The sequence below is a fragment of the Pseudarthrobacter sp. L1SW genome, from assembly GCF_020809045.1.
Classification (GTDB): Bacteria; Actinomycetota; Actinomycetes; order Actinomycetales; family Micrococcaceae; genus Arthrobacter.
In genome coordinates, this window is record NZ_CP078079.1 from 56,388 (window position 1) to 112,537 (window position 56,150).

The 56,150-nt window shown below is 67.0% G+C and carries 54 protein-coding genes (1 of these 54 only partly in view); 26 read left to right on the forward strand and 28 right to left on the reverse strand.

What is annotated here, in order from left to right; genetic code table 11:
• Window positions 1-1,122 carry the 5' portion of a glycoside hydrolase family 68 protein gene (locus KTR40_RS00280; protein WP_228404862.1) on the reverse strand. The gene continues 477 nt to the left of window position 1, outside the view, so the window shows 1,122 of its 1,599 coding nt (coding positions 1-1,122); the start codon lies at window positions 1,120-1,122; its stop codon lies off the left edge, out of view.
• A 373-nt stretch (window positions 1,123-1,495) separates the two neighbouring features.
• A complete protein-coding gene (locus KTR40_RS00285) occupies window positions 1,496-3,442 on the reverse strand; it encodes an adenylyl cyclase (RefSeq protein ID WP_228404864.1) in 1,947 nt (648 codons plus the stop codon).
• Window positions 3,443-3,763: 321 nt separating this feature from the next.
• Here KTR40_RS00285 and KTR40_RS00290 point away from each other — a divergent pair, with 321 nt between their 5' ends.
• From KTR40_RS00290 to KTR40_RS00310, 5 genes are read left to right on the forward strand one after another with little or no spacing between them, the layout of a single operon-like run.
• The gene (locus KTR40_RS00290; RefSeq protein ID WP_228404866.1) at window positions 3,764-5,056 is read left to right on the forward strand and encodes an ABC transporter substrate-binding protein; all 1,293 of its coding nucleotides are present in this window, start codon (window positions 3,764-3,766) and stop codon (window positions 5,054-5,056) included.
• 2 nt (window positions 5,057-5,058) lie between these two features.
• Window positions 5,059-6,051 (forward strand): carbohydrate ABC transporter permease, encoded by a 993-nt coding sequence (locus KTR40_RS00295; protein WP_228404868.1) that lies wholly within the window; start codon window positions 5,059-5,061, stop codon window positions 6,049-6,051.
• Entirely contained in the window at window positions 6,048-6,962 is a 915-nt protein-coding gene (locus tag KTR40_RS00300; protein ID WP_139027300.1) for a carbohydrate ABC transporter permease, read from the forward strand. The genes KTR40_RS00295 and KTR40_RS00300 overlap by 4 nt, the downstream gene beginning before the upstream one ends.
• Entirely contained in the window at window positions 6,959-8,437 is a 1,479-nt protein-coding gene (locus KTR40_RS00305) for a glycoside hydrolase family 1 protein (RefSeq protein ID WP_228404869.1), read from the forward strand. The genes KTR40_RS00300 and KTR40_RS00305 overlap by 4 nt, the downstream gene beginning before the upstream one ends.
• Window positions 8,437-9,489 carry a LacI family DNA-binding transcriptional regulator gene (locus KTR40_RS00310; RefSeq protein WP_139027302.1) on the forward strand — a complete coding sequence of 351 codons (1,053 nt, stop codon included), beginning with the start codon at window positions 8,437-8,439 and terminating at the stop codon, window positions 9,487-9,489. Before KTR40_RS00305 ends, KTR40_RS00310 begins: the two co-directional genes overlap by 1 nt.
• Before the next feature lie 38 nt (window positions 9,490-9,527).
• On the opposite strand, the gene rsgA is transcribed toward KTR40_RS00310, so the two are convergent.
• Window positions 9,528-10,685, reverse strand: coding sequence for a ribosome small subunit-dependent GTPase A (rsgA, locus tag KTR40_RS00315; RefSeq protein ID WP_139027303.1), 1,158 nt, complete (start codon window positions 10,683-10,685; stop codon window positions 9,528-9,530).
• A gap of 303 nt (window positions 10,686-10,988) precedes the next feature.
• On the reverse strand, window positions 10,989-11,225 hold the full coding sequence (locus KTR40_RS00320) for a zinc-ribbon domain-containing protein (protein WP_139027304.1): 237 nt from the start codon (window positions 11,223-11,225) through the stop codon (window positions 10,989-10,991).
• A gap of 145 nt (window positions 11,226-11,370) precedes the next feature.
• On the opposite strand from KTR40_RS00320, the gene KTR40_RS00325 reads away from it, so the two are divergent.
• Both KTR40_RS00325 and mptB read left to right on the forward strand, forming a co-directional pair.
• Window positions 11,371-12,522, forward strand: coding sequence for a GGDEF domain-containing protein (locus KTR40_RS00325; protein WP_228404871.1), 1,152 nt, complete (start codon window positions 11,371-11,373; stop codon window positions 12,520-12,522).
• Between the two features lie 104 nt (window positions 12,523-12,626).
• Window positions 12,627-14,225, forward strand: a complete 1,599-nt coding sequence (gene mptB / locus KTR40_RS00330; RefSeq protein WP_139027306.1) for a polyprenol phosphomannose-dependent alpha 1,6 mannosyltransferase MptB — start codon at window positions 12,627-12,629, stop codon at window positions 14,223-14,225.
• Here the strand turns inward: mptB and KTR40_RS00335 are convergent.
• Genes KTR40_RS00335 through acsA form a run of 5 tightly spaced genes read right to left on the reverse strand, consistent with a single transcriptional unit; the run spans window position 14,216 to window position 19,640 of the window.
• Window positions 14,216-14,458 (reverse strand): acyl carrier protein, encoded by a 243-nt coding sequence (locus KTR40_RS00335; protein ID WP_228404873.1) that lies wholly within the window; start codon window positions 14,456-14,458, stop codon window positions 14,216-14,218. The two genes, mptB and KTR40_RS00335, sit on opposite strands and share 10 nt — an antisense overlap.
• Window positions 14,455-15,864 (reverse strand): dihydrolipoamide acetyltransferase family protein, encoded by a 1,410-nt coding sequence (locus KTR40_RS00340; RefSeq protein ID WP_228404875.1) that lies wholly within the window; start codon window positions 15,862-15,864, stop codon window positions 14,455-14,457. Before KTR40_RS00340 ends, KTR40_RS00335 begins: the two co-directional genes overlap by 4 nt.
• On the reverse strand, window positions 15,857-16,837 hold the full coding sequence (locus KTR40_RS00345; protein WP_228404877.1) for an alpha-ketoacid dehydrogenase subunit beta: 981 nt from the start codon (window positions 16,835-16,837) through the stop codon (window positions 15,857-15,859). Before KTR40_RS00345 ends, KTR40_RS00340 begins: the two co-directional genes overlap by 8 nt.
• Window positions 16,834-17,832: a pyruvate dehydrogenase (acetyl-transferring) E1 component subunit alpha gene (gene pdhA, locus KTR40_RS00350; RefSeq protein WP_228404878.1), complete on the reverse strand. Its 999-nt coding sequence runs from the start codon at window positions 17,830-17,832 to the stop codon at window positions 16,834-16,836. The genes KTR40_RS00345 and pdhA overlap by 4 nt, the downstream gene beginning before the upstream one ends.
• Window positions 17,829-19,640 (reverse strand): acetate--CoA ligase, encoded by a 1,812-nt coding sequence (gene acsA / locus KTR40_RS00355; protein WP_228404880.1) that lies wholly within the window; start codon window positions 19,638-19,640, stop codon window positions 17,829-17,831. Before acsA ends, pdhA begins: the two co-directional genes overlap by 4 nt.
• A gap of 192 nt (window positions 19,641-19,832) precedes the next feature.
• On the opposite strand from acsA, the gene KTR40_RS00360 reads away from it, so the two are divergent.
• From KTR40_RS00360 to KTR40_RS00370, 3 genes are all read left to right on the forward strand, one after another.
• A complete protein-coding gene (locus KTR40_RS00360; RefSeq protein ID WP_139027312.1) occupies window positions 19,833-20,165 on the forward strand; it encodes a CU044_2847 family protein in 333 nt (110 codons plus the stop codon).
• Between the two features lie 86 nt (window positions 20,166-20,251).
• Window positions 20,252-21,586 carry a phosphoribosyltransferase gene (locus KTR40_RS00365; protein WP_228404882.1) on the forward strand — a complete coding sequence of 445 codons (1,335 nt, stop codon included), beginning with the start codon at window positions 20,252-20,254 and terminating at the stop codon, window positions 21,584-21,586.
• On the forward strand, window positions 21,583-22,908 hold the full coding sequence (locus tag KTR40_RS00370; RefSeq protein WP_228404884.1) for an erythromycin esterase family protein: 1,326 nt from the start codon (window positions 21,583-21,585) through the stop codon (window positions 22,906-22,908). Before KTR40_RS00365 ends, KTR40_RS00370 begins: the two co-directional genes overlap by 4 nt.
• Before the next feature lie 4 nt (window positions 22,909-22,912).
• On the opposite strand, the gene KTR40_RS00375 is transcribed toward KTR40_RS00370, so the two are convergent.
• Window positions 22,913-24,133: a glycosyltransferase 87 family protein gene (locus tag KTR40_RS00375; RefSeq protein ID WP_228404885.1), complete on the reverse strand. Its 1,221-nt coding sequence runs from the start codon at window positions 24,131-24,133 to the stop codon at window positions 22,913-22,915.
• Between the two features lie 61 nt (window positions 24,134-24,194).
• Window positions 24,195-25,529: a glycosyltransferase family 87 protein gene (locus KTR40_RS00380; RefSeq protein WP_228404886.1), complete on the reverse strand. Its 1,335-nt coding sequence runs from the start codon at window positions 25,527-25,529 to the stop codon at window positions 24,195-24,197.
• Between the two features lie 308 nt (window positions 25,530-25,837).
• On the opposite strand from KTR40_RS00380, the gene KTR40_RS00385 reads away from it, so the two are divergent.
• The 3 genes from KTR40_RS00385 (at window position 25,838) to KTR40_RS00395 (ending at window position 28,566) form a co-directional block, all read left to right on the forward strand.
• Window positions 25,838-26,041 (forward strand): hypothetical protein, encoded by a 204-nt coding sequence (locus KTR40_RS00385; RefSeq protein WP_139027315.1) that lies wholly within the window; start codon window positions 25,838-25,840, stop codon window positions 26,039-26,041.
• A gap of 190 nt (window positions 26,042-26,231) precedes the next feature.
• Window positions 26,232-27,728: an FAD-dependent monooxygenase gene (locus KTR40_RS00390; RefSeq protein ID WP_228404887.1), complete on the forward strand. Its 1,497-nt coding sequence runs from the start codon at window positions 26,232-26,234 to the stop codon at window positions 27,726-27,728.
• A gap of 4 nt (window positions 27,729-27,732) precedes the next feature.
• Window positions 27,733-28,566: an oxidoreductase gene (locus KTR40_RS00395; RefSeq protein WP_228404888.1), complete on the forward strand. Its 834-nt coding sequence runs from the start codon at window positions 27,733-27,735 to the stop codon at window positions 28,564-28,566.
• Between the two features lie 19 nt (window positions 28,567-28,585).
• Here KTR40_RS00395 and KTR40_RS00400 read toward each other — a convergent pair whose 3' ends face one another.
• Window positions 28,586-28,984 (reverse strand): VOC family protein, encoded by a 399-nt coding sequence (locus KTR40_RS00400; RefSeq protein ID WP_228404889.1) that lies wholly within the window; start codon window positions 28,982-28,984, stop codon window positions 28,586-28,588.
• A gap of 126 nt (window positions 28,985-29,110) precedes the next feature.
• Here KTR40_RS00400 and KTR40_RS00405 point away from each other — a divergent pair, with 126 nt between their 5' ends.
• Entirely contained in the window at window positions 29,111-29,278 is a 168-nt protein-coding gene (locus tag KTR40_RS00405; protein WP_370633155.1) for a flavin reductase family protein, read from the forward strand.
• Window positions 29,279-29,347: 69 nt separating this feature from the next.
• Here the strand turns inward: KTR40_RS00405 and KTR40_RS00410 are convergent, their stop codons facing one another.
• The 4 genes from KTR40_RS00410 to KTR40_RS00425 all read right to left on the reverse strand — a co-directional run bounded on the left by KTR40_RS00410 (window position 29,348) and on the right by KTR40_RS00425 (window position 33,935).
• Window positions 29,348-29,803: a hypothetical protein gene (locus KTR40_RS00410; protein ID WP_228404891.1), complete on the reverse strand. Its 456-nt coding sequence runs from the start codon at window positions 29,801-29,803 to the stop codon at window positions 29,348-29,350.
• A gap of 279 nt (window positions 29,804-30,082) precedes the next feature.
• Window positions 30,083-31,351 (reverse strand): alkaline phosphatase family protein, encoded by a 1,269-nt coding sequence (locus tag KTR40_RS00415; protein WP_228404893.1) that lies wholly within the window; start codon window positions 31,349-31,351, stop codon window positions 30,083-30,085.
• A complete protein-coding gene (locus KTR40_RS00420; RefSeq protein ID WP_228404894.1) occupies window positions 31,348-33,009 on the reverse strand; it encodes an alkaline phosphatase in 1,662 nt (553 codons plus the stop codon). Before KTR40_RS00420 ends, KTR40_RS00415 begins: the two co-directional genes overlap by 4 nt.
• Before the next feature lie 122 nt (window positions 33,010-33,131).
• Window positions 33,132-33,935, reverse strand: coding sequence for an IclR family transcriptional regulator (locus KTR40_RS00425; protein WP_139027323.1), 804 nt, complete (start codon window positions 33,933-33,935; stop codon window positions 33,132-33,134).
• 135 nt (window positions 33,936-34,070) lie between these two features.
• Here KTR40_RS00425 and KTR40_RS00430 point away from each other — a divergent pair, with 135 nt between their 5' ends.
• The 8 genes from KTR40_RS00430 to KTR40_RS00465 all read left to right on the forward strand — a co-directional run bounded on the left by KTR40_RS00430 (window position 34,071) and on the right by KTR40_RS00465 (window position 41,263).
• Entirely contained in the window at window positions 34,071-34,574 is a 504-nt protein-coding gene (locus tag KTR40_RS00430) for a tripartite tricarboxylate transporter TctB family protein (protein ID WP_139027324.1), read from the forward strand.
• Window positions 34,575-34,576: 2 nt separating this feature from the next.
• Complete coding sequence (locus KTR40_RS00435; RefSeq protein WP_228404896.1) at window positions 34,577-36,079, forward strand: tripartite tricarboxylate transporter permease; 1,503 nt, start codon at window positions 34,577-34,579, stop codon at window positions 36,077-36,079.
• Window positions 36,080-36,130: 51 nt separating this feature from the next.
• Window positions 36,131-37,141: a tripartite tricarboxylate transporter substrate binding protein gene (locus tag KTR40_RS00440; protein ID WP_139027326.1), complete on the forward strand. Its 1,011-nt coding sequence runs from the start codon at window positions 36,131-36,133 to the stop codon at window positions 37,139-37,141.
• A 27-nt stretch (window positions 37,142-37,168) separates the two neighbouring features.
• Complete coding sequence (locus KTR40_RS00445; RefSeq protein WP_228404898.1) at window positions 37,169-37,792, forward strand: methyltransferase; 624 nt, start codon at window positions 37,169-37,171, stop codon at window positions 37,790-37,792.
• 22 nt (window positions 37,793-37,814) lie between these two features.
• Complete coding sequence (locus tag KTR40_RS00450) at window positions 37,815-38,594, forward strand: NAD(P)-dependent oxidoreductase (protein WP_228404900.1); 780 nt, start codon at window positions 37,815-37,817, stop codon at window positions 38,592-38,594.
• Window positions 38,595-38,673: 79 nt separating this feature from the next.
• Complete coding sequence (locus KTR40_RS00455; protein ID WP_228404902.1) at window positions 38,674-40,011, forward strand: TRAP transporter large permease subunit; 1,338 nt, start codon at window positions 38,674-38,676, stop codon at window positions 40,009-40,011.
• An 11-nt stretch (window positions 40,012-40,022) separates the two neighbouring features.
• Window positions 40,023-40,277 carry a hypothetical protein gene (locus KTR40_RS00460; RefSeq protein ID WP_228404904.1) on the forward strand — a complete coding sequence of 85 codons (255 nt, stop codon included), beginning with the start codon at window positions 40,023-40,025 and terminating at the stop codon, window positions 40,275-40,277.
• Window positions 40,274-41,263, forward strand: coding sequence for a cyclase family protein (locus tag KTR40_RS00465; RefSeq protein WP_228404905.1), 990 nt, complete (start codon window positions 40,274-40,276; stop codon window positions 41,261-41,263). Before KTR40_RS00460 ends, KTR40_RS00465 begins: the two co-directional genes overlap by 4 nt.
• 16 nt (window positions 41,264-41,279) lie before the next feature.
• Here the strand turns inward: KTR40_RS00465 and KTR40_RS00470 are convergent, their stop codons facing one another.
• Window positions 41,280-42,002, reverse strand: coding sequence for an SDR family NAD(P)-dependent oxidoreductase (locus tag KTR40_RS00470; protein WP_228404907.1), 723 nt, complete (start codon window positions 42,000-42,002; stop codon window positions 41,280-41,282).
• A 73-nt stretch (window positions 42,003-42,075) separates the two neighbouring features.
• On the opposite strand from KTR40_RS00470, the gene KTR40_RS00475 reads away from it, so the two are divergent.
• Window positions 42,076-42,741: a GntR family transcriptional regulator gene (locus KTR40_RS00475; RefSeq protein ID WP_228404909.1), complete on the forward strand. Its 666-nt coding sequence runs from the start codon at window positions 42,076-42,078 to the stop codon at window positions 42,739-42,741.
• Window positions 42,738-43,910 carry an MFS transporter gene (locus KTR40_RS00480; protein ID WP_228404911.1) on the forward strand — a complete coding sequence of 391 codons (1,173 nt, stop codon included), beginning with the start codon at window positions 42,738-42,740 and terminating at the stop codon, window positions 43,908-43,910. The genes KTR40_RS00475 and KTR40_RS00480 overlap by 4 nt, the downstream gene beginning before the upstream one ends.
• Here the strand turns inward: KTR40_RS00480 and KTR40_RS00485 are convergent, their stop codons facing one another.
• Entirely contained in the window at window positions 43,911-44,483 is a 573-nt protein-coding gene (locus tag KTR40_RS00485) for an MOSC domain-containing protein (RefSeq protein ID WP_228404913.1), read from the reverse strand. It abuts the gene before it with no gap.
• 126 nt (window positions 44,484-44,609) lie between these two features.
• On the opposite strand from KTR40_RS00485, the gene KTR40_RS00490 reads away from it, so the two are divergent.
• Complete coding sequence (locus KTR40_RS00490) at window positions 44,610-44,858, forward strand: hypothetical protein (protein ID WP_228404915.1); 249 nt, start codon at window positions 44,610-44,612, stop codon at window positions 44,856-44,858.
• Here the strand turns inward: KTR40_RS00490 and KTR40_RS00495 are convergent.
• The 3 genes from KTR40_RS00495 to KTR40_RS00505 are packed head-to-tail and all read right to left on the reverse strand — an operon-like array spanning window position 44,855 to window position 48,099.
• A complete protein-coding gene (locus tag KTR40_RS00495; RefSeq protein WP_228404917.1) occupies window positions 44,855-47,248 on the reverse strand; it encodes an excinuclease ABC subunit UvrA in 2,394 nt (797 codons plus the stop codon). The two genes, KTR40_RS00490 and KTR40_RS00495, sit on opposite strands and share 4 nt — an antisense overlap.
• Before the next feature lie 24 nt (window positions 47,249-47,272).
• Entirely contained in the window at window positions 47,273-47,695 is a 423-nt protein-coding gene (locus tag KTR40_RS00500) for a VOC family protein (protein ID WP_139027338.1), read from the reverse strand.
• Window positions 47,692-48,099 carry a helix-turn-helix transcriptional regulator gene (locus KTR40_RS00505; RefSeq protein ID WP_139027585.1) on the reverse strand — a complete coding sequence of 136 codons (408 nt, stop codon included), beginning with the start codon at window positions 48,097-48,099 and terminating at the stop codon, window positions 47,692-47,694. Before KTR40_RS00505 ends, KTR40_RS00500 begins: the two co-directional genes overlap by 4 nt.
• Window positions 48,100-48,405: 306 nt before the next feature.
• Between KTR40_RS00505 and KTR40_RS00510 the strand changes: the two genes are divergently transcribed.
• Window positions 48,406-48,780, forward strand: a complete 375-nt coding sequence (locus tag KTR40_RS00510) for a YgjV family protein (RefSeq protein WP_139027339.1) — start codon at window positions 48,406-48,408, stop codon at window positions 48,778-48,780.
• A 54-nt stretch (window positions 48,781-48,834) separates the two neighbouring features.
• Here KTR40_RS00510 and KTR40_RS00515 read toward each other — a convergent pair whose 3' ends face one another.
• The 7 genes from KTR40_RS00515 to KTR40_RS00545 form a co-directional block, all read right to left on the reverse strand.
• Window positions 48,835-49,959, reverse strand: coding sequence for a Gfo/Idh/MocA family protein (locus KTR40_RS00515; RefSeq protein ID WP_228404920.1), 1,125 nt, complete (start codon window positions 49,957-49,959; stop codon window positions 48,835-48,837).
• Window positions 49,944-50,642 (reverse strand): ThuA domain-containing protein, encoded by a 699-nt coding sequence (locus tag KTR40_RS00520; protein WP_228404922.1) that lies wholly within the window; start codon window positions 50,640-50,642, stop codon window positions 49,944-49,946. The genes KTR40_RS00515 and KTR40_RS00520 overlap by 16 nt, the downstream gene beginning before the upstream one ends.
• A 73-nt stretch (window positions 50,643-50,715) precedes the next feature.
• Window positions 50,716-51,720, reverse strand: coding sequence for a sugar phosphate isomerase/epimerase (locus KTR40_RS00525; protein ID WP_228404924.1), 1,005 nt, complete (start codon window positions 51,718-51,720; stop codon window positions 50,716-50,718).
• A 37-nt stretch (window positions 51,721-51,757) separates the two neighbouring features.
• Window positions 51,758-52,951, reverse strand: a complete 1,194-nt coding sequence (locus KTR40_RS00530) for a Gfo/Idh/MocA family protein (protein WP_228404926.1) — start codon at window positions 52,949-52,951, stop codon at window positions 51,758-51,760.
• Window positions 52,952-52,964: 13 nt separating this feature from the next.
• On the reverse strand, window positions 52,965-53,870 hold the full coding sequence (locus KTR40_RS00535) for a carbohydrate ABC transporter permease (RefSeq protein ID WP_228404927.1): 906 nt from the start codon (window positions 53,868-53,870) through the stop codon (window positions 52,965-52,967).
• 1 nt (window position 53,871) lies between these two features.
• Complete coding sequence (locus KTR40_RS00540) at window positions 53,872-54,807, reverse strand: carbohydrate ABC transporter permease (protein WP_139027345.1); 936 nt, start codon at window positions 54,805-54,807, stop codon at window positions 53,872-53,874.
• Window positions 54,804-56,132, reverse strand: a complete 1,329-nt coding sequence (locus tag KTR40_RS00545; protein WP_228404928.1) for an extracellular solute-binding protein — start codon at window positions 56,130-56,132, stop codon at window positions 54,804-54,806. Before KTR40_RS00545 ends, KTR40_RS00540 begins: the two co-directional genes overlap by 4 nt.
• Between the last annotated feature and the right edge of the window lie 18 nt (window positions 56,133-56,150).

A 56,150-nucleotide genomic window follows, 5' to 3' on the forward strand; every position in this document is an offset into this window, starting at 1 on the left:
GTCGTTGACACAGTTGGCGGAGAGGATGGGAGGCAGGAAGGACCATTTGGTCAAGTCCTTGTTGTCCGCCACGGCGAGGCCCACGTTGCCCGTCTGGTACTGGGCGCCGGAAGCGTTTACATCCGCCACGGACTCGGACTTGGCGTCTCCCTCGCGGTAGCCGAGGTCTTCCTCGGTGCACTGGTATTCGCCGCGGTTCCCGGCAGTGTTGCCCTCGAAGACCATAAAGGTCTTGCCCGGGTGGGCCGGGTCGGCGAACGTGAAGGGGTCACGGAAGGCGAAGCCGGGGTTTTGTTCCTTGGTCTGGTACATCTGGCCGTCCGGCTCCAGCAGCTTGGTGTGCTCGAACCCGTCGAACCAGACGCGCTCCTCGTCGGCGTGGATGTTGCCGAGGGCCTTGGCAATGGCGGCGTCCGGGGCGATGCCGCCGCCGCCGGCATTCCGCTCGGCCACGTCGTGGAACGTGGTGGCCGTGTAGAACACGTTCACATGGTTGCCCTGCATGAGGCGGGTGGAGCCGGACCACTCGGTGTTGCCGACGGAGGCGCCGTCCACGAAGAGGTGTCCGCCGTAGTTCCACTTATCCGTGGCCGGGTCGGCGTTGGTCTTCCGGAAGAAGAAGCCGATGCGGGCGTTCCAGTGGCGCTGGTCGAAGTTGTAGCCGGCGTGGCGGTCAGCGACGAGCGAGAAGATCACGTCGTAGCCCTTGTAGCTGATCTGGTTGGCATTCTCGTCCGTCAGCGACCAGGTGTCCCAGACCCAGACGTCCTCGTTCATGGTGGGGAAGTCCTCGGGGATCTCCGGCATGGTGACGTCCGGGCTCATGGAGTTCTGGCCGGGAGCCACCGTGGGGTCGCTCTGCGCCATGACCTGCTGCGCATCCGCACGGGTCCACTTTGAGGTGAAGTCCGACGCCGGGTCGAAGGCTTCCTGCGTGTGTTCCGTGGGAAGGGGGAAACCGGGGGTGGGGGCCGGCAGCTGCTCACTGGCGGGCGGGTCCGCAGGCTCGTTCGCCTGAGCCGAGGGAACGGCAAGGAAGGCCGAGGCGGCTACTGCTGTTGCCAGCGCTGCGGCGGCGGACCGCCGCCGCAGCATCCGGGGGACTTGGGGGTGCTTGTGCATTATTGCTCTTCTCGCGGAGTTGTAACTGTTCGTGGAAGACGGGCATCTGCCCTAATTTCCCGACACTCCAGCGGCCCCGATTCCGCAGGCGTCATCAGGGACGCCGTTGTTCGGAGGTGATCCGGCGTGGGATCGCCGGTTCAAAGGCCGTGAGATTTGTGGGCTCCCGGCTGCACCACCGTAGGGAGACCCGGAGACCATGCGCAAGTATGTTTCCACGCACCCCGGACGGGTGCGCCATCAGGAATGTAAGCGCTTGCATTAAGCAAGGGCGCGCGCGTACTCGGGCTGAGGGAGCAAGTCAAATGTTTCGTTCGACGTGATTCCGTCCTGGCGCGGACGGGGCCGGAAGCGCCCCGTCCGCGCGCACCGCCTACGGGAAGCTGGGGACGTAGCTGGGAATTCCGACGGCGTCCGTTGACACTGGTGCGCCGGTGTCGTTGATGACGTGGTCCAGTGTGCCCGCGCCCAGGTTGACCGTCAGCAGGCTGTGCAGCTTCACGCCCGGGGTCACCGGCACTTCAAAACCCCGGGTGGCGTGGATGGTGGGGTCCACGTTGTTGTAGACGTAGCTGCCGCCGCCCCAGAGTTCGTGGGTCTTCACGGAGTCCGCGACCTTGTAGCCGGCCCAGCCCAGGACGCCGTCGTGTTGCCATGCTGCCTGGTTGGGTGCATCGTAGGGCAGCTCGTTCTGGAAGAAGACGGTCCTGCCGTTCTCGCCGTTCCAGATCACGTTGTACTCCTGGTAGTGCTCCACGAACAGGCCGGTGGCCGTGACGTTGTCACCATTGATGATCACGCCGTTCCTGCCGGTGTTGGTGGTCCAGCCCACCCCGTTGCCGTGGTCGGCGCGCCAAGCCCAGATGTGGTCCAGGAGGACGTTGTCGCTGTTGACCTCAAGGCTGACCGAGGCCTTGCCCACGTGCGGACCGCCGATGCGGAAGAAGACGTCATGGAGAGTGGTGGGGTTGGCGGGATCGCTGTGCATGCCGGAGTTTGCGGCGCCGCCGCCCTCGCCGTCCGCCGCCTTGCCCACCCGCATCAGCGCGGGGGAGTTCACTGTACCGGCATCCACGGTCACTGCGGCGATATCCACGCCCGGAACATCCGCGACCGTCAGGGGGACGGCCCCGTTGACCGCTGTCAGGGTTGCCATGCCGAGCCCGAGGACCACCGTGTTGGCGCGCTTGACCTCGATGCTCTCGTCAATGCCGTAAACCCCCGGGGTCAGCAGCAGGTTCTTGCCGCGCGCCAGCTGGGAATTGATGGTCTTGGCTGAATCGGCGGGGGTGGCCACGTAGAAGTCTGAAAGCGGAAGGCTGCGTCCCGCCGTCGGCCCGTTCTCCCAGGTTGTTCCGGCGGATTCCATGCGGACGGCGGGGACGAACACGCTGTACTGGCCCGCGGAGTCCAGGGTGAGGTACGGCTTCTCGCGGCTGATGGGGGTGCTGTCAAGGGTGGTGTACGGCGGGTTGGGGAAGGATTGCGCCGGTGCCCCGTCCACGCCGGAGAACACCTGGTTCCAGACTCCGTTGGACCAGTTGCCGATGCTGCTGTCACGGACAAAGTACTGCTGCTGGGAGCCGTTGATCACGGCGTCCGTCTTCGAATCGGAGATGAAGCCGCCGCTGGCGTACTGCGGGCCGGCGGTGCAGTAGTCCATGAGGGAGAGGTTGCCGCCAGTGATATTGACCCGCCGCATGGGTGATGCCTGGGACGCCGCCCAGAAATTCGCGGAGCTGCGGCATCCCTCGAGGCCGGTGACGTTGATGGTGAGGTTGGACAGGGACCGCCAGAAGTTGTTCAAGGCGATGCAGTTGTCCGCGGTGAGGCAGCGGTTGTAGACGTCCACGTGCCCGTTGATGATGACATCCGTGGGGGAAGCGCCAAGCCCGGCGACCTCCGTGGAGTATCCAACCTGGACGATGAGCGGTTCCTCGGCCGTGCCGTAGGTGCCCGGCTTGAACAACAGCGAGTAGCGGTTCGAACCCATCTCGTCATCCACCTGCTGCGCCGCAATGGCGTCCACGGTGGCCTGGATTTCCGCCACGGGCATGCCCGGATCAAAGACGTGGACGTTAGTCCCGAACGGATGTGCCGCGGTTTGTGCGAAGCCGGTTACCGCCGGCTGGGGCGCCGCCGGTGCCTCTGTTACGGACATCTGCTGAACGGCCGACGGCGCTGCGCCGGCGGGGCTGCCGACGGCGCCTGCGAGGAGACCGGCCAGGAGGATGGCGCTGCCGGCAATGTGCCGGCGGCGGTGCGGGGTGGGAGCGGCCTGGGCGGGACCTGGCGGGAGGGAATGGTGGGCTAGCGGCATTGCTGGTCCTGTTCGTCAGTTGGGGTAGGGGCGCGCGGGTCCGGGTGTAGCTGGCCTGCTGTGGTGCAAGCGATCCGCCGGGTGTGGGAGCGCTCTCGTCGGGGCAGCGTAACACCGCCCAGAGAATGCGGCAAGGAAAAGTGGAATCGCTCCCACCGATGGTTGACAAGGCGACGTGATGTGGGACACCATGGCGTGAGAGCGCTCCCACCATGTTCGCTCCGACTACTCATCCAGCCGGCCCATGTGTCCCTGCGCGCCCATGCCGCAACGGTTCGCCGGTTTGCGGCGTGGATCCATTTGACGAAGGAGTCTTCCCCTGTGAAAAAGCCCAGCAAGTTCATTGTCCTTTCGGCCGCCGCGGCGTGTCTTTCCCTCTCGCTGACAGCCTGCGGGCCCTCCGCTCCGGAGAAAGGCGGTGTAAACGAAGCCACCGGTTCCGATCCGGTCACCCTGACCGTAGGCACCTTCAACGAATTCGGCTACGAAAAGCTCTTTGAGGAGTACCAGGAGCTGAACCCCAACGTCACCATCGAGCACAAGAAGGCGGCCACCAGCAACGAGGCCCGGGACAACCTCACCACCCGCCTGGCTGCCGGATCCGGCTTGTCCGATATCGAAGCCGTCGAGGTGGACTGGCTCCCTGAGCTCCTGCAGTACCCGGACCAGTTTGCGGACCTCAGCGATCCCGCTGTGGAGGGCCGCTGGCTCGACTGGAAGACCGAGGCAGCCACCACAGCCGACGGCAAGCTGGTGGGGTACGGAACCGACTCCGGTCCCGAAGCCGTCTGCTATAACGCCGAACTGCTGAAGAAAGCCGGGATGCCCACCGACCGCGGTGAAGTGGCCAAGATGCTTGGCGGCACCTGGGACAGCTACTTCGACGCCGGCCGGAAGTTCACGGCCGCCAACCCGGGCGCTGCCTGGTTCGATTCCGCCGGGGCCATCTACCAGGGCATGAGCAACCAGCTCGAGAAGGCCTACGAGGAGGAGGACGGCACCGTCATCGCCACGGAGAACCAGAAGGTGAAGGACATCTACAACCAGGTGCTCAAGGCGTCCACGGAGGACGGCCTGTCAGCCCATCTCAAGCAGTGGAGCGATGACTGGGCTTCCGGTTTCCAGACCAATGCCTTCGCCACAACCCTCTGCCCCGGCTGGATGCTCGGCGTCATTGAGGGCAACGCGGCGGGAGTCACCGGCTGGGACGTGGCCAACGTCTTCCCCGGGGGCGGCGGCAACTGGGGCGGTTCCTACCTGACCGTACCCGCCCAGGGCGATCACCAGGCCGAGGCCAAGAAGCTGGCGAACTGGCTGACGGCACCTGAGCAGCAGATCAAGGCCTTCACCGCCAAGGGCACCTTCCCCAGCCAGAAGGAGGCCCTGGAAAGCAGCGAACTGCTGGGACAGACCAACGCCTTCTTCAATGGTGCACCTACGGGCGAGATCTTTGCCGAGCGCGCCAAGGCCGTTGAGGTGACCCCCTTCAAGGGCACCAGGTTCTTTGCCATCAACGATGCCATGCAGCAGGCCCTCACCCGCGTGGACGTTGACAAGACGGACGACGCCGCCTCCTCCTGGGAGAAGTTCGTCACCGCAGTGAAGTCGCTCTAACCATGGCTGTCACCGACCGGGCCAACCCACCCAGGACCGGGCCCAGCCCCCGGCCCGCGAAGGACGGAAAGAGCGTCCGGCGACTGGCGTTTTCACAGCAGGTCTCCAAGTGGGACGTGAAGTTGTCCCCCTACCTGTACATCTCCCCGTTTTTCCTCCTGTTTGCCATCACGGGACTCTTTCCGCTGGGGTACACGGCCTGGGTATCACTCCACAACTGGAACCTCATCGGCGGGCAGGGAAAGTTCGCGGGACTGGACAACTACGCGTTCGTCATAGCCCAGCCCTACTTTTGGAACGCTGTGGGCAACACCTTCAGCATCTTCATCCTTTCCTCCGTTCCGCAGGTTGTCATCGCCCTTGTCATTGCGGCCGTACTGGACGCAAACCTGAGGGCCAGGACGTTCTGGCGGATGGGTGTGCTGGTGCCGTTCGTCGTTGCACCCGTAGCGGTGGGGCTGATCTTCAACAACCTCTTTGCAGACCAGTTCGGCCTGATCAACGAGATCCTGAAGGTTGTTGGGCTTGACCCGGTCCGGTGGCACAGCGATTCGCTGGCAAGCCATGCTGCCATCGCCACCATGGTGAACTTCCGGTGGACCGGCTACAACGCGCTGATCTTCCTTGCTGCCATGCAGGCGATCCCCCGCGACGTGTTCGAGGCGGCAACCATTGACGGTGCGGGCCGGCTGCGGCAGTTCTTCTCCGTCACCGTCCCGATGCTTCGCCCCACCGTGATCTTCGTTGTGATTACCTCAACCATCGGCGGGCTGCAGATCTTCGATGAGCCGCGGGTCTTTGACCAGTCCGGCCTGGGCGGGGCTGACCGGCAGTGGCAGACGCTGACCATGTACATCTGGGAACTCGGGTGGGGCCAGCGCAACTTCGGCAGGGCCTCCGCGGTGGCGTGGCTGCTCTTCCTGATCATCGTGCTGATCGCCCTGCTCAACTTCTTCATCACCAAGCGCATCGCCAGCCAGGGAGGCCGCAAGTGAGCTCCGTTCCCATGATCGAACAGACGGCCGGCAAGGGCGCGGCCAGGGCCGCCGCCCGCCGGAATGCCGGAGGGAACCGCAAAACCGGCTTCGGTGGTGCCCGCCGGCCCGGATTCCTGACCTATGGGTTCCTCGGGGCCGTTCTCCTCGCTTCGGTGTTCCCGCTGTACTGGTCCTTCCTGGTGGGCAGCCATGACAACACCGTCCTGAGCCGCGGCATCCCGCTGCTCCCGGGCGGCAACTTCCTGGCCAACGCGGCGAAAGTCTTCGACAGCATCCCGTTCTGGAAGGCAATGGGCAACAGCCTCATCGTCTCCGGCGTCACCGCGGCGTCCGTCGTCGCCTTCTCCACCCTGGCGGGCTTCGCCTTCGCCAAGCTCCGCTTCCGCGGCAGCAAGGGCCTGTTGGTGTTCGTCATCGCCACCATGGCCGTTCCCACCCAGCTGGGCGTGGTCCCGCTCTTCATTGTGATGTCCAAGCTGGGCTGGACCGGATCGCTCTGGGCCGTCATTATCCCCGGCCTGGTCACCGCTTTCGGAGTGTTCTGGATGACCCAGTACCTCCGGGACGCCCTGCCGGATGAACTCATTGAAGCTGTGCGTATGGACGGCGCGTCCATGATCCAGGCTTTCTGGCACGTCGGGTTCCCGGCTGCCCGGCCCGCCGCGGCCATGCTCGCCTTGTTCACGTTCGTGGCCACCTGGACGAACTTCTTCTGGCCGTTCATCGTCCTGGACCCCTCGAATCCCACCCTCCCGGTGGCACTGCAGCTGCTCCAGGCGGCCCACTTTGTTGACTACTCGGTGGTGCTCGCCGGTGCGGTCCTGGCCACCGTCCCCCTCTTGCTCCTGTTCATTGCGGCAGGCCGGCAACTCGTATCAGGAATCATGCAAGGAGCAGTAAAAGGATGAGTACCACCCCACTTCCGTTTCCCGAGGGCTTCCTGTGGGGAGCGGCGACGGCCGCCTACCAGATCGAAGGGGCCGCGCATGTTGACGGCAGGAAGGACTCGATCTGGGACACCTTCTCCCGGGTGCCCGGCGCCGTGGCGGACGGCCACAACGGCGACGTTGCCTGCGACCACTACCGGCGCTACAAGCAGGACGTGGCGCTGATGGACAGCCTGGAGATGAAGGCCTATCGCTTTTCCACCTCCTGGGCACGCTGCATGCCGGACGGCGTTACCCCCAATCCGGAGGGCATCGCCTTCTATTCCAGCCTGGTGGATGAACTGTTGGCGGCCGGCATCACGCCGTGGCTGACCCTTTACCACTGGGACCTGCCGCAGGCACTGGAGGACAAGGGCGGCTGGGCCAACCGGGATACTGCGTACCGCTTTGCCGAGTACGCCGCCGTGATGCACGAGGCACTGGGGGACCGGGTCCGGTTCTGGACAACACTCAATGAGCCGTGGTGTTCGGCGTTCCTCGGTTATGCCGCAGGCATCCATGCCCCCGGACGGCAGGAACCCCGGTCGGCCCTGGCTGCCGCCCACCACCTGCTGCTCGGCCACGGCCTGGCGGCAAGGGAACTCCGCCGCCTGGACGCCGACGCCGCCCTGGGCATCACCCTGAACCTGACGGTGGCGGATCCCCGCGACCCGGACAACGGCGGCGACCGCGACGCGGCCAGGCGGATCGACGGCCAGTTCAACAGGATCTTCCTGGACCCGCTGTTCAAGGGGGAATACCCACCGGATCTCTTGGCTGACGTGGCCCACCTGGGCCTGGACGAATTCGTCCAGCCGGGGGACCTGGACATCATCTCGGCGCCGCTGGACCTGCTGGGCGTGAACTACTACCACGGTGAATCCGTCACCAAGGATCCCGCGGACCTGCCCACCGGTGTGGAAGCGGACGCGGCGGCCGCCGGCGGACCCCGCCGCCCGGCGTCGCCCTTTGTCGCGGCGGACGGGGCGCGTTCGGTGCCGCGCGGACTTCCTGTGACGGGGATGGGCTGGGAGGTCCAGCCGGAGGGCCTGCGGCGGTTGCTGAACCGGCTGCAGGACGAGTACACGGGGCCCGCGGGAATTCCGGTGTACATCACCGAAAACGGCGCCGCCTACCATGACGTCCCTGATAACGCGGGCTTTGTGGACGATCAGGACCGGCTCGCTTTCCTCGCCGCCCACCTGCGCGCGGTGCATGGGGCCATTACGGACGGCGTGGACGTGCGTGGCTACCTGGCCTGGTCCCTGCTGGATAATTTCGAGTGGTCCTTCGGCTACCACCAGCGCTTTGGGCTGGTCCGCGTGGACTACCGCACCCAGGAACGCATCCCGAAGGCCAGCGCCCTGTGGTACTCGGCCGTGGCGGCCTCCAACGCTGTCCCGGACGCAGATCCGGGCGTGTCACCCTCGGGGGCAGGTGTCGTATTGTCTGTGTAATGAACCAAAAGACCCACCGTCCTGCCCAGTTAAGGGCGGGACGGCCCAGTCCCACGCTGGAGGATCTTGCCACCGCCGCCGGTGTGTCCCGCTCCACTGCGTCCCGGGCCATCAACGGCGGACTGAAAGTGAGCCCGGAGGCCCAGGCCGCCGTGGATGCTGCGATCGTGGCGCTTGGCTACACCCCCAACCGTGCCGCGCGGAGCCTGGTCACCAAACGCACGGCCTCCGTGGCGTTGGTCATTCCGGAGCCGGATGCACGGGTCATGATGGATCCTTTTTTCGCGGCCGTCATTACCGGCGTGAACGAGGCTCTTCGCAGCACGGACATGCAGCTGGTGCTGCTGATGTCCCGGGCCGGGGACGACTCCGAGCGGACCAAACGGTACCTGCGCGGAGGCCACGTGGACGGCGCGATCGTCGTCTCGCACCACCGGGCGGACAACTGGGTGGAGTCGCTCGGAAGCACCGGCCTGCCCACAGTTTTCATCGGCCGGCCGTGGGACACGGGTTCGGGGATTCCCTTTGTGGACCTGGACAACTTCGAGGGCGGCCGGCTGGCAGCACGCCACCTGGCCGCCATCGGCCGCACCAGGCTCGGGACCGTAGCCGGCCCCACCGACATGACGGCCGCCGCCGACCGCCTGGATGGCTGGCTCCAGGGGCTGCGGGAGGCGGGGCTTGAGCCCGGGCCCGCCATCCATGGGGACTTTACGACGGCGGGCGGGGCCGAGGCCGCCAGGAACCTTCTGGCCCGCGAACCGGAGCTCGACGGCATCTTCGCGGCCTCCGACCTCATGGCGCTGGGGGTCATCGACACCCTGCGCGGCGCGGGCCGGGAAGTGCCGGGGGACGTGGCGGTGGTCGGGTTCGACAACCACTCCCTGCTGGCAGCCAACGGGCTGGGCCTGACAACGGTGACCCAGCCCATGGTGGACATGGCCGCCACGGCAGGGCAGCTGTTGATCCGGGCGATCGACAACCCCGAGGAGCGGCTGGACCCGGTGATCTTCCCGGCGGAGCTCGTGGTGCGCGGCAGCAGCGCCGCCTGACCCTGCACCGTTCGGGACCATCGGATAAGGGGTGCCCGTCACCGCCGCTTCCGGGCCGCCCGTTCCTTCCGTTCCGCCGTCTCCCGTTCCGCCCAGCGCTGCGATTTTCCGGCACTGACCACCTTCTGGTGCCACTCCCGCTGGTAGGCCCGCTGCGCCGCGGCGTCGCTGCGGCGGGCCAGAGCGGCAAGTTCCCGCTGCAGCTTCAGGTAGTTGTGCCAGCGGCGCTCCTCCAGCGTGCCATCGTGGATCGCCGCCTGCACCGCGCAGCCCGGCTCACCCTGGTGGGCACAGTCCGAAAACCTGCAAGCGGCAGCCAATGCTTCCACGTCGCCGAACATTTCGCCTAAGCCGTCCTCGGCGTCGAACAATCCGAACCCGCGCACGCCGGGCGTGTCCATCAGGACCGTCCCGTTCGCGAGCGGCACAAGTTCCCGGGACGTGGTGGTGTGCTTTCCCTTGAAGTCCCCGGAGCGCACCTCACCGGTGTCCTGGACCTTGTGGCCCACCAGGGCATTGATCAGGGTGGATTTTCCGGCACCGGACGGCCCCAGGAGCACGATGGTCCCGCCCGCCGGAATGTGCGCCAGCAGCTGGTCGATGCCGTCGCCGGTTTCCGCGGAGGTGGTGACCACGTCCACGCCTGCCGCCTGCAGGATGACTTTCCCGACGACGTCGTCCGCTACGTCCGCAAGGTCCGCCTTGGTGATGATCACCAGGGGAGTGGCCCCCGAGTCCCACGCGGCCACAAGGGTGCGTTCCAGCCGGTTGTGCGTCAGGGGCCGGTCAACCGGGACCACCACGCCGACCGCGTCCATGTTGGCAGCGAGGACCTGTGCCTCGGAGGAGGCTTCGAACGCCCGCTTCCGGCTCAGTTCCGAGCGGCGGGGGAGGACGCTGAGGATCTGGCGCTCGCCGGCCCGGTTGGGGCCGAGCCACACCCAGTCGCCGGTGACTGCCGGTTCTCCGCCCAGCGGGTACGGCAGGTGCAGCAGGTCCGGGCCCGCAGCCACCAGCAGCAGGTTCCTGTCGACGCGGACCACCCGTCCGCGCCCGGTGGCGGCCGGCACCGGATGGTCGTTGAAGTGCTGGGCGACGGCGGGGGTATAGCCGTACGGGAGCGGGCCGTCGCTTGTGTGATGGGTGCTGCTTGATGTGTTGCTGCTGTCCAGGGCGCTGCCTGTGGATATGTTCACTGTTGTACCTCACGGGAAACCCCGCGCACCGGCCTGCGGCCTTGGTGTTCGGCGCCCCGCGGAGAGGTCAGGCGGGGCCGGTGCGGAAAAGGGGAAGGGTCTGAATGAAAACCGCGGGGCGCGCAGGGCGCAGGGCTGGAACATTCATCACAAACACCTCCTTTTCCCACGTCGGGGCGGAACACGTCCCGGTACTTCCCACAATCTCCTGGAGCGGAGGCTCATGGTCGGGTCCTACTCTAGCCACGGGCGGCACAACCGTCCATGGTTTTTCTCCTTCTATGCCATTGGCAACCGCATCCGCTAGCGCTGCAGTTCCAGCGCCCGCTTCTGCCGTGCGGAAATGCTTGAGACGTACCCGCAGTTGGTACAGGTGATCTGGTAGGAACGCGACGTGGTGAACACCGGAATGAAGAAGAGTGTGAACTTGGTGGCCCGCTCCTCAAGGTGGTGGTGGGCGAACGCGCGGCAGTACTGGCATGTGGCCGGTTTTCCGGGCAGCGCCTTGAGAACTGTCTTGAAACCAAAGAGAAGGAGCATGCGTCTAACCTTCCGGGATAGTCCTGCTGGCTGTTCCCACAAGACTAGGCCCTGGCCGAGGGCTTAGTCCCATCCTGACAACCTCCCGGACCGGTGCGATACTTGGGGTCGGCGCGGTATTCGGCAGTGGGGGGACCTCGGAAACATGGCTCTGGACACCACAACCCTCCGGATCGCCTTTGGCCTGATGGCTTTGGTGCTGATGCTCCTGTTCTACTTCTCCGCCTACCGGACCACGCGCTCGCCCTACAGCGGCTGGTGGTGCCTGGCGCTGCTGTTTTTCCTGTCCGGATCCGGCTGTTTCCTCCTGGACGGAACGGCCCACCAGGTCTGGGCCAACCCTTTGGGCAACGTGCTCCTGGTCCACGGCGGCGTGGCCGTATGGGCGGGCGCCCGGTCGCTGCGGACCGTGCCGCCGCCAAAATGGGCGTTTACCGGCATCCCCCTGGTGACCCTGGTGGCCTCGGTCCTGGACAACCCGGCCACCAACACGTGGTCCGGCGGCCCCGTGTTCCTGGCCGCCATGAGCCTCACCATAGGCCTTGCCTCGCGCGAGCTTTGGCGGCTTGAACCAGGCTACTCGCGGGTGAGGATCCCCATGGCAGCTGCGGCGGGCGGGCTGTCCATCTTCTACCTGCTGCGCTGGGCGGCGTTTGTCCTGGAGGGGCAGGACGGCCCTGTCTTCACCACCGTGTTCGGCTCCGCTGTCACCACGCTGGTGACCATGGTCCTCCTGGTGGTGGTCTCCTTCAGCATGGCGGCACTCAGCAATGAGCAGCAGACCAGGGCGCTGCGCATGGTGGCCTCCCGCGACGACCTCACCGGGCTCCTCAACCGCAAGGCATTCTTGAGCCTCGCTGCCGAACAGCTGGCTGACCTGTCCATAGCCAGGGGCACCGGCGCCCTGGTCCTGGCAGACCTGGACCACTTCAAGGCCGTCAACGACACCTACGGCCATGCCGCCGGGGACGTTGCCCTGCAGACCTTCGCGGACGCCTGCACCGCCACCGTGCGGTCCACAGACCTGGTGGGACGCTACGGCGGGGAGGAGTTTGTCATCCTGGTCCCCGGCGCCAGTGCCGAACGGGCGGAAATCATTGCTGACGCAATCAGCCGGCGCCTCGCCGCGGCAGCAACTGTTGACGGGATGGAGATGCCGACAGTCAGTTACGGTATTTCCACCTACGACGGCGCCACAACGGACGTGGAGCGCCTCATCGCCTCAGCGGACGCCGCCCTCTACCGGGCGAAGTCGCTCGGCCGGAACCGGACCGCGCGCAGCGACCGGATGCTTTAGCCTCGAAGGGCAGCCGTAAGCCCGGCTGATAAAATGGCGGCGTTGCAGGGCGGCCTTATTGCTGGTCCAACCAGCGCCGTAACCAAGTAAGGGACCAGACAAACATGACGGCAGGCGGGTCACACCTCGGGACTTCGGAGACGCAGCCGGCAGCGCCGGCTAAAGCCTCCGGCCCGGCCACCGGCCGCGCCTACCTCGCCACCATCGAGGGCTTTGTTGGAGCCCTCATGATGTTCATCGGCTCCATCGGGACGGGGTGGATCGCCAACGGCTCCCCCATGATCCGGCAGCCGGTGGTCATCGCCCTGCGCACCGAGGGCTGGGGAGTCACGGTGTCCACCGTGCTCCTGACCGTGGGCGCCATGGTGCTGATGCGGTCCTGGCTCCGGCTGGGCCAGCGCCTGGCCGACTGGGGCAAATCGTCGCTGCGGTCCGTTGTCATCGCCATCTCCGCCTGGTCCCTGCCGCTGCTCTTCTGCGTTCCCGTATTCTCCCGCGACGTCTACGCCTACACCGGCCAGGGCCGGTTGGTGATGGAGGGCCAGAACCCCTACCAAGTGGGCATTTCCACCCTCAGCAACTGGTTCTCGCTCGGCGCCGATCCGGCCTGGGCGGAAGCCAGGACGCCCTACGGCCCCTACTTCCTCTGGCTGGCCCGCGGCGTGGTGGGGCTGACCGGCGCCCAGCCGGACGTGTCCGTCCTCCTGTTCCGCCTCCTCGCCGGCGTCGGGGTCCTGCTCTGCGTCATCTACGTCCCCAGGCTGGCGGAGCTGCATGGCATCAACGGGGCGCGCGCACTGTGGATCTCCGTGGCCAACCCGCTGTTCCTGATCAGCTTCATCGCCAGCGCCCACAACGACGCCCTCATGGTGGGCCTCGCGGTCGCAGGCGTCTACCTCGCGGCCACCCGCCACTACCTTGCCGGCATCCTGCTGGTGACCGCTTCGATCGGCATCAAGCCGATCACAGTGCTCCTGCTTCCCTTTGTGGGCCTGATGTGGGCGGGCCCGTCGGCTTCCTGGCCCCGCAAGTTCCTGATGTGGGGGGCGACGGCGGGCATCAGTTTCGGCGTGCTGGCCCTTAGCGGCATCCCCTACAACCTGGGGATGGGGTGGGTGTGGGCCATCATGGACCCCACGCCGGGCTACACCGGCTACTCGCCGTCGGGCTTCCTGGGCCAGCAGGTTGAGTTCCTGGGCAACGTGCTGGGGCTGCCCGGCGGCACGTTCGCCACCGTCCTGCGGACGGGCATGAAATGGGCGGCGATCGCGCTGGTCCTGGTCCTGATGTTCCGTGGCGACTACTCGCGCGCGGTGCGCCGGATGGCCTTGGCGTTTACCGCCGTCGTGATGCTCTCGCCCATCATCCAGCCCTGGTACATCCTCTGGTTCCTGCCGTTCCTGGCTGTCACCGGCATCCGGGACGACTGGCAGATCAGGTCGCTGTACGTGGGCGTGACGTTCTTCGTGGTGTTCGGCGCGCAGGACCAGCTCTCCGTGTGGTCCTTCGTGGAGCTGCCCATCGACGCATCCTCGCTGGCCTTCGTCACGGCCCTGGCCTTCACGTTCTACCTTTTATTCCTTGACGTGCATACACGGCGGCTGCTCATCGAGGCCAGGCCGCTTGACCTGGCAAAACGGGGGTGGCGCTGGGCCTTGGCCGCGGTTGCGGCGAGACGCGGCGCTGCCCGGCGTCAGCCGTGACCGGCGATGTACGCGATCAGCCCTCCCACCGTGGCCACCTGCGGATAGTCGCTTTCCGGGATGTTTATGCCCGTTGCGGCATCTACAGTTTCCACAAGCCGCAGGAAGTCCAGGGAGTCGAGTTCATGGTCCTGCCGGAGCCGCGCGCCTTCCGTAAGGTCGCCAGGCTCAAGGTCAGGCGCCACTTGGCCGATAGCCTGGCGCACCGCGGTGCGCGCATCCTGTTCGTTCATAGTTCCTCCGGTTTCTGCAGCAGTTCGTCCAGCCGTGAAAGGTAGCGGGCGCCGCGCAGGCCGTCGCTGACCCTGTGGTCGGCGGAGAGGGTGGCCGTCACCACGGGGCGGATCCCAAGCATTCCCTCGTGGGCCCACGGCTGTTCCATCAGCCGGCCCAGGCCCACCATGGCCACCTGCGGCGGATAGATCACCCCGAACACGCTTTCCACGCCCAGGTCGCCCAGGTTCGTGACGGTGATGGTGGGGTCCGCCATTTCTGCCCGCTGCAGCCTGCCTGCCCGGGCGCGGGACACGAGGTCCCGCAGCCGCTCCATGAGGGTGTCCACCGGGAGCTGGTCGGCGTCGTGGATGGCGGGGGCCACGATGCCGCCTTTCCGAAGGGCGACGGCGACGCCAAGGTGCACGGCCTGGCTGGGCCGGAACTCGTCATCCACGTACAGGCCGTTGACCTCGGGAACGTCCCTGGCAGCAAGGGCGGCAGCTTTCAGCAGGAGTGCAGAGGGAACCAGCCGGGAGGAAACGGGGCGCTGGAGGTTGGCTGACTGCATCCAGGCAACGGCGGCACCCATGTCCAGCGTGGTGCTGAGGTAGTAGTGCGGAATCGTCTTCTTGGAGCGGGCCATCAGCGCCCCGACTGCCCTGCGCAGGCTTGCCTCGCGCTGCCGGTCCGCCGGGGCCGTGGCCTCATGTTCTGCCGGAGACGGCGGGGCGGCAGGTGCCTTCGGCTCCGGGGGTGCCGGAGCTTCCGGCGCCGCACCGGAGGGTGGTGCCGGCGGCGGCGCGGCCTCAGCCGCGTGGAGGACGTCGTCCTCCGTGACGGCCCCGCCGGGCCCTGTCCCCGCCACGGCCGAAAGGTCTACCCCCCGCTCGGCTGCGAGGCGCCGGGCGAGCGGTGAGGAGCGCACCCGCCCGCGGGTGCCGCCGTCGTCCTTCACCTGGGGCGGTGCGGCCGCCGGAGCAGGGGGCGGGGCTGAAGCTGGTGCCGCGGGCGCTGAAGCTGCCGCCGGCGCTGCAGCGCGTTCCACGTCCGAGCGTGTCACCGCCCCGTGCCTGCCCGTGCCGCGGATGGAGCCCGGATCAACCCCCAGCTGGTGGGCCAGGTGCCGCACCGGGGGCGAGAGGAGCGCGTGCGTTTCCGCCGGCGGCGCGGCCCCGGTCCCGTCGTCGGGAGTGGCAGTGATCCGGGCAAGCGGCGTGCCGATGGGAACCGTGGTGCCGACGTCCACCAGCAGCTCGGCCACGACCCCCTCTTCGAAAGTCTCGATGTCCATGACGGTCTTCTCGGTGTCCACAACAGCCACCACGTCGCCGCGGTGGACGTAGTCGCCCGGCTTGACCAGCCACTCCACCATCTTGCCGTGGTCCATGTCCGCCCCGAGGGACGGCATGCGGAATTCACCCACGCCTGCCCGTCACCTCCCGCGCTGCCGCCACGATCCGGTCGGCCGAAGGAAGTGCGGCAAGCTCCAGGTGCTTGGCGTAGGGCAGCGGGACCTCGGCGCTGCACACCCGGCCCACCGGTGCGTCGAGGTCGTAGAAGGCGGCCTCCATGATCCGTGCACTGATCTCGGCCGAGATGCTGCCGCTGCGCCACCCCTCATCCACCACCACGGCCCGGTGCGTCTTGCCCACGGTGGCCAGGATGGCGGCGTCGTCCAGCGGTCGCAGGACCCGCAGGTCAAGCACCTCGGCGTCGATGCCTTCGGCTGCCAGCCGCTCCGCGGCGTCGAGCACGGCCGGCAGCGTGCCGCCGTAGGTGATGAGGGAGACGTCCGTCCCCGGCCGCCGGATGGCGGCGGCGGTAATGTCCACAGGGCCGGCGTCGTCATCCAGTTCGCCGGGCATGTTGTAAAGCGTTCCGTGTTCAAAGACCAGCACCGGGTCAGGGTCCTCCAGGGCGGTCCAAAGCATGCCGCGGGCATCCTCCAGGGTGGCGGGCGCAAGGATGCGGAGGCCAAGGATGTGGGCGTACCAGCCCTCCAGGCTGTGGGAGTGCTGGGCGCCCAGCTGGCGTCCGGCGCCGGTGGTCATCCTGATCACCAGCGGGACGTTGAACTGCCCGCCGGACATGTGCAGGAGCGTGGCAGCGTTGTTCACGATCTGGTCCAGGGCCAGCAGGCTGAAGTTGACGGTCATGATTTCCACGATGGGCCGCATGCCGCCCAGCGCCGCGCCGATGCCCGCACCGACGAAGCCGGACTCGGACAGTGGGGTGTCGCGGATCCGTTCCGGCCCGAACTCCTCGAACAGTCCCAGGCTGACGGCGAAGCAGCCGCCGTACGCGCCGACGTCCTCGCCCATGAGGAACACCCGGTTGTCACGGTTCATGGCGTCCCGGATCCCGGCCCGGATGGCTTCCCGGTAGGTGGTTTTCATTCCGGTCCCCGCTCGCTGTAGACAAACCGGGCCAGTTCCTCCACGGGTTCCGGAGTTCCGGCCTCGGCGAATTCGACGGCGGCCGCCACCTCGGCGTCGGCTTCACCCTGGATGCCGGCCCACTGGTCCCCGCTGAGCTGGCCCGCGGCCTCCAGGGCGTTGCGCAGCAGGGTGATGGGGTCCCGCTCGATCCAGTGGGCAACCTCGGCCTTCTCCCGGTAGCGTTCCGGATCAAACATGGAGTGGGCGCGGAAGCGGTAGGTCCGCAGCTCCAGGAAGTGCGGACCGGCGCCCGAACGCACCGCATCCACGGCACGGCGGGCGGCCTCATGCACGGCCAGGACGTCCATCCCGTCCACCGCCCAAGCTGCCAGTTCATAACCGGCGGCCTTCAGCGCAATGTCCGTCTGCGACTCGGAGCGGCCCAGTGCCGTGCCCATCGCATACAGGTTGTTCTCGCAGCAGAAGAGCACGGGCAGCTGCCACAGTGCTGCCAGGTTCAGGCTTTCGTGGAATTCGCCCTCCGCCACGGCACCTTCGCCAAAGAAGCAGACCGTCACGCGCGCGCGGCCGGCCATCTTGTCCGCCAGGGCAAGGCCGACGGCGAGGGGCAACCCGCCTGCCACAATCGCGTTGCCGCCGTAGAAGCGGGTGGCGGCGTCGAACAGGTGCATGGAGCCGCCCCGGCCGCGGCAGCAGCCCTGGACGTTGCCGTACATCTCGGCCAGGATGGCGCCGGCGGGCACGCCCCGGAGCAGTGCGTGGCCGTGTTCCCGGTAGGTGGCCACCACGGCATCGCCTGCGTCCAGGTTGTCCAGGACGCCCGCAGCCACGGCTTCCTCGCCAATGTAGACGTGCAGGAAGCCACGGATTTTCGCCTCGCTGTAGAGCTCGACGCACCTTTCCTCCAGCCGCCGCACCCGGAGCATCTGGTGCAGGAGATGCCTCGCGGTGCCGGCCTGGTCCGCGCCGATCCGTTCCGGCGTGCCGGTCATGGTGCCTCCGTGGTGGTTTCGACGGTGGACGTGTCCCCCTCGGGGAGCCCCAGCTCGCGGGCCTTCAGGAGGCGCCGGAGGATCTTTCCGCTGCGGGTTTTCGGCAGCGCCGTGGTGAAGTCCACCATGCGCGGGGCAACGGCGGCGCCGAGCCGTTTGCGTGCGAAGCCGATGATGTCCAGGCGCAGCTCTTCGGACGGCTGCCACCCGTTCCTGAGCTCCACAAAGGCCTTGACCACTTCGCCGGCCACCGGATCCGGGACGCCGATCACGCCCGCCTGGGCCACGGCCGCGTGCTCCATCAGCGAACTCTCAACCTCGAAGGGGCCGATGAGGTGGCCGGAGGACTTGATGACATCGTCGCCGCGGCCCACAAACCAGTAGTATCCGTCCGCATCGCGTTTTGCGACGTCCCCGGTGAGGTACCAGCCCCCGGCGAAGCAGCGGCGGTAGCGTTCCTCTTCATTGAGGTAGCCCCTGAACATCGATGGCCAGCCCGCGCGCAGGGCCAGTTCCCCCATGGTGTCCGGCTCCGTGACCAGCACAGGTCCACCGTCGCGGAGCACCGGCTTGCCGTCGCCATCGCGCGCCACAAGTGCCGCCTCCACTCCCGGCAGCGGCCTGCCCATGGACCCGGGCCTGATTTCCGTGGCTGCGAAGTTGGCGATCATGATGCCGCCGGTCTCCGTCTGCCACCAGTTGTCATGCACGGGCAGGCCGAACGCCTCCTGGCCCCAGACCACCACTTCCGGGTTGAGCGGCTCTCCCACGCTGGCCACGAACCGCAGCGCCGAAAGGTCATGCCCGGCGGCCCTGTCCGCCCCGGCTTTCATCAGCATGCGCAGGGCCGTAGGCGCGGTGTACCAGACGGTAATGCGCTGCTCAGCCAGGATCCGGTACCACCGGTCGGCGTCCATCTCCTCCTCGTCCACCACCGTGGTGACGCCGTGCACCAGCGGTGCGATGACGCCGTAGGAGGTGCCCGTGACCCAGCCGGGGTCCGCGGTGCACCAGTAGGTGTCCCCGGGGTGCAGGTCCAGCGCGAACCGGCCCGTCGCGTAGTGGGCGGTGACGGCCTCGTGCACGTGGATGGCGCCTTTCGGGGTGCCCGTGGTGCCGCTGGTGAAGTGCAGCAGCGCCATGTCCTCACCGCTGGTGGAAGCCATGATGGGGTCCGCCGGCGCGGCCGCCATAAGTGCGGCGAGGTCGAGGGTCCCCGGCTCGGGATCGCCGTCCGCATCAATCAGGAGGACGTGCTTGAGGTCCGGGAGGTTCTCCCTGATGTGGGCCACTTTCCTGCGGTAGAGCGCCCTGGTGGTGACCAGCGCCCGCCCCTGCCCCAGGTGGAGGCGCTGCCGTACGGGTTCCGGTCCGAAGGCGGAAAACAGCGGGCAAAAGACGCTCCCGTTCTTGAGGGTGCCCAGCACTGCCACGTACAGTTCGGGGCTGCGGCCGGTGAGCGAGAAGATCCGCTCCCCGCGGCCGATGCCCAGCTGCCCCAGCAGCGCGGCAAAGCGGTTGGTTTGCCCGGCAAGCTCCAGGTAGCTCAGGGAGTGGGTGGATCCGTCGGCCCGCACGAAACGCAGGGCCTCATGGTGTGCCCGCCGCCCGGCAGCATGGCGGTCCACGGCTTCGTGGGCGATGTTCAGGCCGCCGCCCGGGAGCCCGGACAGTGCCCGGCGGGCATCGTCCCAGGAGAACTCGCGGCATGCGGTGCCGTAGTCCAGCAGGTTGGGCCGGACAGGAAAGCCTGGAACGTCCTTGGAGATTCGCTGCCAGCGCATGGGCCGTTCGGTTCCTGCCGTCATGTTCCTATCCGACGCCCCGCAGCCCAAGCAGGCAAGGGTAGAAAGTCCCCCGGGAAGCGCGGTGCAAACCCGTACCCGCGCCGCTCCGGCCGGGCCTTTCGGCACTGTCAGCTGCGCTCCGGACAGGTGTCTACTGGAAGCGCACCGGGACCCGGCAACCGTCCTTTCGCGCTGATGTTTGGAGGCACCGCCATGACTGAAGTAGTCCGCTATGAAGTGGGATCCGGGACAATCCTGGTTGAAGTGGATGACAACAGTTACGGCGTGGACCATCCCGGCCGGAATGAGCAGGGGATCCTGGATGCCGGCCGCCGGCTGGAGGACGCGCTCGCCGCCGTCCGCCCCGCGGCCGCGGCTGCTGTGGACGCCATGCGGGAAATCGGGCCGGAGCACATGGAAGTGGAGTTCGGCGTGAAACTCGCTGGAACGGCGGGGGCGGTGATTGCCCGGAACATTGCGGACGGCCACTTTGTCCTGCGGATGTCATGGTCGGCCGCAGCGGAGATTCCGTTTGAGGAAGAGTAGCAGGCCCGCAGGGGAGGGCCGGGTCAGGGATAGACGGCTGGCGGATGCCTGGCCGATAACCGGTGTCCACGCGAAAGGGTGGCCTGATGTACGAATTCCTGGACAGGGTTGATGCGGGCCGGAAGCTGGGGTTCGTGCTGGACCGGTTCCGGGCGGACGATGTGGTGGTCCTGGGGCTGCCCCGCGGGGGTGTCCCGGTGGCGGCCGAAGTTGCCAAGGCCCTGAATGCCCCGCTGGACGTCATTGTGGTCCGGAAACTCGGCCTTCCGTTCCAGCCGGAGGTGGCCATGGGCGCCATTGGTGAAGGCGATGCCCGGGTCCTCAACCAGCGCGTCATCTCGCTCGCCGGAGTCACGCAGGACGATATCGAGGCCGTTGAGCGGCGCGAGCGTGTGCGGCTGGAGTCCAGGCTGGAACGGTACCGGCAGGGGCGGCCCCGGAAGGACCTGGCCGGGCGGACCGTCATCATTGTGGACGATGGCATCGCAACGGGCTCGACGGCGCGTGTTGCCTGCCAGGTTGCGCGCCACCTGGGCGCGGCGAAGGTAATCCTGGCAGTTCCTGTGGCTCCGGCGGACGCGATGGGCTCACTGTCCGAGCCGGACCAGGCCTACTCCCTGATCAGCGCGCGGAACTTCCAGGCCGTGGGGTACTACTACCGCGACTTCTCGCCCACCACTGATGAGGAGGTGGTGCAGTTGCTCGATGCCGCCGCGCTGCGTGAACGCCTCGCCGGGGCGGGGACTGCCGGCATCGACCAGGATGTGGAAATCGAGGTGGACGGGGTGGCGCTCCACGGTGACCTGCACCTCCCGGAACCGTGCAGCGCGGTGGTGGTCTTCGCCCACGGCAGCGGGAGCAGCCGGCACAGCCCGCGCAACCGCTACGTTGCCTCAGTCCTGCAGGGCGCGGGCCTGGGCACCCTGCTGCTGGACCTGCTCACCCCTGCCGAGGAAGTGGACCGCGGGAATGTCTTCGACATCGGCCTGCTGGCCCAGCGGCTCAGCGCGGCAACCCGCTGGCTGAACACCAGGAGCGACACGGCAGGATGCAAGGTGGGCTATTTTGGCGCCAGCACCGGCGCCGGTGCCGCCTTATGGGCGGCGGCCGAACCTGATCCGGAGGTGGACGCCGTCGTTTCCCGCGGCGGCCGCCCGGACCTCGCAGGCCCGCGGCTGGCAGCGGTCCGCGCACCTACCCTGCTGGTGGTCGGGGGCGCGGACACCCAGGTTCTTGCCCTGAACCGGCAGGCCATGGACCGGATGCGGGCGCCGGTCCGCCTGGAAGTGGTCCCAGGGGCAACCCACCTGTTCGAGGAGCCCGGAACGCTCACCCAGGCTGCAACCTTGGCCAGGGAGTGGTTCGCGCGGTACCTGCTGCGGGAAACAGCCCCGGAACGCGCACCTGAGGTTCCGCTGTGAACAGGGCTACTACGTCAGTGCCGGTACGCCACGGGCAGGAGCTGGAGGAAATCCGCCGGCTGGCGCACCCCCTTGCAGCGCCGCAGGACCTGGACGCCCTGATCCGGCGGGCAGCAGGGGCGCGCTATGTCTGCCTGGGTGAAGCGTCCCACGGCACACGGGAGTACTACCGCTGGCGTGCGGTGATCAGCCGGCGCCTTATCGAGGAACATGGGTTCACCTGGATCGGTGTTGAGGGTGACTGGCCCGACTGCTGGCGCATCAACCGCTGGGTCCGGGGGCAGGAAAACCAGGACCTTGATGCGAACCGGCTGCTCGCCGGTTTCGAACGCTGGCCCACCTGGATGTGGGCGAACTACGAGGTGGCGGAGTTCCTGGCTTGGCTCCGCGAATGGAACCTCGCCCGCCCTGAACAGCTGCGCGCCGGCTTCTACGGCCTTGACGTCTATTCCCTCTGGGACTCGCTGCGGGAGATCTTCTCCTGGCTGGAGGCCAACGCCCCAGATGCCCTCCCCGCCGCGACACGGGCCTGGCAGTGCTTTGTTCCGTTCGGAGAGGACCCGCACCGCTACGCGTGGAGCAGCCGGCTGGTACCCGCATCCTGTGAGGCGGATGTGGTGGGCCTGCTGACGGAGGTGCGGCGCCGGACGCTCGGCCGGGCCAAGGACGATCCCGCCGCGTTCGACGCCGTGCAGAATGCCATGGTGGCGGCCAACGCCGAACGCTATTACCGGACCATGGTGCGGGGGGACCGGCAGTCCTGGAATATCCGTGACTACCACATGAGCGACACCATCGACCGCATTGCCGCCCACCACGGACCGGGTTCAAAGGGGCTGGTATGGGCCCACAACACCCATGTCGGCGACGCCCGGGCCACGGACATGGCGCAGGGCGGAATGGACAACATCGGACAACTGATGCGCCTGCGGCACCCGGGGGAGGTGGTACTTGCCGGGTTCGCGTCCTACGCCGGCTCAGTCACCGCAGCGGAAGCCTGGGGCGCGCCGGAGCAAACAATGACGGTTCCGGCGGCCCGGCAGGGAAGCCACGAGGACCTGCTCAACAATGCCCTCGGCGAACCGTCGCTGCTGGTTTTTGGCAGCAACCGTACCGGCCGTTGGCTGACTGAATGGCGCGGGCACCGGGCGATCGGCGTGGTCTACGATCCGGAGCGCGAGGCCGGCAATTACGTTCCCACCCGGATGGCAGGACGTTATGACGCGCTGTTGTGGATCCCGCACACCACCGCGCTCCGGCCCCTGCACCACGAGCAGAAGCCCGGCGAGCCGGAATTCGAAACCGAGCCTTCGGGTTTCTGACGGGCTAGGCGCTGGCCGGCACCGCCGCGGGCTTCCGGCCGAGTTCCGCCGTCCGCTTCACGGACCACCAGAGCAGCACCACGAGGAGTACGTTGCGGGTGGTGAGGATCGCCGCCATGACCGGGTGGGCGTGGATCAGCGGCGTGTAGAACAGGGGATAGATCACGAACGTGGTCATGGCGATCCCCATGAGCAGCGCCGCCGGAACCTTCCACCTGTTCCAGTCATGCGTGAGGCCGGCGATGATCACCGGCGCTAGCCAGATGATGAACTGCGGGGAGCCCACCTTGTTGAACACGATGAACGCGGTGACCATCATGAGCGAGCCCTCGAGGAACAGTTCCTCCCGCTCGGCGCCGCGGTTCAGTGCGCGGACGAGCAGGACGGCAGCGACGACGGCGGCGAGGATGAGGAGCGGCTGCATCAGGAACGCAGCCGTGCCGGCACCCGGGCCGTAGACCTCCGTGGAGTTGATGGCGGTGTTGTCCGCCATCCTCGAGCCGGCGATGTTGAAGACGCTCAGCCACACCCAGGGCGTGGAGAAGGTCGCCTCCAGCTGCATGCCGCGCTCGCCCTGGTTCAGGAGGAAGTCCAGGATGTGCGGCAGCCCGCCGGACAGCCACGTCCCCAGCGCCACAACGGCGGTCACGGCCACGCCGGAGAGGAGTATCCGGATCCGCTTCCGGCTGGCGATCACGATGGGCACCAGCACGGCCGCGGGCCACACCTTGATCCACGTGGCGATGCTGAGCAGGATGCCGGCCACCACCGGCCGCGTCGCCGCGTACAGCAGCGCGATCAGCACGATGGGCGCGGTGATGCCCTCCACGCGGGCGAAGCTGAGGTAGCCCATGAAGACAGTGAAGAACAACCACCACCACGCGGGCGCAATGCCGGTCACCTTCCGCGGTCCGCGGGTGAGGAAGGCGAGGCCGACGGCGTTGAGGGCTGTGATGATCAGGAACCAGGCCAGAAGGTACAGGTCCGGTCCCGCGATACCGGCGAGGAAGATGGGGATCTGGGCCAGCACCGGGTAGACCCAGGGGCTGATCTTCCCGTCCGGGTCCTGCGGGCTGTAACCGTCCATGGCCCACTGGCGGTACTGTTCCGTGTCGCTGAACGTATCGCCGTGCAGGAAAAAGGACGCCATCCAGCCCAGGAAGTAGAGATGGACGACGGCGAAGCCCCACCACACGCTGGACGGGCGGGCGAACCAATCCACCACCTTGGCGGGCAGGACTTTCGTGCGGACGGTGACCAGCCGGTCAAAGAACTTCGTGGAAATCTCAGGACTCCTTCAGCGCGGGAGCCGCTGCGGGCGTCTTTTTGCCCAGCAGGTAGAGGCGGCGGACGCTCCACAGGAACAGGACCACCAGGAGGACGTTGCGGATGGTCAGCACCAGCGCCATCCAGGGGTTGTTGTGGCTCAGGGCGTCGTAGAAGAGCGGGTAGATGAAGTACGTGGCCACGGCGATGACGATCAGCATGGTGGCCGGGACGCGCCATTCCCGCCAACTGTGGGCCAGCCCGACGGCGACAGCCGGGGCGAGCCACACCATGAACTGCGGGGAACCCACCTTGTTGAAGACCACGAACGCGGTGGCCAGGGTGAGGGCGCCGGCCAGGAGAAGCTCCGTGCGGTCCACGCCGCCGCTGATTTTGCCGTTATGCAGCGCCCAGAACGTCATGCCGGCAACCAGCAGCGCGGCCAGGACCAGCAGGGGCTGCATCAGCACCGACATCAAGGCCGTACCGGGGCCGTCCACCTGCATGGAGTTGATGTCCGTGTTCATGTACATCCGGGAACCGCCCACGTCCAGGACAGACAGCCAGAGCCAGGGCGTAGTGAACGTGGCTTCGAGCTGCATGCCGCGGTCACCCTGCTGGGTGAGGAAGTTCAACAGCTTGGGGACGCTGCCCAGCGCAGCGGCAAGCGCAACGACGCCCGCCGTCGTCGCAATTCCCGCCAGTACCACCAGGATCCGGTTCCGGACGACGGCGAACAGTGCCAGCATGACCGCTGCCGGCCAGACCTTAACCCACGTGCCGATGGCCAGCAGGACGGAGGCGATGAACGGCCGGCCCACGCCGTACGCCAGGGCAACCAGCACCAGGGGGGCGGTGAGCCCGTCCACGCGGGCGAAGCCGAGCCAGCCCATCATGAAGGTGAAGGCGAGCCACCACCACGCGGCGGGGATGGCGCTCCGGTCGCGGCCGCGGCTGGTCAGTTTGAGGAGGGCCCAGCCGTTGAGCAGCGTGGTCATCAGGACCCAGAGGAAAAAGAACGGTCCGGGCCCGGCGACGCCTGCGATGGCCATGGGGATCAGCGCCAGGATGGGGTAGACCCACGGGCTCGGCCCGCCGCGGAGATTGGCCTCGTTGAACCCTGCCATGGCCCAGTCGCGGTAAATGAAGGTGTCGCTGAAGGCCTCGCCGCGCAGGGACAGTGAGGCGGCGAAGACCAGGAAGACCAGGTGCACCACGATGAACCCGCCCAGCAGTCCGCGCCCGGTGTTCAGCCGCGTCCGGGCGGGTGCAGGAAGGATGACGTTGCGGATCCGGGTGAGTCTGCCGAAGAAAGCGTCCGTGGAAATGGCGGGATCCTTGTCAGGTTGTGGCACAGGTGTGGTGCTGCGCTGGTTGCTTGGTTCTGCCGCCTGGCGTTGTTCAGGGGCATGGGAGAGCCGTCAGAAACAGCGCCCACTCCTGTCCAACTCTAATTCACGGCCTTTGCGGCCCCGTAATTGCCTCCGCACCCGGCAGCGTCAGTGCTCCTGACCTGCGGCAACTTCTTTGGTTGATTTTTCAAGTTGCTGGCGGTGGGCTGCTGGGGGACCATGGTCCGAGGCGCACCAACTGCGCCGCTTCGTCTGCAGCCTTGGGGAGCGCAGGTGACTGCCCCTGACCCCCCTATCCACGAGGCCCGACCATGAACTTTCCCCTGACCCTGACCGTTGCCGACCGCCACAGCATGGACGCTGAACTCGACGCCGCCGTTACGGCCGCCAAGGCCCATGCCCTCGCCGGGAAGCGCCACGGCATCCTGGTCACCCGCCTCGGGGTCGACAGGTTCACTGTGGACCTCAGTGAGGCCGTCCCCTTCGGCCTCACCCGCGAACACCAGGCCTGGTAACCCCCTCTTTAACCATCGATTGCTCCGTACTTGTCGTTTTCAGCCTCGAAAACGACAAGTACGGAGCAATCGATGCTTAATTCCTGGACTCCTTCCATTTCCAATGTACCGCTGGGGGCGGGGCTTGCGGCAAGGCCGGTACCCGGCCGGATAATCGCAGGGCCGGACACCGGGAGAACGGGAGCAAGCGATGACTGGGCATGCGGTAGTGATTGTGGGCGGCGGCCCCACCGGGTTGATGCTGGCCGGGGAGCTGGCGCTGGCAGGAGTTGACGCAGCCATTGTGGAACGGCGCCACAGCCAGGAGCTCGCCGGTGCGCGGGCGGGCGGCCTGCACGCCCGGACCATTGAAGTGCTGGACCAGCGCGGCATCGCCGGGCGGTTCATCGCGGAGGGGCAGGTGGCCCAAGTGGCCGGATTCGCGCAGACCCGCCTCGATATCAGCGACTTTCCCACCCGCCATCCGTACGGGCTGGGGCTGTGGCAGAACCATATCGAACGCATCCTGGCGGGCTGGGTGGCGGAGCTGCCCGTAACGTTCCATCGCGGGACTGAGGTGACGGGCCTCGCCCAGGACAGTGCCGGCGTCGACCTCCACGTCCGGGACGGCAGGACGCTGCGCGGCAGCTACGTGGTGGGGTGCGACGGCGGCAGGAGCCTCGTGCGCAAAGCTTCCGGGATCGATTTCCCCGGCTGGGATCCCACCACCAGCGCACTGATTGCCGAGGTGGAGATGACCGGACAGCCGGAGTTTGGTGTGCACCAAAATGCTTTTGGCATCCACTCCTTTGGGCGGCGGGAGTACAAGATCGTGGATGGCAATGTTGTCTACGCGGACAGCGGGCCGGTGGGGGTCATGGTGACCGAGGAGCACGTGGGGCCAGCGACGGAACCCACGCTGGCCGATCTCCGGGCGGCCCTGATTGCCGCCTGCGGGACTGATTATGGCGCTCACAGCCCCACCTGGATTTCCCGGTTCACGGACATGAGCCGGCAGGCGGCCGTATACCGTGACCGGCGGGTCCTGCTCGCGGGCGACGCCGCGCACGTGCATGCACCGGACGGCGGCCAGGGCCTGAACATCGGGGTGCAGGACGCGGTGAACCTGGGCTGGAAGCTGGGGCAGGTGGTCAACGGCGTGGCTCCCGACTCCCTTCTGGATACCTACCATTCGGAGCGCCACCCCGTGGCCGCCCGGGTGCTGCGCAACACCATGGCGCAGAGCGTGCTGCGCCGCCCGGACCCGCGGATCAAGGCGGCAGGGGAAGTTGTTGCCGAGCTCCTCGGCATGGAGGAGCCCCGGAAGCGGTTCGCCGGGATGCAGTCCGGCCTGGATGTCCGGTACGACCTCGGCGAGGGCCACCCGCTGCTGGGGCGCCGGATGCCCGACGCCGACCTTGTCACCCGGGAAGGACCCCGCACGGTGTATTCGCTGCTGCATGACGCCCGGCCGCTGCTGCTGAATCTGGGGGTGCCGGGCGCCTTCGACGCTTTGCCGCGGCCGGAGCGGGTGAAGCTGGTGGACGCCCGCTGCGATGGTCCGTGGGAGCTTCCGGTGCTCGGTGACGTCACTGCCCCCGGCGCCGTCCTGGTCCGGCCCGACGGGTATGTTGCCTGGGTCGGGGAGGGAAAGGACGCGGACCTCAGCGAGGCGCTGGCCAGGTGGTCCGGACCCGCCCTAGGTTAGGAGCATGACCACCAAAACGGCCCTTGTTACAGGAGCATCCTCAGGCATCGGGGAGGCCGCCGCCCTCAAGCTGCAGGGGCTCGGCTTTACCGTGTACGGCGCGGCCAGGCGTGCGGACAGGCTGCAGGAACTGGCGGCGGAGGGCATCCGGCCGCTCGCCATGGACGTGACGGACGAAGCGTCCATGAGTGCTGGTGTCGAGGAGATCGTCGCCGGGACCGGCCGCATCGACGTCCTGGTGAACAACGCAGGCTACGGCTCCTACGGTGCGCTCGAGGATGTCCCCATCGATGAAGGCCGCCGCCAGTTCGAGGTGAACGTCTTCGGCGCCATCCGCCTGGCGCAGCTGGTGCTGCCGCACATGCGTGCGCAGCGTTCGGGCATCGTCGTGAACATCACCTCGATGGGCGGGAAGATCTACACTCCCCTGGGCGGCTGGTACCACGGGACGAAGTTCGCCCTCGAGGCACTCAGCGACTGCCTCCGCCTGGAGGTCAAGCCTTTCGGCATCGACGTTGTGGTCATCGAGCCAGGCAGCATCGCCACGGAGTGGGGCGGCATCGCCGCCGACAACCTGGAGGAGACCTCAGGACACGGACCCTATGCAGCCCAGGCGAAAGCCGTGGCCAAGACGCTGAGGGCGGAGGCGTCCGGAAACCGGAACTCGCCGCCGTCGGTCGTGGCTGATGCAATCGGGAAGGCGGTGACCGCCTCAACCCCCAAGACCCGCTACGCCATGGGCTTCGGAGCCAAGCCGTTGATCACCGCACGCCACCTGCTCGGCGACCGCCAGTTTGACGCACTGATCAGCCGCGCCATCGGACTGCCGCGCAACTGACGGGGAAGCGGGACACCGGTCAGGAGCCGCCCGGGTGCGCCTCCCTGACAGCGGGCGGCGTGGCGCCCTGGAGGACCCAGCGGTTGCCGTCCGGATCGGCGAAATGGGCGAACAAGACGCCGCCCATGTCCTGGACCTCGCTGATGTCCGCGCCCCGGCTCACGAGTTCCCCGCGCGTCGCAACCAGGTCCGGCACCACCAGCTGCAGCCCCTCGAGGCTGCCGGGCGCCATGGCTGTCATTCCCGTGCCAATGACGATCGAAGCGGCGGAACCTGGCGGCGTCAGCTGCACTACCCTCATCCCGGGAATGTGCTCCACATCGTGGTCAAGTACGAAGCCCAGCTTCTCCGTATAAAAGGACTTCGCCCTGTCCACATCGGACACGGGTACCTGCACAACCTCAAGGCGCATCTCCATCCGCCCACACTATCCCGTCAAAGCCGCTGGTCAGGAGGCTGCTTCGTTACGCCATGCTTCGGGGCATGAACGCGTAACTCTGCGTCGCCCCTGGGCAACCCCGTACTGGGCCAGGCGCTCGCCTGGGTGGATTGCGAACTGCATACCGAGTACGACGGCGGCGACCACACCATCGTGGTGGGCGCCGTCCGTGCCCTGGGGGCGCGGGATGGCGCCGAGCCCCTCCTCTTCTTCAAGGGCACCCATTTTGAAGGAGTGGAAACCCGCGCCAGCCGGCTGGAGAAGGTCGCGTAACGGGCGAAGAACGTTCATGGGCCGGACGCCAGATGTGCTCGCCAATACCGGATCTTCACGCAACGTAGATCATGACCCGGCCGAGACGCTCGCAGTGCGGAGCCATTTCAGGGCCTCCTGCTCGTCTGTGAAAAACCTGCTCGGGCACTGTGGCAAGGGCAGTCCGCGCCGTCCGTGGGCGATGACCCGGTCCACTGACGTGCTGCCGAGGATTGCAAAGGCTGTGACGGTAATGGCTTCGCTGAAGACACGGACGGCATCTCGGCTGACATGCTTGACGCCCGTTATCTGCAGTAAGACCGCACAGCCCGCGCCTCCGGTCAGGGTCAGGAAGCGCTCCCGCACGGAGGTTCCGTCCGCGGCAGTAATCTGGCTTCCGGGACGCAACGTAATCCGGAGAATACGTTCGCTTTCAACGGTGAGGGTGAAGTTCGTTTGGCCGGGGTCTGAGGCTGCGGGTCCGTCGCCTGAGCTCTCGTCAGCCAGGGAACGTTGTTCGACTTCGGCATGGACCTGTGTGGTCATCAAATCCCCCGGATGCGGTTCAACGGCGCCTCCGCCGGCGCAGTGAGCCCCGTTTACCCCAGGGCTTTGCAGGTCAGAGTACCTCGGGGTTGACCTGGGGTCCATGAAAGATCGGATACTGGTCCGAAGCCACGGTCTGGGCACCTGCTCACGGCGACACCGTGCTGCTCATCGGCTCGCTCCTACAGCTACGGGACGATGTTCTCCACGCCCTTAAGCCGAGCAATCCTGCGGCAGCCTGGCCGCCTCAGGCAGGCTCCCGGGATGTACGCCGCCTCCTCAGCCGCTGAACGCCGTCGTCCTGGCAACGCCGTCGTAGCCACCGGCTGGTGCCTTGAGCCCGTACAGGGCGCCGACCGTCGGAGCCACGTCCACCGTCCGCGCCGGGTCAGACGACGTGCGGCCGCGGACCACGCGGGGGCTGCCGCCGGAGATGAAGAACGGGATGGGCTCGGTGGCTGGGTGGCCGTGGTTGCCGGGAATGGGGTTCGAGGCGATGTAGGGGTCCGAGAACCGCCAGCCGGCGCGGCAGAAGGCCACCAGGTCCCCGGCCTCCGCCCCCAGCCGAAGCTCGGCAGGCGAATGCACTGACAGCACGCCGGGGTGGGCCTGGACCAGGGTGCTCGCGGCCTGGAGGCCTGCCGATTTCTGCTCCGCGGGGCCGGTCCAGTACAGCAGGTCCGCGCCGCCGTTTTGGGCCACCGTGACGGAGGACCGGAGGTCCGGCCGGGCCTGGAGGATCAGGTCCACCGAGACCACATTGGTGGGCAGGGACCAGTCCATGGAGTGGTCCGCAAGCACCACCAGGACGCTCGACTCCCACTTGCCGGCCTCAACCAGGTGGTCCACCAGCCGGCCCACCTGCAGGTCGGTGTCCGCGAGGGCGGCGCTGCGTGCTGTCTGGAGGGTGGTCCCTGTCAGGTCCGAGTGCCCCATGCGGTCAACATCGCCGAGGTTGGTGAACGTGAAGTCCGGATCGGGGCCGCTGACGATGGCCAGCAGCGCGTCCATGGTGGCGGCGTCCGGCGCGTGCCCTGTTACCGGCAGCAGCGGCGAAGGCTCCCAGCGGTAGCTCGCCCGCGTGCCGAAGATCCCGTACAGGTACTTCTTGCTCAGGACGGAGGCGGTGGTGAGGCCGGACGCGCCCAGGCGTTCAAGCAGCGTGGGAAAGCGGAGGTCGGTTTCGCGGTCCATGTCCCGTGCTGCCCCTTCGGCGGCATCAAAGACCGAGTTGGCGGGCACTCCGGACCTGTCCGGCCGGACGCCGGTCATCATCATGACGTGGTTGGGGATCGTCTCCATCACCGGCAGGGACCTTGCGGCCGGGAAGTTGGTGCCCTCCGCCCGCAGCGCGGCGAGCCGCGGGGTCAGCCCAGGCGTGATCTCGTCCGGCCGGCAGCCGTCCACCACAAGGACGTAGGTGCGGGTCCGCGCGGCGCCGGGATCCGCCGTCGGACCGGCCCACGAGGTTCCGGGCGCGGCGGAAAGGACGACGGCGGCACTTCCGGCGCCGGCGAGGCGCAGGAACTGGCGGCGGTCCGGGTTCACAGCGCGCCGCCGGTTGCCGGGACGGCTTTGCCGGTGCCGGCACCCACCCTGAACGAGGTGGACAGCGTGGCCGCCGAGGCCTGCGCAGTCCGGTCGGCAAGGACGTACCAGTCCATGCGGACCCCTGCAGGCGTAACGTCCAGGACGGAGTAGCCGTGCGAGTCGAAGTCGAGGTACTTCACGTGGGGGTTGGCCGCCCTGATGGCTGACTCCACCGCCAGGGAGGAGGTCCGTGGCGGCGCATTCAGGATGTCGTCCAGGTTGTCGCTGGTCACCGACGTGCAGACCAGTTCTGCCGCCACCGAATCGCCCGTAGTGGGATAGGTCAGGGGGTCGGCGGGGAGGTCGCAGGCCCACCCGGAGTGGATGTCGCCGGTGAGGAAAACGGTGTCCTTGATCCCCTGGTCCCGCAGGTGCCGGACCACCCGGCTCCGGTCGGCCTCATAGCCGTCCCACTGGTCCACGTTGTAGGGGACGCCGTCGATGGTGGTGCCGCCCATGAGCTTCTGGACCCCCGCCACTTCCGCCAGGCTGAGCGTGGACGGAACCCGGACGGGCGCAATCATCACAGGATTGCCCACCAGCTTCCACTGCGGGCCGCCGGAGGTGAGGTTGCCCAGCAGCCAGTCCATCTGCGCAGCTCCCGTGATGGTCCGGTCCGGGCTGTCCACCGCAGGGTCCAGCCCGTTGGCGGCCTGCTGGCTCCGGTAGGAGCGGAGGTCCAGCATGGACAGGCTGGCCAGCGAGCCGAAATCAAGGCGGCGGTACAGCGGACTGCCTGGCTGGTAGCGCACGGGCATCCACTCCGCATAGGCCTGGTTGGCCGCCGCGCGCCGTTCGGCCCACAGGCCTTCCGCGCCCTCGGTGTGGTTCTCCGCCCCTCCGCTCCAGGCATCGTTGGCCGCCTCATGGTCGTCCCAAGTGACGATGAAGGGTGCAGCCAGGTGCAGGGCCTGCAGGTCGGCGTCTGTCTTGTACTGGGCGTGCCGGCGCCGGTAGTGGGAGAGGGTGGTCATTTCGACGGCGGGATGGTGCGGGCGTACGACGACGTCCCTCGCCTGGTACTCCCCGGGTGCGTACTCGTAGAGGTAATCGCCGAGGTGCAGCACGGCGTCGAGGTCCCCGCGCTGGGCGAGGTGGCGGTAGGAGCTGAAGTAGCCTGCCTGGTAGTTCGCGCAGGAGACCACGCCGAAGCGCAGCTGCTCCACCTGGGCTCCGGCCGCCGGTGCGGTCTTGGTCCGGCCGGCGGCGGAAACCGCCCGGCCCACCGAGAAGCGGTACCAGTAAGCCGTTCCCGGCTGCAGGCGTCCGGCCACCACCTTCACGGTGTGGTCACGCTCCGGCCCGGTCTTTGCTGATCCCTTGGCAACAATCCTGCCGAAGGCGGGATCCGCTGCCACCTCCCAGTTCACTGTTGCAGCCGGGCCGAGTCCCGAGCCGGGCGTGGCTTCCGGGCTGGGGGTTACCCGGGTCCAGAGCACCACGCTGTCCGGGTGCGGGTCACCGGAGGCAACTCCATGCGCGAACAGCGGGTCAGCCGCCTGGGCAGGGCTTGAGACGAGGGGCACTACCCCGGCGACGGCCGCGGCAAGGCCGCCTGCGCGGAGGACCTGGCGGCGGGTGGGCGATTGTCTGTACTCGCGGGTAACAAAAGGCATGTACTCCAGTATCAACGCCCCCTGCGGCGTAATCGGCGGATTTTGCCGGATGTTCACCGAACGTCCCACCGCGGTTCTCCTGCGGTTCCGCCGCCCCGGGCGCGGGGCTGCGTGCAAGCCTCCTAATAGACGGAGCCCTCGAGCAGTTCGGACAACCTGCGGGCGGCGCGCCGCAGCTCCGGCACATTGGCCTTGATTTTCTCTTCGGTCGTCGCCTCTGCCGGGCAGTTCAGTGCCATGGCCTCGTTGGCGCGGCCTGCCCTGTTGGTCAAGGCAACCCCGACGGAGAGCACGCCCACGACGCGCTCGTTCGCGGAGTACGCGTAGTCCACGCCTGGCCCGGGCAGCCGCGACCGCAGCTCCTCAACCGTGAATCCCGGCTCCTCATGGCCGGCGGCGATCGCGCCCGCCACGACCTGTTCGAGCTCTGCGTCAGAGGCGTCCGCAATCAGGATTTTCCCTGCCGCGCCGCGGGTCAGCGGCAGGCGCTTACCCAGGGGAAGGTCGTACTGCATGGGCGCCTCTCCTTGAACCCGCGCCACCAGGATCCGCTCGTTCCCGAGCCGGGTATGGAGAGACACGGACATGCCGGTCTGCGCTGCCAGCTGTTGCAGGACCGGACGTCCCGCAACCGCCAAGGGATCGTTCTCAAGGAAGCTCTTTGCCGCCGGAAGCACGGCCGGCCCGATCCGGTAGGACTTGTCTGTCTGGCTCACCATGCCGAAATCCTGCAGCACCCGCAGGATCCTCAGGGTGGTGGGCAGGCTCATGCCGCACGTCCTGGCGAGGTCGCTGAGCCGCTGCGGCCGTTCAGCCCGCTGCAGTTCCGCGAAGACCTCCATGGCCCGCGAGAGGGAGCGCATATTCGAGGCCTTGGGGCCCTCGTCTGCCGCGCTGTCCGCGGACGGGGGTGTCATCGTCGCCATCCTTTCATTGTATGTAAGTTCCTTGCGCTTGACAGCAGGTGTGTCTGCTGTCACTATTTCTCTGTACGCAATATAGTTTCATTGTATGAAATGCAACGACACAGCGTGAAAACCACGCACAGTAAGAAGGAACCAATGACAACGGAGTCAGTGATGACCAAACCAGCGAGCACCGGCCGAGTGGCTCCCTCCGTGCTGGTGGGGATCGGCGCTTTCGCAGCCGTCGGCGCCTACGTCCTGGTCACCTCGATCGATCTCGGACTCTGGACGTCCCTGGGCCCCGGCCCCGGACTCTTCCCGTTTGCCATGGGGGCTGTCCTGGCAGCCATGGCGGTGGTGTGGCTGCTCCAGGAGCTCCGCCGGCCCAGCGAAGCCACTGAAGGCGTTGACCGCGGACTGGTGATCGCCGTGGTTCTCAGCCTGGTAATCCTCGCGGCCGTGATGGACCTGCTCGGCTTCCAGCTGAGCATGTTCCTCTTCCTCCTGTACCACCTGAAACTTCGCGGGCGCAGGACCTGGGTGTCCTCGCTGATCATCGCGGTGGCCGGAAGCTTCGGAGCGTTTTACGCCTTCAACTACGGCCTGAACGTCGCGCTGCCGGTGTCCGCCCTTCCCTTCCTTAACGCGATCGGACTCTAGACGTGGATGTCTTCAACGAACTGATGGGCGGCTTCGCGGCCGCCATGACCTGGCAGAACCTGCTGTTTGCCTTCCTGGGCTGCCTGCTGGGCACTATCATCGGTGTCCTGCCCGGCATCGGCCCCGTCGCCGGCGTCGCCCTGCTGATCCCCCTGACGCTGAACATGGATGCGACCGGGGCGATCATCATGCTGTGTGCCATCTTCTATGGCACCGCCTACGGGGGAACCATCACCAGCGTCCTGCTCAACACCCCCGGTGAAGCAGCTTCGGCCATCACCACTATCGACGGCTACGCCATGACAAAGATGGGCAAAGCAGGCGCCGCCCTGACCATCGCCGCCGTCGGATCCTTTGTGGGCGGCACCATAGCCACCCTGGGCCTGGTGGCTGCCGCCAAACCGCTGGGAGAACTCGGCCTGCTGGTAGGTCCGCCGGAATTCTTCGCCCTGATGGTGGTGGGCATCTCCCTGCTTGTCGCGCTCGCAGGCAAATCCATGGTCAAGGCGGTCATCTCCGGCGCCCTGGGCCTGCTGATCGCCATGGTCGGCATCGACCCGGTGGCCGGCGCGCCGCGCTTTACCTTCGGCATGGACCGGCTCCTGGACGGGGTCAGTTTCGTGGCGGTGATCGTGGGCGTCTTTGGACTCTCCGAACTGCTCTCCTACCGCAAGGGCGACCAGCCGGCCGCGGTCCACGCACCCAACCTGCGCTCGCTGCTTCCCACCGGCAAGGAATGGCTCCGCAGCGCCCCGGCCATGGCCCGCGGCACCGGCATCGGCTTCGGCCTGGGCCTCATCCCGGGCATGACCGGCTCCGTGTCCTCGCTGCTCTCCTACGGTGCGGAAAAGAAGTTCTCGCGCAACCGCCACGAACTGGGGAAGGGCGCCATCGAGGGCGTCGCCGGTCCCGAAACGGCCAACAACGCCCACGCGAACGCGGCCCTGATCCCGCTGTTCACCCTCGGCATCCCGGCCTCACCCACCATCGCCGTGCTGATGGGCGCATTCCTGCAGCAGGGCCTCACCCCGGGGCCCACCCTTTTCACCGAGAACTCCGAGATCGCCTGGGCCATCATCGCCAGCCTCTTCATCGGCAACCTGATCCTGCTCCTGCTCAACGTCCCGCTGGTGGGCCTCTGGACCTCCATCCTCCGCGTCCCGTCCTCGATCCTCACCGCCCTGATCCTGCTGTTCATGGTCATCGGCGCCTACACCATCAACTTCAGCGTCTTCGACGTCTTCGTGATGATCGGCTTCGGCCTCCTGGGCCTGGCACTGCGCCACCTGGACATCCCGCTGGCACCCATGGTGCTGACCCTGGTGCTCGGGCCGCTGATGGAACGCTCCCTGCGCGAATCCCTCGAGATTTCCCAGGGTGACTTCAGCATCTTCACCAGCCGTCCCATTTCCGCCGTCCTGATCGGCCTTGGACTGCTGATCATCTTCAGCCCGCTCCTCAAGCTCCGCAAGCCGAAGGCGCTCAACGAAGACCCCGAAACCTAAACCCCAACCAACTCCACTTTCACCCATCCCCACCTTCAAAGGAGAAGACCCATGAAAACCCGTATGCGCCTCGCCGCCGCCCTTGCCGCGGCATCCCTGATCGGACTGACCGGCTGCGGTGCCAACGCCGGTGCTACCGGTGCTACCGGTGCCGCCAGCGACTTCCCGAAAAAGGGCAAGTCCATCGACCTCATCGTCGCCTTCGGTTCAGGCGGCGCGGTGGACACCGCCGCCCGGCTCATCCAGCCGGTCCTCGAAAAGGAACTCGGAACCAACGTCGAGGTCATCAACAAGCCCGGCGCCGGTGGCCAAATCGGCTACACCCAGCTCACCAGCGCCAAGCCGGACGGCTACACGATCGGTGCCACCGGTTCGCCGTCGGTAGTCGTTTCACCGCTGGACCCGTCCCGCGGTGCCAAGTACACCCGCGAAAGCTTCCAGCCCCTGGGCCGGCATGTCATCGACCCCGCGGTGATCGCCGTCCAGCCGGACAGCCCGTACCAGACGCTCAAGGACCTCCTCGACGCTGCCAAGGCCAACCCTAAGTCCATGACCGCAAGCACCACGGGACTCCAGACGGGCGAACACTTCGCCCTGGCCCAGATCCAGGAAAACACCGGCTCGGAGTTCGCCCCGGTCCACTTCTCGGAGGGCGCATCACAGGCAACCACGGCATTCCTTGGCAAGCATGTTGACATCCTGGTGGCCAACGTCAGTGACGTGAACGATCTCAGCAAGCAGGGCAAGGCGCGGGTGCTGGGAGTCATGTCCGAGGAGCGTGCACCTTCCCTGCCGGACGTCCCCACGTTCAAGGAATCCGGCTACGACCTGATCGCAGGCACCGCCCGCGGCTACTCCGCCCCGGCCGGCCTGCCCGCCGACGTGGCCAAGAAGCTTGAGGCAGCCATCCAGAAGGCCATCGAGGACCCCGCCGTGGTGCAGAAAATGAAGGACCTTGGCCTGCAGACCAGCTACCTCAACGGCGCCGACTACCAGACGTTCTGGGCAAGCCAGGAAGGGGACTTCAAGAAGGTCCTTCCGCTGGTCCAGAAAAAAGACTGACTCCCGCAACGTAAGGAAAGACCCGCCATGACAACCCCCGCCATCGACGCAATCGATTTCCCCCGTCCCGACACGGACGTGGTCGAGCGCCTTGCCAAACTGCCCGCCGCCAACATCGGCGACGCAGTAGACCGCCTCGGCGTCGCGGACTCCGCGATCCAGGCCGTCTGGCCAGGGGCCCGGCTTGCCGGGCCGGCCTTCACCGTGTGGACGCGCCCCGGCGACAACCAGGGCATCCACAAGGCCCTCGAACTCGCCCGGCCGGGAGACGTCATTGTGGTTGCCGGCGGCGGGGATGAGTCCCGCGCGCTGCTTGGGGAGCTCATCGGTGAACGTGCCATCAACCTCGGCATCGCCGGCTTCGCGCTGGACGGAGCAGCGCGCGACGCCGAAGCGCTGGGTGAGATTGGCATGCCCGTCTTCGCCCGGGCTACTTCCCCCGCAGGCCCCTACAAGAACGGCCCGTACCGCCTGGGGACGCCGCTCGCCTTCGGCGGCGTCCCCGTCCTCCCGGGCGACGTGATCATCGGCGACTCCGACGGCGTGGTGGTCATCCCCCGGGAGCAGGCGGCCGCCGTCGCCGAGGCTGCGGAAGCAGTGTTCGCCGATGAAACCAACCGCCGGCAAGCCATCGTCGCAGCCCGCGGCTAACGCAAGAAAGACAGAGAAAACCATGACAGCGGTAACCGTCATTGGCCTCGGCGAAGCCGGAGCCACCTACGCCGCGGCACTCCACGCCGCAGGCCACCGGGTCACCGGGTTTGATCCCGTTGCCCCCACTACCCCCGCCGGCGTTACCCGCGCCGCATCCGCAGCCGAAGCCAGCACAGGAGCAGACATTGTCCTGGTGATGACGGGCGCCGCCGCCGCGCGCAGCGTCGCCCAGGAGTGCCTCCCGGCCCTCGAAGAAGGCAGCTGCTACGCGGACTTCACCTCCTCCTCGCCCCAGGTGATGCAGGAACTTGGACAGTTCGCCAGCAAAGCCGATTTCGCCGACGTCGCCATCCTCGGGCCGGTCTCCGCGCTGGGCGAGAAGACCCCGCTGATGGTGAGCGGACCGGGTGCGCAGGCTGTGGCTGACCTCCTCGGCCCGCTTGGCGTCAACGTCGAAATTGCTGAAGGGGAACCCGGGGCGGCCATGGCCCACAAGCTCCTCCGCAGCGTCCTGATGAAGGGCATGGCCTCCGTGGTGGTCGAGGCCGTCACTGCCGGCCGGGCGGCCGGGCTTGAGGAATGGATCCGGGCCCAGATCGCGAGCCAGCTGGCCGGTGACGGGCAGGCAGTCATTGACCGCTTCCTGACCGGCACGGCCAAGCATGCCGTCCGGCGCTCGAAGGAAATGCAGGACACCGCCAGCTACCTGGGCGATCTTGGAGTGCCTGCCGAGATGACCACCGCTTCCGCGGCTGCGCTGTCCCGGATCGCCCTGGAAACCGCACCGGCCTTGCGCTGACCTAAAAGTCCGGCAGAATCAGGAACAGGTATTACATGACCCACCACATCACCGGCGTCCCGCCGTCAGGAGCAGCAGCATGATCGGCATCTGGGCACTTGGCGCCTACCTTGCCGTCATCCTGTTGTGGACCACCGTGCTCAAGCGCAGCGTGGGGGAAGCCATGATCCTCGGATTCCTGGCCGTGCTTCCGTTCACCGGAGCGGCAGCGGCGCAGATCGGCTGGGATGCGCTGTACTCGGCCATCACGGACGAGATCGTCTACGCCACCATGGCGTTTGTGTTCATGGGCTACCTGCTGGACAAAACCGGCGTCCTGGACCGGCTGATCGACCTGCTCAACTCCCTGATCGGCGGGGTCAAGGGCGGGCCGGCGTGGGTGTCCACCGTGGCGTCCGCGGGACTGGGCAGCGTGGTCCACAACCAGGCGGCCATCGCCGCCACGGTGGGATCGGTGACCATCCCCTGGATGGAGAAATCCAAGCTGGACAAGCCCGCTGCTGCCACCCTGGTGGCGGGGAACGCGGGAATGGGCATCACGTTCCCGTTCAGCGCCTCAATGTTCGTCCTGGTGGGCTCGGCCACCGTGGGGCCCCTGCTGGACGTCAACGCGCTGGTCCTCCCGCTGCTGTTCGGCGGACTCTGGTGCTTCCTGCACCGGCTGATCGTCACCTGGCTGCTGGTCCGCAAGAGCGGCATGGCCCCGCTTGACGCCGCCCACCGGCTGCCGGTCCGGGCCGCGTTCGGCCGCGGCTGGGCCACCCTGCTGCTGTTCATTGTGGTGGCCATCCCGCTGGTCATCACGTCGGGTGCCGTCGCCAAGGCGCTTTCGGACTGGACCGGGGGAGATGTCTCCAAGTCCGTCAGCGTGATCGTCTGGATTCCCGTAGTCCTCATCATCACGGGCCTCCTGCTGGGCCGGAAGAAGCTGCCCAGCGACGGCCGGGCGTGGTGGACGCTGCTGCAAGACTCCGCGCCGCGCTTCGGCATTGTGGGCGTCACCGTGGTATTCGCCTTCGCCGGCGCCAACGCCCTGGCCGCCACCGGCCTGCCCAAGCAGATGACCCAACTGCTCAACGGGATGAACCTGCCGCTGTGGATCCTGGCCATCCTGATCGGCCTGATCGTCATCGCGGTGGCAGCGCCCCTGTCCGCCACAGCGACCATGGCCGCCGTCGGAACCGTCGGCGTCGCAGCCCTGGTGGCGGCCGGCGTCCCGGCCACCACTGCGGCCGTGGCAGTCCTGGTCTTCTCCTCCTGCGAGGCGGCGGTCCCGCCGGGAGGTGCACCGCTGTATGTGGCGTGCGGCATCGCGGACGTGGACCCGATCAAGACGTTCCTCCGGCTGCTGACCCACTACGCCCTGCCGCTGCTCGGCATCGGCGTGCTGATCATCCTCGGCGTCCTGCCCATCTAAAGGAAGTCCCCATGCACTCCATCCGAAGGGCCGTTGAAGTCCTCTTCGTCCTCACCCTCGCAGCGCTCCTGGTTGGCGGCGTGGCGTTTGTGGCCGGGCAGGCCATAGCCCTCGTTGCCGGCCAGGGTGAGTGGCTCGCCCTGCTCAACAGCACCATCAAGGCGCCCATCTGCATCGCGGCCTCCATCTGTGCCATTGCAGGGTTCCTGCTCAGCTACAAGCGCCGCCAGAACCAGGAACAGCCGCAGAAAGCAGGGGCGCGGTGACGCCTGCCGCCGGCGACGGAAGGTACCCGACGTTCGCCGAACTCCTCCGCCGGGAGGGCGCATTGGCGGGCACCTCCTGGGGCCTGTTTCCGGACCCAACCCGCGGGACGCCGTCGTTCATTACTCCCCAAACGGTGCTGGACGCGCGGGACTCCATCCGGACCGGCACTGCCTTTGGCCTGGACTATCCGGCGGACGCCTTCGACCCCGGCATGTCGCTCAAGCGTGGCGCGCCCCGGCACACCATCTACTCCTCGCACCCGGCCCACCGCGACGACTTCCTGGACGGCTACTACCTCCAGGGGTCCTCTCAGATTGACGGTCTGCGGCACCGCCGGGCGGACGATGTGGGTTTCTACAACGGCACGCCGGATGACCTCGTCAGGGAAGGCAGGCCGGAGCTGGGCATCCAGGAATGGGCGGACCAGCCGATTGCCGGCAGGGGAGTGCTGCTGGACCTGGCCGGATACCGGGCCGCCCAGGCCGCTCCGATTGACCATGCCGCCGGCGAGCCGTTGGGCCTGGACCTGATCGAAGCGGTGCTGGACGCGCAGTCCGTGAGCCTCCGCCAGGGCGACATCCTGATGCTGCACACCGGCTGGTGCGAGTGGTTCCTTGGCCTGCCTCCGGACGGGAAGCAGCGGATGCGGGAGAGCCGCCGCGCCACCGGTGTTGCCCAGTCGGAGGAGTTCGTCGCCTGGGCGTGGAACCACCGGCTGGCGCTCCTCGCCGCAGACAACTTCGCCTTCGAATGCCTGCCCGCCCTGCCCTCCAGCCCCTACCGGAACTCCGCCCCGAACGACCACGGCATGATGCACCAGCAGCTGCTCGCCAAGCTGGGCATGCCGCTGGGGGAGCTGTGGCGCCTGGGCCCGCTCGCCCGCCACATGCGGACTGCGGGCCAGTGGGACGCCTTCATCACCATCAAGCCGCTGAACATCACCGGCGGCACCGGATCACCCGCGAACGCCACCGCGCTGATGTGATGCCGGGCGGGCTTGGTTAGGCCATGCGTTCTCCGGTGACGCTTGCCAAGTGGTCCAGGAGTCCGTTCTGGAACCGTTCGTCGCGGACGGCGTGATGCGGATTCTCCCGTTTCTGGTGGTACCAGTAGCCGCCGCTGGTGAGCGCCGCCGGGTCATCGCTGGTGGCCAGCCACTCCTGCGTCAGGTGGCCCAGCCGGAGATCGTCCGGGGCGCCGGTGCCGCCCATCCTGGTGGGCACCCAGCCGGGATCCACGGCGTTGCTGAGGACGTCCGGCCATAAGCGGGCGACGGCGGCCGCGAGGGCTGTGAGGTAGAGCTTGCTGTCCGAGTAGGTCACCTTGGCGTCGCGGCCGAGCCGTGCCGGATCGGGGCGGCCGCCGCGGTGCATGCCGCTGCTCACGTAGACCAGCCGCCGCGGGCGGTGGATGAGTGCGGTGAGGAGGTAGGGGGCCACAACGTTGACTGTGAAGATGTCCGGGCCGTGCAGCACGCCCGCGTTGTGGATGACGGCGTCCACCGGGCCCATCCGGTTGACCTGTACGGCGACGTCCCGTGTTTGCTCCGGGTCAGCGAGGTCGCCGGTCACCACAGCGGCGCCGCGGTCCACGAGGTCCTGGACCGCGCCAAGGCGGGCAGCGCTGCGTACGTGCACGACGACGCCGTGCCCGTTCTCCAGCAGCGTTCCGGCCGTGTGGCGTCCCAGCCCGTCAGCGGAACCGGTGATGAATATGCGCGGCACTGCCCCTCCAGAGCTGTTGTGGCTTCCGCCGCGTGTACTTGTATACAAGTAAAATAACCGTGGAGGTTCCCCCATGCCAGATTCACCCGCCCGGAACACGGGCGCCCATCTTGTCTACGCCGAGCTGAAGCGCAAGATCCTCACCCTCGAACTGAAGCCGGGGGAGCGCCTCTACGAGCCCGCAATGGCGTCCGCGCTGCAGGTGAGCCGCACGCCGCTGCGGGAAGCCATCCGCCGGCTGATCTCGGAGGACCTCCTGGAACAGCAGCCCACTGGCGGGGTGCTGGTGCCGGTACTGGACGCAGCAGTGATTTCGGAGCTGTATGAAGTCCGCGCGGCGATCGAGTCCCTCATGGCCCGGAACGCCTGCATCAAAGCAACAGCGGCGGACCTCGAAGCCCTCCACGCCATCCTCGCCCGCAACGCCGCGCTGGTGGAGTTTGCCGACGACGCAATGCAGCAGGGCATGGCGCTGCACGCAAAGATCGCCGCGATCGCCGGCAACTCGTGGGCCCGGCGCTTCCACGGCCAGGTCTCCAGCCAGATGGAGCGGTACCGGCATTTCACCAACAGCACGCAGGAACGGCGGGACCAGGCCCTCGCCCAGCACCGGACGCTGGTGGACGCCCTCGCTGCCGGCAACCCGGAGCAGGCCGCCAAAATTGCCTTCGAGCACGTGCTGGGAGCGCGGGATGCGGCGCTGAAGGCCATCGCGGGCAGCGGCCTGGCCACCTCATGATCGGGGAGCTCGGACGCCGCTCGGCCACTGCCCTCCTCATTCACTCCGCGCTGATCCAGGCCGTGACCTTCCTGGTCCGGCCGGCCGCCACCTACCGTGCCCTGGAGCTGGACGTTCCCGGGTTTGCCCTGGGCCTGCTGGCGGCCAGCTACGCCGTCTTCCCCCTGCTGCTTGCCGTTCCGACGGGCGGCCTGGTGGACAGATTAGGTGAGCGCCGGCTCATGGCCATGGGATCCGCCGTCGTCCTTGCCTCGTCTGCCTTCCTGTTGCTGTGGGGTTCGTCGATCGCAACGCTGGTCATTGGAACCGCCCTGCTGGGCGCGGGCCAGCTGGCATGCGTTGTTGGCCAGCAGGCCGTGGTGGCCAACAACGCCGCCGCAGCCCGGATGGATTCCGGCTTCGGATACCTGACCTTCGCGGCGTCCCTGGGCCAGGCCCTGGGGCCGTTGGCCATCTCCCTGGTGGGCGGGGCAGCCGTCCGCCCTGACACCCAGGCAATCTTCCTCCTCTCCGTCTGCATGGGCCTGGTGCTTTTCCTGACCACCTTCGCCGTGTCCGCCAAGGTCAGCGGCGGGAGGAAGACCGCCGCTGCCAAGGGCACCAACGGCAGCGCTGTTTCGCTGCTGAAGACACCCGGTGTTGCCCGTGCGCTCGCCACCAGCGCCACCGTCCTCGCCGTGGTGGACCTGACCATGGTCTACCTCCCCGCACTCGGAGCCGACCGCGGACTGAGCGCGGCAACCGTGGGCGCCCTGCTGACTGTCCGGGCCGTGTTCTCGATGGTTTCCCGGATCCTGCTGGGACGCGCATCCCGGAAACTGGGGCGGATGCGGCTCCTGGTGCTGAGCCTCGCCCTGTCCACCGTTGCGCTGGCGGTGGCCGCAATTCCCATGCCGGCGTGGCTGCTGTTTGGAGTCATGGCCGTGCTGGGACTCGGCCTCGGAATCGGCCAGCCGCTCACCATGTCCTGGCTGTCGTCGCAGGCGCCGCCCGGCCAGCGCGGCAGGGCGCTGGCCCTCCGGCTCGCGGGAAACCGGGTGGGCCAGGTGATCCTTCCCAGCGCCATCGGCGGGGTGGCGGCCGGGCTTGGCGCAGCCGGAGTCTTCCTGGCGTCGGCAGTTGTGGTGGGCGGGACACTCCTGCTGCTCCGGGGCGTCGAGCTGGACTAGCTACGGTAGCCGGCCGGGCCGCAGCAGGCTCGGCACGCCTGCCTGCCCGGGATCCAGGGGAACCGGACTGACCAGGACGGCAGGGCCCCGGTACAGGATGCCGCTCGACACCACGCGGCAGCGGATCCCGCCCCTGCCGCGCATCGCAGCATGGCTTCCCGGCGCCAGCACCTCGTTCATCCAGGCGCAGGGGTGCGCGGGACGCCCGCCGTGGAACCCAACCCCGGAACCGCCCGATTCCAGCGTGAAGTCCTGCCCCAGCAGCGGAGCAAGGTGCGCTCCGCGGAGGATCACGTTTCGGCGGGTGGCCAAGGGGTCAAACGGCCCGGCCGCAAGTTCCGAGGCCATGGCTTCCAGGGCTTCGACGGCGAACAGCGTCACGGCGGCGTCCATATGGGCGGCTTTTCCGAAGAACCGGTCGCCCACGATGCCCTTGCCCGCCACCACTTCCGCGGCCTGGGCGTCGAACGTCGGCACATCGGCGGCACCGTCCCGCGCCCGCCCAAAGTAGGCGTGCCCTGGTGACACCAGCAGGTGCAGGATCTCCACGTCATACCGGTAGTGTTCGGCCATACCGCCAGCCTAAGGCCAGGGCGGATAACGTCGGCAGAAAGTCATCCGTCATACATCCGGGAGTAACCTTGCCCCGGGAGAATTCGGGGTGGGGGGAACTTTCCGGAACAGTCGAGAGGACCCGTCATGACACGCAATGACCGCATATTTGTCGACTCCTGCCCTGAACTGGCACCGGGGGACGCCATCGAAGCGTTCCACAGGGGCGCCCTGGTCCACCGCGGGCCGGTCATGGATTCACTCCCGGACCATGGGCTTTTCTGGATCCTTGACATCGTGACGGGTGACCGGTGCCTCCTGGACATGTCTGAGCTCACCGTAGTGCGCATGCCAGCCCATTACCGTGAAGTCAGGGTCGCGGCAGCCGGGCCCTAGCCAACATATGCCGCCAGGTGCCTGCCGGTGAGCGTGGAGGCGTCAGCCACGAGCTCGGCCGGCGTGCCCTCAAAAACGATCCGGCCGCCGTCGTGCCCTGCTCCCGGGCCCAGGTCGATGAGCCAATCGGCGTGCGCCATGACCGCCTGGTGGTGCTCGATGACAATCACCGATTTGCCGGAGTCGACCAGCCGGTCCAGCAGGCCCAGCAGGTTCTCCACATCGGCGAGGTGCAGGCCGGTAGTGGGCTCGTCCAGCACGTAGACGTCGCCCTTCTCCGCCATCTGCGTGGCGAGCTTGAGCCGTTGGCGCTCGCCGCCGGAGAGCGTGGTGAGCGGCTGGCCAAGGCTGAGGTAGCCCAGGCCCACGTCCTCCAGCCGGTCAAGGATGGTCCGGGCAGCCGGTGTTTTGGCCTCGCCCTCGGCGAAGAAGGCGGCCGCCTCGGTCACGGACATGGCCAGCACGTCGGCGATGTTCTGCCCGCCGAGGGTGTATTCAAGGACGGACGCCTGGAAGCGCCGGCCTTCACAGTCCTCGCACGGGGACTCGACGGTGGCCATGACACCCAGCTCGGTGAAGATGACACCGGCGCCGTTGCAGGTGGGGCAGGCGCCCTCGGAGTTGGAGCTGAACAGCGCGGGCTTCACCCCGTTGGCCTTGGCGAACGCCTTGCGGATGGGCTCCAGCAGGCCGGTGTAGGTGGCCGGGTTGCTGCGCCGGGAGCCGCGGATGGCGCCCTGGTCGATCACCACCACGCCTTCGCGCTTGGCCACCGAGCCATGGATCAGCGAACTCTTTCCCGACCCGGCCACGCCCGTCACCACCGTCAGGACGCCCAGGGGGATATCGACGTCGACCGCCTGCAGGTTGTGCGTGGACGCGCCGCGGACCTCCAGCGCCCCGGCAGCCTTCCGGACACCGTCCTTCAGAGACGCGCGGTCCTCCAGGTGCCGCCCCGTGATGGTGTCGCTGGACCGCAACCCCTCCACGGTGCCCTCGAAGCAGACCGCGCCGCCGTTGGTGCCCGCCCCCGGTCCGAGGTCGACGACGTGATCGGCGATGGTGATCATCTCAGGTTTGTGCTCCACCACCAGGACGGTGTTTCCCTTGTCCCGCAGCTGCAGCAGGAGCTGGTTCATCCGCTCGATGTCATGCGGATGGAGGCCTATGGAGGGCTCATCGAAGACGTACGTGACATCGGTGAGGGAGGACCCGAGGTGCCGGATCATCTTGGTGCGCTGGGCTTCACCGCCGGAGAGGGTGCCGGCGGGCCGGTCCAGGCTGAGGTAGCCCAGGCCGATGTCGGAGAAGGAGTCGAGCAGGTGCTGAAGGCCCTTGAGCAGGGGAGCCACGGAAGGGTCCCTGAGTCCGCGGACCCACCCGGCCAGGTCGCTGATCTGCATCTGGCACAGCTCGGCGATGTTCTTGCCGTTGATCTTGGAGGACAACGCCTGCTGGGTGAGCCGGGTCCCCTGGCATTCAGGGCAGGTCTGGAACGTGACGGCGCGTTCCACGAACCGGCGGACGTGGGGCTGCATCGCCTCAGGGTCCTTGGAGAGCATGGACTTCTGGATCTTGGGAATGATCCCCTCGAACGTCAGGTTGATGCCCTCCACCTTGATCTTGGTGGGCTCCGCGTAGAGCATCGTGTCCAGCTGCTTCTTGGTGAACTTGGCGATGGGCTTGTCCATGGGCAGGCCCATGCCCTCGAACAGGCGTCCGTACCAGCCGTCCATGGAGTAGCCCGGAACAAGGAGCGCGCCCTCGCTCAGGGACTTTTCGTCGTCGTACAGTGCGGTGCGGTCAATGTCGCTGACGTTGCCCATCCCCTCGCACCGCGGGCACATGCCGCCCAGGTACACGGCCTGCTGGACCACGGCTTTCTCGACACGTCCGCCCTTTTCCGTGGACATCACGCCGCTGGCCTTGCGCGTGGGCACGTTGAAGGAATAGGCCGTAGGCGGGCCCACATAGGGGGAGCCCAGCCGGCTGAAAAGGATGCGCAGCATCGCGTGGGCGTCGGTGGCCGTCCCCACGGTGGAGCGCGGGTTGGCGCCCATGCGCTCCTGGTCCACGATGATCGCCGTCGTGAGCCCTTCCAGGAAGTCCACCTCGGGCCGTGCCAGCGAGGGCATAAAGCCCTGGACAAAGGCGCTGTAGGTTTCGTTGATCAGGCGCTGCGACTCTGCGGCGATGGTGGCGAACACCAGCGAACTCTTGCCGGAGCCGGAGACGCCGGTGAACACGGTCAGCCGGCGTTTGGGCAGTTCGACGCTGATGTCCTTGAGGTTGTTCTCCCGTGCCCCCTGCACGCGGATAAGTCCGTGGGTGTCAGCGATGTGCACGCCAGTTGTTTCGGTATGGCTGTGGGTACCTGTGTCCGTGCTCATGCGTCTCCCTGTGCTTGGTGCGGCTTACGGCTGCTGGTTGATGCGGACGGTGTTCCCTGCAGGGTCGCGGAAGGCGCAGTCGCGGATCCCGTACGGCTGGTCCACCGGCTCCTGGACCACGTCGGCCCCGGTCGCCTCGACTTTTGCGAACGCCTCGTCCACGTCAGGTGCGGACAGGATGACGGTGGCGTAGGTGCCCTTGGCCATCATCTCCGCGATGGTGCGGCGCTCGTCGTCCGTGATGCCCGGGTCCACGGCCGGCGGGTGCAGGACGATGGACACATCAGGCTGTCCGGCGGGACCCACAGTGATCCAGCGCATGGTGCCGCGGCCAACGTCGTTGCGGACCTCGAAGCCCAGGGCGTCGCGGTAGAACGCCAGCGATGCGTCCGGATCGGTGTGCGGAAGGAAGGTTGAGGAAATGCTGATGTTGTTCATGGCAGTCATGCTAGTTGCGGCTCCGGCGCGGGCGCTTCTCGATTCCTGACCGGTCTGGTGACCTGTTTCGCCACGCACGCGGGGATGCCCGCCGTGGACATCGCCGCTTCCTGTTTGTAGGTGCTGGGCGGCATCCCCACCAGTTCGGTGAAGCGGGTGCTGAACGTCCCCAGCGAGGAACAGCCGACGGCGAAGCACACCTCCGTGACGGAGAGGTCGCCGCGGCGGAGGAGCGCCATGGCCCGTTCGATGCGGCGGGTCATCAGGTAGCTGTAGGGGGATTCCTGGTAGGCGAGCTTGAACCTGCGGCTGAGGTGCCCGGCTGACATGTGGACTCCCCGGGCCAGGGATTCGACGTCCAGCGGCTGCGCGTACTCCCGGTCGATCCGGTCCTTGACGCGGCGCAGCAGCATGAGTTCGCGCAGGTGCGGGTCAGTAGCTGGATGGGGGGTCACAACTCAGATCGTGCTACTCCTTGGCGGAGTTGTCCAGAGGCCGGGGAGGCCCCGGCCGTGCGCGTTAATCTCATGTTCGCGCAGGGTATGATTATCCCGCCGACCAACAAACGAGGTCCTCGCCTGCTTACGGGCTCGAGTAAACGGTTTGTCCGGCAAGGCCTGATCCAGCCAGCAGTGGCCTCCGGCAATAACCCACCCCCAAAACCATCAACACCCTTTGCCTGGCCCCTGCCTGCCGGGCACAACCCCTGAGAGGACTCCATGGAACTGCTGTGGGAGATTGCCGGCTGGGCCGGCGCGGTTGCGATCCTCAGTGCATACCTGGCCGTTTCCATGGGTTGGTTGAAGGCCGGGAAAGGTTTCCAGACCGCGAACCTCCTCGGCGCCGTCGCCTTCATCATCAACGGATCAGTCCACGAAGCATGGCCTTCCGTGGTCACGAATGTGGCCTGGTTCCTCATTTCCGCCATTGCGCTTGTGCGCATGCGGTCGGGGGGCCAGCCGCCGGTGGTGCCGCCTGAGGACCCGCAGGTTCAGTTCCCTGGCGTCCCGGACACCACCGGCCAAATGGCTGTAGTTGAGGTTCTTACTGGTTCCGTTCACGGCGACGACGGCGGTCACCGCCCGGTGCGCTGAGGCGCTCAGCGCGCTGACCGGCTCAGCGCGCTCACGTCCGGGGCGCAGGCCCTTCTAGGAAGCTTCCTGGGCCTGGAGCGCGTCCACATCCTCAGCGAGGACGGTCAATTCCACGCTCGTCGGCCGCTCAACCGTGCTGCTGATGCGTACGGCCGCACCGCTGTGCGCTGATTCGAGCACTGATTCCATGACTTCCAGGGCGTGGTAGGCGAGGGTGCCGCCCGCGCGGGGCTCAGCGCCCTCAGGGGTGGAGGCAAGGTCGGCGATGCCGAAGCCGCGCCCGGCGTCGACGTAGCCGGCGGACACTGGAAGGGTTTCCCAGTCCTCGGCACCGAGGGAGAACAGTTCCACGTCGCCGTCGAAGTGGTTCGGGTCCGGCACCACCAACGACCCGCGCTCGCCGTGGATTTCGATGTTCGGGGACTTGGACTTCACGGCGTCGAAGCTCATGAACAGCGTGGACAGCGCACCGGAGGCGTGGACCAGGACGCCGGTGACGTGGGAGTCGATGTCCACCGGGACCTTTTCGCCCTGGCGCGGTCCCGAACCGATGGTGCGCTCATTGCGCGTGTGGCTCGCTGCGCCGATGACCGAGACAACGGGGCCCAGCAGGGTGACAAGGGCGGTCACGTAGTACGGACCCATGTCCAGGAGCGGACCGCCGCCGGGCTGGTAGTAGAAGTCCGGGTTCGGATGCCAGCGCTCGTGGCCGGGCGTCACCATGGTGGCGCTGGCCGAGATCGGCGCACCGATCAGTCCGTCATCAATGGCCTTGCGTGCCGTCTGGATGCCGGTGCCGAGCACCGTGTCAGGGGCGCAGCCGACGGCGACACCTGCCTTGCGTGCCGCGTCCAGCACCTCGCGTGCCTCCTCGGTGGTGGCGGCAAGGGGCTTCTCGCCGTATACGCTCTTTCCGGCGGCGATCGCTTTCAGCGCCACTTCGGCGTGGGCGGCCGGGATGGTCAGGTTCAGGACCAGTTCGACATCGTCCGCGGCCAGGAGTTCGTCCACGGACACGGCCCGGACGCCCTCATACTGCTCCGCCACTGCCTGCGCCCGCGCCGGATCCAGGTCCGCCACCGCCACGAGGTCGATGTCATTGAGCTTCCGGAAGTTGGCGAGGTACTGGGCGATGATGGCTCCGCAGCCAACGATTCCCACTTTCAACGGCTTGCCCACAGCAGGCCCCTTTCGATGATGGTGCGGACGTTCTGGTCCTGGAGGATTTCCACACGGTGCCCGGGGGTGGCCACGAAGATGCGGCCCTTGCCCCACTGGCGGGTCCAGATGGCGGGGGAGGTGACTTCGCGGTTCCAGGGGTCCCACTCGCGCACCTTCTGGGTGGTGGTGGCCAGGACGTCGATGTAGTCGTCGGAGAGCACCCAGTACTGTTCAGTCACCAGGTCAAAGTCCTTGATGCCCTTGGTGATGGGGTGCTCCGCGGCGGCTGGCAGCATGTTGACGGTGTAGGGCACGTAGTTGTCGGACTGCTCGCCGATGCATTCGTCCGGGTGCTTGCCGGGGTGGCAGGCGAACTGGCCGCCGATGAGGTGCAGGTAGTCGGAGTTGTTGCGGTAGGAATCGGCGATGCCGCCGTGCCACCCGGCCAGGCCTGTGCCGTTTTCCACCGCCGCGCGCAGCCCGGCGAACTCGTCTTTTTCAATGGTGGTCATGGTCATGCACTGCATGACCAGGTCCACCCCTGCCATGTAGTCGGCGTCCGCGTAGACCTTGGGAGACTCCTCGATCCGGACGTCGTAGCCGTTGTCTTTGAGGAAGGGGATAAAGAGCTCGGTGGCCTCGTACGGCTGGTGGCCGTCCCAGCCGCCGCGCACCACCAGGGCACTCTTGCGATCTGTCATTTCGGGTTTCCTTTTGTTTGGCTGCCGGCCGCAGGGGGCCGGGTGAAAGCAGGTGGGCCGGTGAAAGGTAGGGTCAGCGGCTGGCGAAGGCGGCGTCGAACGCGGCTGCCGGCGGGGCGATCCTGGCCAGTTCCTTGACCATCGCCAGGGCCTGCGGGGCGCCGACGAGCCGGTCCATGCCGGCGTCCTCCCACTCGATGCTGGTGGGGCCGCTGTAGCCGATGGCGTTCAGGGTCCGGAAGATCCGGTTCCACTGCACGTCCCCGTGCCCCGCGGTGACGAAGTCCCAGCCGCGCCGGGGATCGGCCCAGGCCAGGTGGGAGCCCAGGCGGCCGTTGCGGCCGTCCAGCTGGCGGACGGATTCCTTCACATGGACGTGGAGGATGTGTTCTGCAAAGTCCTGCAGGAACATCACCGGGTCCAGGTCCTGCCAGATGAAGTGGGACGGATCGAAGTTCAGACCGAAGCTCTTGCGGTGACCGATCGCTTCCAGGGTGCGCTTTGCCGTCCAGTAGTCGTAGGCGATTTCTGACGGGTGGACCTCCAGGGCGAAACGGACGCCCACTTCGTCGAAGACGTCCAGGATGGGGTTCCACCGGTCCGCGAAGTCCTGGTACCCGGCGTCGATCATTGCCTCGGAGGCGGGCGGGAACATGGCCACGGCCTTCCAGATGGAGGAGCCGGTGAACCCTGTCACAGTCTTGACGCCGAGGCGCGCGGCTGCCCGGGCCGTGTACTTCATGGACTCTGCCGCCCTGCGGCGGACCCCTTCGGGATCGCCGTCGCCCCAGATTTCTGGGGACAGGATGCCCTGGTGCCGTTCGTCGATGGGGTCGTCGCAGACGGCCTGGCCGGTGAGGTGGTTGGCGATGGCGAAGACCTGCAGGTTGTTCTTCTCCAGGATGTCCAGCCGGCCCTGGAGGTAGCTGTCGTCCTCGGCAGCGCGGCGGGGGTCCAGGTGGTCTCCCCAGCAGGCGATCTCGAGCCCGTCAAAGCCCCACTCGCCGGCGAGCCGGGCCACCTCCTCAAACGGCAGGTCGGCCCACTGGCCGGTAAAAAGCGTGATTGGTCGTGTCATTGCGGTTCCTTGGTTGTACTGAAGCTGGCGGCGTTGCTCAGACTTTTTGCCATTGGCTGGAGTTCGCGGCGCTGGATTCCACGGCCGCGAGGACCCGCTGGACCTGCAAGGCATCGGCAAAGGACGGTTCGGGCTGGCGGCCTTCACCGATCGCGGTAACGAGGTCCACCACCTGGTGGGTGAAGCCGTGCTCGTAGCCCAGTCCGTGGCCGGTGGGCCACCAGTTGCCCACGTACGGGTGCTCCGGTTCGGTGACGAAAATCCGGCGGAAGCCGGCGTCCGGGGACTCGGCTGCGTCATAGAAGGACAGGACGTTCATGTCCTCGAAATCAAAGGCCAAGGAACCCTTGGTGCCGTTGATTTCCAGGCGCATTGCGTTCTTCCTGCCCAGCGCGTACCGCGTCGCTTCGAAGACGCCGATGGCACCTGCGGAGTAGGCGCCGCCGTCGAACTTTGCACTGAAGATGGCAGCATCATCAACGGTTACTTTGCCTCGGGGCGCGTCGCTGCTGAGGTCGCCGTGGCCGCCCAGGCCCACCAGGTCGCCGGCCAGCGGGCGTTCCGGGACAAACGTTTCCAGCAGTGCCGAGACGCCCGTGATGTTCTGCCCGGTAACCCACTGGGCGGCGTCAATGCTGTGCGCCCCGATGTCCCCCAGGGACCCGGACCCGGATTTGCCCTTGTCCAGCCGCCAGGTCATGGGGGCGTCGGCGTCCGAGAGCCAGTCCTGCAGGTACTGTGCCCGGACATGCCGGAGGTCGCCCAGCCGGCCCTGTTCCACGAACCGCTTGGCCAGCGCCAGGGCAGGCGTGCGGCGGTAGCTGAAGCCGCACATCGAGAAGATGCCCTGCTTCGCCGCGGTCTCTGCCGCCAGGGTCATCCGCTCGGCTTCCTCCACGGAGTTGGCCAGCGGCTTCTCGCACAGCACATGCTTGCCGGCCTCGAGGGCTGCGATCGCAATCTCGGCATGGGTGTCGCCGGGGGTGCAGATGTCGATCAGGTCGATGTCGTCCCGCTCGATCAGGCGGCGCCAGTCCGTCTCCACCGATTCCCAGCCAAGCTTGTCTGCTGCGGCCTTGGCGGCGTCAGCGTTCCGGCCGGCGACGGCGGCGAGCTGCGGCTTCAGCGGCAGGTCGAAGAACCGGGGCGCGGTGCGCCAGGCGTGGGAGTGGGCTGCACCCATGAAGGCGTAGCCCACCATTCCCACGCGGAGGGGCTTTGCGGTGGTCATAGGAATGTCCTTTCTATTTGCTGAAGCCCGCAGTGAGGCCGCTGAGGAGCTGGCGGCGGCCCACGACGTAGAGCACCAGGATGGGCAGCGTGCTCAGCATCACCGAGGCGAGCACCGCCGGGATGTTGACGCTGTACTCGCCCTGGAAGCTCCACAACGCAAGGGGCAGGACGCGCAACCCGGGGCTCTGGGTGAGGACCAGCGGAAGCAGGAACCCGTTCCAGACGTGCAGGCCGTTGTAGATGGCGACGGTCACGATGGCCGGACGGGTCAGCGGGAAGGCCAGCCGCCACATGATCTGCCACTCACTGCAGCCGTCCAGCCGCATCGATTCGAACAGTTCATTCGGAACGTCGCGGATGAAGTTGGAGAGGATCAGTACCGTCAGGGGTATGGCAAAGGCAATGGATGGCAGCATCAGCGCAAGCAGGCTGTCGTACAGGTTCAGGCGGATGATCATCAGGTAGATGGGGATGATCGTCGCCTGGAGTGGGATCGCCAGTCCCATCAGGAACATGCCGTTGACCATTTTGAGGAACCTGCCGCTGCCCCGGACGATGGCAAAGGAGGCCATGAAGGAAATCAGCACGGCGGGGGCAACAGAACCAATGGTGACGATGGCACTGTTCATGAAGTACTTCGCAAAGTCGGCTTCAAGGACCAGTTGGTAGTTTTCCAGTGTGGGTGCCGTGGGAAGTGCCAGCGGGTTCTGGCCGAAGTAGCCTTCCTGTGTCTTCAGGCTGGTGATCACCACGTAGTACACCGGAATGATGATGATGGCGAGCCAGATCCAACCACCCAGACCCGCTGGGATGTTGAGCCGCCGCAACCGGGACCCGAAGCCGGGGGCGCGGGCTGGCGAGGCGGCAGCGGAACCAGCCCCGGTTTCCTCCGTGCTGGTGTTCAAGACGGTGCTCACGCTACAGACCTTCCAGTTGGCTGCCCTGCTTGTCCTTGCCTCCGAGGCGCTGGAGGAGCAAGGCAAGGGCAAGGCCGATGAGTACGAGGATGACGGCGATGACGCTGGCGGGGCCCATCAGGTTGGCCCGGAAGCCCCGGAGGTACATGTCCAGGGCCAGGATCCTGGTCGAGTTGCCCGGGCCGCCGCCGGTGAGGACGAAGATCAGGTCGAAGTACGTCAGCGACCCCACCACCATCAGGGTGGAAGAGGTGATGATGGTGTACTTCAACTGGGGCAGCGTGATGTGGAAGAACTGCTTGATGGTTCCGGCCCCATCGATCTCTGCGGCTTCGTACAGCGACCTGGGGATTTGCCGCACGCCGCCTTGGTAGATCAGCGTGTGGAACGGCACGAACTGCCAAGCGATCACAAAGATCACCAGGCCCAGGGCCAGGTGAGGGACTCCCAGCCAGTCTTGGGCCAGGAAGGGCAGCCCCAGTCCGGTGGCCAGGCCGAAATTTGGATCCAGCAGTGCCTTGAAAGCAATGGCCACGGCTGCCGACGAGAGGAGCAGCGGCAGGAAGTACAGCACGGCCAAGGCGGCCCGGTAGCGCTGGCTTCCTGCGGTGAAGACTCCCAGGAGCAGGCTGATCGGAGTCTGCACGAGCCAGGAGGCGATCATGATCAGGAAGGTCAGCCCCAGGGCGTTGTACAGCCCTGGGTCCGCGAGGACGGAGAACCAGTTGTCCATGCCTGCCACGCCGATGGCACCGATGCCGTCCCAGCTGGCGAAGCTCAGGATGAACACGCCGGCCAGCGGCACCACGGCGAAGACCAGGAAGAAGAACAGGGCGGGCACGGTCAGCCATGCGAGGGCAGCCTTGCGCTTTCCGGCTTGCTCGGACTCACCCCTTACGGCAGTAGTCCGGCGCGCGGTGGAGACGGCGTTACTCATTTTCCGAGGGTTGCATTCATGTTCTCGGCGAACTGCTGCGGCGTGATCGACTTCAGGAAAAGCTGGTCGATGTTGTTCAGCAGGGTCTCGGCGGCCGTGGGGCTAAGCGCCTGGTCCCAGGACTGCTGGAAGTTCGGCGCGTTCTTGGCAAGGTCGTAGACGAAGTTCAGGAAGTCCTTGTCGGGGGACGTGTCCAGCTTGTTTTCGATGCCGTTGACGATGGGCACAGACCCGGAGTTGATGTAGGTATCGATCACCGTCTCGGTCAGGATGCCGTCCTTGAAGAACTTCTTCGCCGACTCCTTTTCCTTGTCGGTGGCCTTGGAGGAGATCGACATGTACTGGGCCGGGTTTCCGACGCCGTTCTTGGGGTTGCCCTTTCCGCCCGGAACCGTGGGGAACTGGACGAAGCCCAGTTTTCCGTCCTGGACGAAGTTCTGGCCGTTCTTCTTCATGCCGCCGTAGGTCCAGGTGCCGTGCAGCATCATGGCTGCCTTGCCGGTGAACAGGAGGGCCTGGTCCGCGTTGGAGTCTGCGGTGATCGAGGAGAAGCCCTTGATGAAACCTTCTGCCGAAACGAGTTCCTGGATCTTGGTGCCGGTCTCAATGACGGCCGGGTCCATCCAGGCATTGGGTTTGCCTTCGAAGATGGCGTTGAAGACTTCGTGGCCGCCGATGCGGTCCAGGAGGTATTCCAGCCACATCATGGAGGTCCAGCGGGACTGTCCACCGAGGGAGAAAGGTGCCACGCCCATGTCGTTGAAGGTCTTGACCAGCGACATGACGTCGTCCCAGGTCTTGGGCGGCTGGACGCCGGCCTTCTCGAACAGTTCCTTGTTGTAGAACAGGACAATCGGGGCTACGTACTGGTTGGGCAGGGCATAGATTTTGCCGTTGACGGTGGCTGCACCGAAGGAGGACGGGAAGAACTTGTTCTTCAGGTCCGGGTTTTCTTCAAACCAGCTGGTGAGGTCGTCCACCTGGTTGGCCTCTGCGTAGGTCTTCAGCGTGCCGCCGCCCCAGCCGTAGATGATGGTGGGGGCCTGGCCTGCGCCGATCGCGGTTTTGATCTTGGTCTTGTAGGCGTCGTTCTGGAAGTACGTCACCGTGATCTTGTTCTCGGGGTTTGCCGAGTTGAAGGCGTCCACTGCCTTCTGCATGGTGGTCTCGTTCGGTTGACCGGAGAGGTACCACATGCTGGCGCCACCGCCGCCGCTGGAGGTGCCCGGGCCGGACGTCCCGCACGCCGCGGTCGCAGCGACGGCGAAGGGGGTGAGGGCGGCAAGGGCGAGGAAAGAGCGGCGGGAGGACTGAGGCTGCTTCATTGCTTCTCCATCTGGAAT

Coding starts and splice junctions, on each gene's coding strand:
- KTR40_RS00285 (WP_228404864.1), bottom strand. CDS start 3,442: ATGCCGCTAGCCCACCATTCCCTCCCGCCAGGTCCCGCCCAGGCCGCT.
- KTR40_RS00295 (WP_228404868.1), top strand. CDS start 5,059: ATGGCTGTCACCGACCGGGCCAACCCACCCAGGACCGGGCCCAGCCCC.
- KTR40_RS00305 (WP_228404869.1), top strand. CDS start 6,959: ATGAGTACCACCCCACTTCCGTTTCCCGAGGGCTTCCTGTGGGGAGCG.
- KTR40_RS00310 (WP_139027302.1), top strand. CDS start 8,437: ATGAACCAAAAGACCCACCGTCCTGCCCAGTTAAGGGCGGGACGGCCC.
- KTR40_RS00320 (WP_139027304.1), bottom strand. CDS start 11,225: ATGCTCCTTCTCTTTGGTTTCAAGACAGTTCTCAAGGCGCTGCCCGGA.
- KTR40_RS00325 (WP_228404871.1), top strand. CDS start 11,371: ATGGCTCTGGACACCACAACCCTCCGGATCGCCTTTGGCCTGATGGCT.
- mptB (WP_139027306.1), top strand. CDS start 12,627: ATGACGGCAGGCGGGTCACACCTCGGGACTTCGGAGACGCAGCCGGCA.
- KTR40_RS00335 (WP_228404873.1), bottom strand. CDS start 14,458: ATGAACGAACAGGATGCGCGCACCGCGGTGCGCCAGGCTATCGGCCAA.
- KTR40_RS00345 (WP_228404877.1), bottom strand. CDS start 16,837: ATGAAAACCACCTACCGGGAAGCCATCCGGGCCGGGATCCGGGACGCC.
- pdhA (WP_228404878.1), bottom strand. CDS start 17,832: ATGACCGGCACGCCGGAACGGATCGGCGCGGACCAGGCCGGCACCGCG.
- acsA (WP_228404880.1), bottom strand. CDS start 19,640: ATGACGGCAGGAACCGAACGGCCCATGCGCTGGCAGCGAATCTCCAAG.
- KTR40_RS00360 (WP_139027312.1), top strand. CDS start 19,833: ATGACTGAAGTAGTCCGCTATGAAGTGGGATCCGGGACAATCCTGGTT.
- KTR40_RS00365 (WP_228404882.1), top strand. CDS start 20,252: ATGTACGAATTCCTGGACAGGGTTGATGCGGGCCGGAAGCTGGGGTTC.
- KTR40_RS00385 (WP_139027315.1), top strand. CDS start 25,838: ATGAACTTTCCCCTGACCCTGACCGTTGCCGACCGCCACAGCATGGAC.
- KTR40_RS00390 (WP_228404887.1), top strand. CDS start 26,232: ATGACTGGGCATGCGGTAGTGATTGTGGGCGGCGGCCCCACCGGGTTG.
- KTR40_RS00395 (WP_228404888.1), top strand. CDS start 27,733: ATGACCACCAAAACGGCCCTTGTTACAGGAGCATCCTCAGGCATCGGG.
- KTR40_RS00400 (WP_228404889.1), bottom strand. CDS start 28,984: ATGGAGATGCGCCTTGAGGTTGTGCAGGTACCCGTGTCCGATGTGGAC.
- KTR40_RS00410 (WP_228404891.1), bottom strand. CDS start 29,803: ATGACCACACAGGTCCATGCCGAAGTCGAACAACGTTCCCTGGCTGAC.
- KTR40_RS00420 (WP_228404894.1), bottom strand. CDS start 33,009: ATGCCTTTTGTTACCCGCGAGTACAGACAATCGCCCACCCGCCGCCAG.
- KTR40_RS00425 (WP_139027323.1), bottom strand. CDS start 33,935: ATGGCGACGATGACACCCCCGTCCGCGGACAGCGCGGCAGACGAGGGC.
- KTR40_RS00430 (WP_139027324.1), top strand. CDS start 34,071: ATGACAACGGAGTCAGTGATGACCAAACCAGCGAGCACCGGCCGAGTG.
- KTR40_RS00440 (WP_139027326.1), top strand. CDS start 36,131: ATGAAAACCCGTATGCGCCTCGCCGCCGCCCTTGCCGCGGCATCCCTG.
- KTR40_RS00445 (WP_228404898.1), top strand. CDS start 37,169: ATGACAACCCCCGCCATCGACGCAATCGATTTCCCCCGTCCCGACACG.
- KTR40_RS00450 (WP_228404900.1), top strand. CDS start 37,815: ATGACAGCGGTAACCGTCATTGGCCTCGGCGAAGCCGGAGCCACCTAC.
- KTR40_RS00455 (WP_228404902.1), top strand. CDS start 38,674: ATGATCGGCATCTGGGCACTTGGCGCCTACCTTGCCGTCATCCTGTTG.
- KTR40_RS00460 (WP_228404904.1), top strand. CDS start 40,023: ATGCACTCCATCCGAAGGGCCGTTGAAGTCCTCTTCGTCCTCACCCTC.
- KTR40_RS00475 (WP_228404909.1), top strand. CDS start 42,076: ATGCCAGATTCACCCGCCCGGAACACGGGCGCCCATCTTGTCTACGCC.
- KTR40_RS00480 (WP_228404911.1), top strand. CDS start 42,738: ATGATCGGGGAGCTCGGACGCCGCTCGGCCACTGCCCTCCTCATTCAC.
- KTR40_RS00485 (WP_228404913.1), bottom strand. CDS start 44,483: ATGGCCGAACACTACCGGTATGACGTGGAGATCCTGCACCTGCTGGTG.
- KTR40_RS00490 (WP_228404915.1), top strand. CDS start 44,610: ATGACACGCAATGACCGCATATTTGTCGACTCCTGCCCTGAACTGGCA.
- KTR40_RS00495 (WP_228404917.1), bottom strand. CDS start 47,248: ATGAGCACGGACACAGGTACCCACAGCCATACCGAAACAACTGGCGTG.
- KTR40_RS00500 (WP_139027338.1), bottom strand. CDS start 47,695: ATGACTGCCATGAACAACATCAGCATTTCCTCAACCTTCCTTCCGCAC.
- KTR40_RS00505 (WP_139027585.1), bottom strand. CDS start 48,099: ATGCTGCTGCGCCGCGTCAAGGACCGGATCGACCGGGAGTACGCGCAG.
- KTR40_RS00510 (WP_139027339.1), top strand. CDS start 48,406: ATGGAACTGCTGTGGGAGATTGCCGGCTGGGCCGGCGCGGTTGCGATC.
- KTR40_RS00520 (WP_228404922.1), bottom strand. CDS start 50,642: ATGACAGATCGCAAGAGTGCCCTGGTGGTGCGCGGCGGCTGGGACGGC.
- KTR40_RS00525 (WP_228404924.1), bottom strand. CDS start 51,720: ATGACACGACCAATCACGCTTTTTACCGGCCAGTGGGCCGACCTGCCG.
- KTR40_RS00530 (WP_228404926.1), bottom strand. CDS start 52,951: ATGACCACCGCAAAGCCCCTCCGCGTGGGAATGGTGGGCTACGCCTTC.
- KTR40_RS00540 (WP_139027345.1), bottom strand. CDS start 54,807: ATGAGTAACGCCGTCTCCACCGCGCGCCGGACTACTGCCGTAAGGGGT.
- KTR40_RS00545 (WP_228404928.1), bottom strand. CDS start 56,132: ATGAAGCAGCCTCAGTCCTCCCGCCGCTCTTTCCTCGCCCTTGCCGCC.